49 protein-coding genes and 1 pseudogene are annotated in these 53,477 nt (G+C 69.8%); 26 read left to right on the top strand and 24 right to left on the bottom strand.

Going from position 1 to position 53,477, the window contains the following annotated elements; all coding sequences use genetic code 11:
• The coding region (locus G4D87_RS39900) for a carbon starvation CstA family protein (RefSeq protein ID WP_275902251.1) at positions 1–1,140 on the bottom strand (1,140 nt) is incomplete at its 3' end.
• Between the two features lie 243 nt (positions 1,141–1,383).
• Here G4D87_RS39900 and G4D87_RS01005 point away from each other — a divergent pair.
• Positions 1,384–2,040, top strand: coding sequence for a TetR/AcrR family transcriptional regulator (locus G4D87_RS01005; RefSeq protein WP_163777357.1), 657 nt, complete (start codon positions 1,384–1,386; stop codon positions 2,038–2,040).
• Positions 2,041–2,074: 34 nt separating this feature from the next.
• Positions 2,075–2,551 (top strand): VOC family protein, encoded by a 477-nt coding sequence (locus tag G4D87_RS01000; protein WP_163777355.1) that lies wholly within the window; start codon positions 2,075–2,077, stop codon positions 2,549–2,551.
• Positions 2,552–2,586: 35 nt separating this feature from the next.
• Here the strand turns inward: G4D87_RS01000 and G4D87_RS00995 are convergent, their stop codons facing one another.
• Positions 2,587–3,405: a spermidine synthase gene (locus G4D87_RS00995; RefSeq protein ID WP_240357914.1), complete on the bottom strand. Its 819-nt coding sequence runs from the start codon at positions 3,403–3,405 to the stop codon at positions 2,587–2,589.
• A 119-nt stretch (positions 3,406–3,524) separates the two neighbouring features.
• Complete coding sequence (locus G4D87_RS00990) at positions 3,525–5,192, bottom strand: right-handed parallel beta-helix repeat-containing protein (RefSeq protein WP_163777352.1); 1,668 nt, start codon at positions 5,190–5,192, stop codon at positions 3,525–3,527.
• Positions 5,193–5,455: 263 nt separating this feature from the next.
• On the opposite strand from G4D87_RS00990, the gene G4D87_RS00985 reads away from it, so the two are divergent.
• Both G4D87_RS00985 and G4D87_RS38790 read left to right on the top strand, forming a co-directional pair.
• Positions 5,456–8,062: an MXAN_6230/SCO0854 family RING domain-containing protein gene (locus G4D87_RS00985; RefSeq protein ID WP_163777349.1), complete on the top strand. Its 2,607-nt coding sequence runs from the start codon at positions 5,456–5,458 to the stop codon at positions 8,060–8,062.
• A gap of 20 nt (positions 8,063–8,082) precedes the next feature.
• Entirely contained in the window at positions 8,083–8,247 is a 165-nt protein-coding gene (locus G4D87_RS38790) for a hypothetical protein (protein ID WP_205507364.1), read from the top strand.
• Here the strand turns inward: G4D87_RS38790 and G4D87_RS00980 are convergent.
• Both G4D87_RS00980 and G4D87_RS00975 read right to left on the bottom strand, forming a co-directional pair.
• Positions 8,241–8,894, bottom strand: coding sequence for a M23 family metallopeptidase (locus G4D87_RS00980; RefSeq protein WP_163777348.1), 654 nt, complete (start codon positions 8,892–8,894; stop codon positions 8,241–8,243). The genes G4D87_RS38790 and G4D87_RS00980 overlap by 7 nt on opposite strands.
• A complete protein-coding gene (locus G4D87_RS00975) occupies positions 8,891–9,757 on the bottom strand; it encodes a TolB family protein (RefSeq protein WP_240357913.1) in 867 nt (288 codons plus the stop codon). Before G4D87_RS00975 ends, G4D87_RS00980 begins: the two co-directional genes overlap by 4 nt.
• Before the next feature lie 225 nt (positions 9,758–9,982).
• On the opposite strand from G4D87_RS00975, the gene G4D87_RS00970 reads away from it, so the two are divergent.
• The gene (locus G4D87_RS00970) at positions 9,983–10,228 is read left to right on the top strand and encodes a hypothetical protein (protein ID WP_163777346.1); all 246 of its coding nucleotides are present in this window, start codon (positions 9,983–9,985) and stop codon (positions 10,226–10,228) included.
• A 1-nt stretch (position 10,229) separates the two neighbouring features.
• Here the strand turns inward: G4D87_RS00970 and G4D87_RS00965 are convergent, their stop codons facing one another.
• From G4D87_RS00965 to G4D87_RS00945, 5 genes are all read right to left on the bottom strand, one after another.
• Entirely contained in the window at positions 10,230–10,697 is a 468-nt protein-coding gene (locus tag G4D87_RS00965; protein ID WP_163777344.1) for a hypothetical protein, read from the bottom strand.
• A 5-nt stretch (positions 10,698–10,702) separates the two neighbouring features.
• Positions 10,703–11,749 carry a hypothetical protein gene (locus G4D87_RS00960; RefSeq protein WP_240357912.1) on the bottom strand — a complete coding sequence of 349 codons (1,047 nt, stop codon included), beginning with the start codon at positions 11,747–11,749 and terminating at the stop codon, positions 10,703–10,705.
• Between the two features lie 76 nt (positions 11,750–11,825).
• Positions 11,826–12,377 (bottom strand): response regulator transcription factor, encoded by a 552-nt coding sequence (locus tag G4D87_RS00955; RefSeq protein WP_163777340.1) that lies wholly within the window; start codon positions 12,375–12,377, stop codon positions 11,826–11,828.
• On the bottom strand, positions 12,364–13,737 hold the full coding sequence (locus G4D87_RS00950) for an ATP-binding protein (protein WP_163777364.1): 1,374 nt from the start codon (positions 13,735–13,737) through the stop codon (positions 12,364–12,366). Before G4D87_RS00950 ends, G4D87_RS00955 begins: the two co-directional genes overlap by 14 nt.
• A gap of 38 nt (positions 13,738–13,775) precedes the next feature.
• Positions 13,776–14,723: an AraC family transcriptional regulator gene (locus G4D87_RS00945; RefSeq protein WP_163777337.1), complete on the bottom strand. Its 948-nt coding sequence runs from the start codon at positions 14,721–14,723 to the stop codon at positions 13,776–13,778.
• A 156-nt stretch (positions 14,724–14,879) separates the two neighbouring features.
• Here G4D87_RS00945 and G4D87_RS00940 point away from each other — a divergent pair, with 156 nt between their 5' ends.
• The 5 genes from G4D87_RS00940 to G4D87_RS00920 all read left to right on the top strand — a co-directional run bounded on the left by G4D87_RS00940 (position 14,880) and on the right by G4D87_RS00920 (position 19,153).
• Positions 14,880–15,617 (top strand): SDR family oxidoreductase, encoded by a 738-nt coding sequence (locus G4D87_RS00940; RefSeq protein WP_163777336.1) that lies wholly within the window; start codon positions 14,880–14,882, stop codon positions 15,615–15,617.
• Positions 15,618–15,795: 178 nt separating this feature from the next.
• On the top strand, positions 15,796–16,107 hold the full coding sequence (locus G4D87_RS00935; protein ID WP_163777334.1) for a hypothetical protein: 312 nt from the start codon (positions 15,796–15,798) through the stop codon (positions 16,105–16,107).
• Complete coding sequence (locus G4D87_RS00930; RefSeq protein ID WP_163777332.1) at positions 16,107–16,370, top strand: hypothetical protein; 264 nt, start codon at positions 16,107–16,109, stop codon at positions 16,368–16,370. The genes G4D87_RS00935 and G4D87_RS00930 overlap by 1 nt, the downstream gene beginning before the upstream one ends.
• Positions 16,367–17,893: a PepSY-associated TM helix domain-containing protein gene (locus G4D87_RS00925; RefSeq protein WP_163777330.1), complete on the top strand. Its 1,527-nt coding sequence runs from the start codon at positions 16,367–16,369 to the stop codon at positions 17,891–17,893. The genes G4D87_RS00930 and G4D87_RS00925 overlap by 4 nt, the downstream gene beginning before the upstream one ends.
• Before the next feature lie 18 nt (positions 17,894–17,911).
• Entirely contained in the window at positions 17,912–19,153 is a 1,242-nt protein-coding gene (locus G4D87_RS00920; protein WP_240357910.1) for a DUF4374 domain-containing protein, read from the top strand.
• A gap of 51 nt (positions 19,154–19,204) precedes the next feature.
• Here G4D87_RS00920 and mxcH read toward each other — a convergent pair whose 3' ends face one another.
• The 3 genes from mxcH to G4D87_RS00905 form a co-directional block, all read right to left on the bottom strand.
• Positions 19,205–21,715 carry a TonB-dependent siderophore myxochelin receptor MxcH gene (gene mxcH / locus G4D87_RS00915; protein WP_163777328.1) on the bottom strand — a complete coding sequence of 837 codons (2,511 nt, stop codon included), beginning with the start codon at positions 21,713–21,715 and terminating at the stop codon, positions 19,205–19,207.
• A 289-nt stretch (positions 21,716–22,004) separates the two neighbouring features.
• Entirely contained in the window at positions 22,005–25,748 is a 3,744-nt protein-coding gene (gene ileS, locus G4D87_RS00910; protein ID WP_163777326.1) for an isoleucine--tRNA ligase, read from the bottom strand.
• Between the two features lie 50 nt (positions 25,749–25,798).
• Positions 25,799–26,077, bottom strand: coding sequence for a hypothetical protein (locus G4D87_RS00905; RefSeq protein WP_163777324.1), 279 nt, complete (start codon positions 26,075–26,077; stop codon positions 25,799–25,801).
• 151 nt (positions 26,078–26,228) lie between these two features.
• Here G4D87_RS00905 and G4D87_RS00900 point away from each other — a divergent pair, with 151 nt between their 5' ends.
• From G4D87_RS00900 to G4D87_RS00885, 4 genes are all read left to right on the top strand, one after another.
• Positions 26,229–26,969, top strand: a complete 741-nt coding sequence (locus tag G4D87_RS00900) for a hypothetical protein (RefSeq protein ID WP_163777322.1) — start codon at positions 26,229–26,231, stop codon at positions 26,967–26,969.
• Positions 26,960–27,562 (top strand): toxin-antitoxin system YwqK family antitoxin, encoded by a 603-nt coding sequence (locus G4D87_RS00895; protein WP_163777320.1) that lies wholly within the window; start codon positions 26,960–26,962, stop codon positions 27,560–27,562. Before G4D87_RS00900 ends, G4D87_RS00895 begins: the two co-directional genes overlap by 10 nt.
• Positions 27,563–27,578: 16 nt before the next feature.
• On the top strand, positions 27,579–28,676 hold the full coding sequence (locus G4D87_RS00890; protein WP_240357909.1) for a S1 family peptidase: 1,098 nt from the start codon (positions 27,579–27,581) through the stop codon (positions 28,674–28,676).
• Positions 28,677–28,765: 89 nt separating this feature from the next.
• A complete protein-coding gene (locus G4D87_RS00885) occupies positions 28,766–29,140 on the top strand; it encodes an ArsR/SmtB family transcription factor (protein ID WP_163777316.1) in 375 nt (124 codons plus the stop codon).
• A gap of 39 nt (positions 29,141–29,179) precedes the next feature.
• Here G4D87_RS00885 and G4D87_RS00880 read toward each other — a convergent pair whose 3' ends face one another.
• Positions 29,180–29,446: a hypothetical protein gene (locus tag G4D87_RS00880; protein WP_163777314.1), complete on the bottom strand. Its 267-nt coding sequence runs from the start codon at positions 29,444–29,446 to the stop codon at positions 29,180–29,182.
• Positions 29,447–29,694: 248 nt separating this feature from the next.
• On the opposite strand from G4D87_RS00880, the gene G4D87_RS00875 reads away from it, so the two are divergent.
• From G4D87_RS00875 to G4D87_RS00865, 3 genes are all read left to right on the top strand, one after another.
• Positions 29,695–30,966 (top strand): winged helix DNA-binding domain-containing protein, encoded by a 1,272-nt coding sequence (locus G4D87_RS00875; RefSeq protein ID WP_240357908.1) that lies wholly within the window; start codon positions 29,695–29,697, stop codon positions 30,964–30,966.
• A 141-nt stretch (positions 30,967–31,107) separates the two neighbouring features.
• Positions 31,108–32,424 (top strand): family 16 glycosylhydrolase, encoded by a 1,317-nt coding sequence (locus tag G4D87_RS00870; protein WP_163777310.1) that lies wholly within the window; start codon positions 31,108–31,110, stop codon positions 32,422–32,424.
• Between the two features lie 26 nt (positions 32,425–32,450).
• Positions 32,451–33,872 carry an RICIN domain-containing protein gene (locus G4D87_RS00865; RefSeq protein WP_163777308.1) on the top strand — a complete coding sequence of 474 codons (1,422 nt, stop codon included), beginning with the start codon at positions 32,451–32,453 and terminating at the stop codon, positions 33,870–33,872.
• Positions 33,873–33,945: 73 nt separating this feature from the next.
• Here the strand turns inward: G4D87_RS00865 and G4D87_RS00860 are convergent, their stop codons facing one another.
• Positions 33,946–34,833 (bottom strand): RNA polymerase factor sigma-32, encoded by an 888-nt coding sequence (locus G4D87_RS00860; protein ID WP_163777306.1) that lies wholly within the window; start codon positions 34,831–34,833, stop codon positions 33,946–33,948.
• Between the two features lie 313 nt (positions 34,834–35,146).
• Here G4D87_RS00860 and G4D87_RS00855 point away from each other — a divergent pair, with 313 nt between their 5' ends.
• Both G4D87_RS00855 and G4D87_RS00850 read left to right on the top strand, forming a co-directional pair.
• Complete coding sequence (locus tag G4D87_RS00855; protein WP_163777305.1) at positions 35,147–35,602, top strand: hypothetical protein; 456 nt, start codon at positions 35,147–35,149, stop codon at positions 35,600–35,602.
• Between the two features lie 121 nt (positions 35,603–35,723).
• Positions 35,724–36,671 (top strand): alpha/beta fold hydrolase, encoded by a 948-nt coding sequence (locus G4D87_RS00850; protein ID WP_163777302.1) that lies wholly within the window; start codon positions 35,724–35,726, stop codon positions 36,669–36,671.
• A 10-nt stretch (positions 36,672–36,681) separates the two neighbouring features.
• On the opposite strand, the gene G4D87_RS00845 is transcribed toward G4D87_RS00850, so the two are convergent.
• Complete coding sequence (locus tag G4D87_RS00845; RefSeq protein ID WP_163777301.1) at positions 36,682–37,248, bottom strand: imm11 family protein; 567 nt, start codon at positions 37,246–37,248, stop codon at positions 36,682–36,684.
• 10 nt (positions 37,249–37,258) lie between these two features.
• Positions 37,259–38,608, bottom strand: coding sequence for an AHH domain-containing protein (locus tag G4D87_RS00840; RefSeq protein ID WP_163777298.1), 1,350 nt, complete (start codon positions 38,606–38,608; stop codon positions 37,259–37,261).
• Positions 38,609–39,085: 477 nt separating this feature from the next.
• Here G4D87_RS00840 and G4D87_RS39895 point away from each other — a divergent pair, with 477 nt between their 5' ends.
• Positions 39,086–39,211: a hypothetical protein gene (locus G4D87_RS39895; protein ID WP_275902250.1), complete on the top strand. Its 126-nt coding sequence runs from the start codon at positions 39,086–39,088 to the stop codon at positions 39,209–39,211.
• Between the two features lie 563 nt (positions 39,212–39,774).
• Here the strand turns inward: G4D87_RS39895 and G4D87_RS00835 are convergent.
• The 3 genes from G4D87_RS00835 to G4D87_RS00825 all read right to left on the bottom strand — a co-directional run bounded on the left by G4D87_RS00835 (position 39,775) and on the right by G4D87_RS00825 (position 41,539).
• Complete coding sequence (locus G4D87_RS00835; protein WP_240357907.1) at positions 39,775–40,350, bottom strand: DUF1579 domain-containing protein; 576 nt, start codon at positions 40,348–40,350, stop codon at positions 39,775–39,777.
• A gap of 269 nt (positions 40,351–40,619) precedes the next feature.
• The gene (locus tag G4D87_RS00830; RefSeq protein ID WP_163777296.1) at positions 40,620–41,363 is read right to left on the bottom strand and encodes an SDR family oxidoreductase; all 744 of its coding nucleotides are present in this window, start codon (positions 41,361–41,363) and stop codon (positions 40,620–40,622) included.
• On the bottom strand, positions 41,360–41,539 hold the full coding sequence (locus G4D87_RS00825; protein ID WP_205507361.1) for a hypothetical protein: 180 nt from the start codon (positions 41,537–41,539) through the stop codon (positions 41,360–41,362). The genes G4D87_RS00830 and G4D87_RS00825 overlap by 4 nt, the downstream gene beginning before the upstream one ends.
• A 169-nt stretch (positions 41,540–41,708) precedes the next feature.
• Between G4D87_RS00825 and G4D87_RS00820 the strand changes: the two genes are divergently transcribed.
• Complete coding sequence (locus G4D87_RS00820) at positions 41,709–42,605, top strand: AraC family transcriptional regulator (protein WP_163777293.1); 897 nt, start codon at positions 41,709–41,711, stop codon at positions 42,603–42,605.
• A 42-nt stretch (positions 42,606–42,647) separates the two neighbouring features.
• Here the strand turns inward: G4D87_RS00820 and G4D87_RS00815 are convergent, their stop codons facing one another.
• Positions 42,648–43,940: an ATP-binding protein gene (locus tag G4D87_RS00815; protein WP_205507359.1), complete on the bottom strand. Its 1,293-nt coding sequence runs from the start codon at positions 43,938–43,940 to the stop codon at positions 42,648–42,650.
• Positions 43,941–44,159: 219 nt separating this feature from the next.
• Here G4D87_RS00815 and G4D87_RS00810 point away from each other — a divergent pair, with 219 nt between their 5' ends.
• Positions 44,160–45,017 carry a DUF2911 domain-containing protein gene (locus G4D87_RS00810; protein ID WP_163777289.1) on the top strand — a complete coding sequence of 286 codons (858 nt, stop codon included), beginning with the start codon at positions 44,160–44,162 and terminating at the stop codon, positions 45,015–45,017.
• Between the two features lie 22 nt (positions 45,018–45,039).
• Here the strand turns inward: G4D87_RS00810 and bshA are convergent, their stop codons facing one another.
• The 3 genes from bshA to bshC are packed head-to-tail and all read right to left on the bottom strand — an operon-like array spanning position 45,040 to position 48,676.
• Positions 45,040–46,203 (bottom strand): N-acetyl-alpha-D-glucosaminyl L-malate synthase BshA, encoded by a 1,164-nt coding sequence (gene bshA, locus G4D87_RS00805; RefSeq protein ID WP_163777287.1) that lies wholly within the window; start codon positions 46,201–46,203, stop codon positions 45,040–45,042.
• Entirely contained in the window at positions 46,200–47,006 is an 807-nt protein-coding gene (bshB1, locus tag G4D87_RS00800; RefSeq protein WP_163777286.1) for a bacillithiol biosynthesis deacetylase BshB1, read from the bottom strand. Before bshB1 ends, bshA begins: the two co-directional genes overlap by 4 nt.
• Complete coding sequence (gene bshC / locus G4D87_RS00795) at positions 47,003–48,676, bottom strand: bacillithiol biosynthesis cysteine-adding enzyme BshC (protein ID WP_176412746.1); 1,674 nt, start codon at positions 48,674–48,676, stop codon at positions 47,003–47,005. Before bshC ends, bshB1 begins: the two co-directional genes overlap by 4 nt.
• 58 nt (positions 48,677–48,734) lie before the next feature.
• On the opposite strand from bshC, the gene G4D87_RS00790 reads away from it, so the two are divergent.
• From G4D87_RS00790 to G4D87_RS00775, 4 genes and pseudogenes are all read left to right on the top strand, one after another.
• Positions 48,735–51,218, top strand: coding sequence for a PIG-L family deacetylase (locus tag G4D87_RS00790; protein ID WP_163777282.1), 2,484 nt, complete (start codon positions 48,735–48,737; stop codon positions 51,216–51,218).
• Positions 51,215–51,394 carry a hypothetical protein gene (locus tag G4D87_RS00785; RefSeq protein ID WP_163777280.1) on the top strand — a complete coding sequence of 60 codons (180 nt, stop codon included), beginning with the start codon at positions 51,215–51,217 and terminating at the stop codon, positions 51,392–51,394. The genes G4D87_RS00790 and G4D87_RS00785 overlap by 4 nt, the downstream gene beginning before the upstream one ends.
• Complete coding sequence (locus G4D87_RS00780; RefSeq protein WP_163777278.1) at positions 51,391–53,103, top strand: sodium:solute symporter family protein; 1,713 nt, start codon at positions 51,391–51,393, stop codon at positions 53,101–53,103. Before G4D87_RS00785 ends, G4D87_RS00780 begins: the two co-directional genes overlap by 4 nt.
• A 93-nt stretch (positions 53,104–53,196) precedes the next feature.
• Positions 53,197–53,477: pseudogene (locus tag G4D87_RS00775) on the top strand (hypothetical protein); the annotation flags it as partial.

The following is a 53,477-nucleotide window of genomic DNA, read 5'->3' as shown; positions in this document are numbered from 1 at the left end:
GTCCTGCACCGCGCCCGCCAGCACCGCGCCCACCAGAATCCACAGCGTGCCGGGCAGGTAGCCCATCTGCGCGGCCATGGGGCCCGTGGCCGACCAGGTGTCCGTCGCGGGGTCGTAGAGGCGCCCCGACGTGGAGCCGTCCGTCATCACGAGTGCCCTTCCATCGGAGAGGCGCGCGGAAATGGTGACGTTGCCTGTAATTCCGGCGGCGGCCGCCGCGCTCCAGGTGTCGGTGTCGGGGTCGTAGCGTTCGGACGAAGTCACGAAGCCCGTGCGGTTGACGCCGCCGACGACCAGCAGCTCCCCGGTGCCAAGCAGGAGGCCGGTGTGCTGCGCGCGGGCGGTCGCCATGGTGGCGGTGGAGGACCAGCCCGGGTCGACGACGAGCGGCGCGGTGAGCCCGGCGAGGGAGACCTCGGTCGTGATGCGCACCTGCGCGCCGTCCACGTCGAACAGCCGGGTGTGTGGATTCATGCGTCCCCCCGCGAGCCGCGTGCTGCCAGCGCGGGACTGGCCGTTGGCGTCGCGCACCACGGCGGGATGGAAGCGGAGCACGGGGCGCGCGCCTTCATCGAGGAACTGGAGGGAGTCGCCCGTGTCCTGGATGCGCCGGACGGAGGGCGGCAACGTGACGGTGTACTCGGCGCGGTGCGTCGGCTTGCCGTCGCGTGCCTCCGGCAGCGCGTCCAGAATCCAGGCCTCCTCGATCCGCGAGGTGAGCCAGCCCTCGGCGGTGGTCTGGGTGCTCCCCACGGGCCACCAGAGGTGCCGCTCGCCGTGGAACGCGGCGAAGCGCTCACGGTGGAGCGCGCCCGCGGCGGCGGCGGCCGGGCGGACATGGAAGCTCAGGCCGCGCGTGGTCAGCGTCAGCGCGCCGTCATTCGCGAGCCGGGCCTCGAGCTGCCGGGCCGAGGGCGCCGCGGGCGCTGGGAGCGTTCCGAGGTCGGGGAAGGAGGCCTGCGCCAGCGCCAGGGCGGTGGTGGCGGACGGGGCCTGCTTCCACTGGGCCAGGGCCTGGCCTCGTGCGGCGGCCAGTGCGTCCTCACCGGGCGGCGTCAACCCCTCCTTCCCGCATGACAGGAGGATGACGCTCCCCACGAGTATCAGGCGCCTGCTCCAGACCGCGCGATGTGACTGCATCCAGGAACTCCGGTTCGAAAGGAGCGGCGGGACGGCGCGTGCCGTGCCCCCGACGCTGTGAGTCATTTTCAACGGATTATCCGCTGCGTGCTCGGATGGGCAACGCCGACCGTGTCTCAGGGGCGTGTCGTGTGATTTTCAGGCCTGCGACGCTGGAAGCTTCCGTTCCGCCTGTCGCGCGCAGGTGTATCACCCAGTGGCTTGACGGGTTGGGGCGGCTTCGCTACATACCAACCAGTCTGTATGAACGAGCGACCACCCCGACGAAGGCGCGACGCCCCCGAGACGCGGCGTCAGCTCATCGCGGCCGCGACCCTTCTGATGATGCGTCAGGGGTTCGCGGCGACGACGGTGGATCAGATTTGCGCCGAGGCTGGGCTGACCAAGGGCAGCTTCTTCCATCACTTCGAGTCGAAGGAGGCGCTTGGCCTCGCCGCGATGGCCGCCTTCGCGGAGCTGGGCATGGGGCTGTACGCCGTGGCCTGGGACGCGCCCGACGTGGGCCCGCTGGAGAAGCTGCACCGGCTGCTGGACGTCATGAGCGACCTGGCCCGCCAGCACGGTGAGCTGCTCACGTGCATGGTGGGCATGCTGTCCCAGGAGCTGGCGCTGTCCAACGCCACCGTGCGCCAGGCGGGTGAAGGCCACATGGAGGCCTGGGTCGGCGCGGTGGCGGGGTTGCTCACGGAGGCGAAGCGGCTGCACCCGCCGCGGGTGGGCTTCGACTCCGACGCCGTGGCCTGGATGCTCTACAGCACCTGGCAGGGCTCGATGCTGGTGGGCAAGACGCGGCAGCGGCCTGAGATGGTCATCGAGAACCTGCGCCAGATGCGCGCGTACCTGGATGGGCTCTTCGAGCCCCTGGGTAAATCAAAGTCCAAGCACCCCAAGCGCGCCTGACGCCAGGCGCTTCCTGAACAGAGGAGAAAGCACCATGCAGAAGATCACGCCCTTCCTGTGGTTCGATGGCAACGCGGAAGAAGCCATGAAGTTCTACGTGTCTGTCTTCAAGAGGGACTCGAAGATTCTCAGCCTCAACCGGGCCGGGAACTCGGACGCCGCGCCCGTCGTCTCCGGCACCTTCCAGTTGCATGGGCAGCAGTTCATGGCCTTGAACGGGGGGCCTCAGTTCAAGTTCACGGAGGCCATCTCCCTGTTCGTGGACTGTCAGACGCAGGAAGAGGTGGATGAGCTGTGGTCGAAGCTCCTGGAGGGCGGAGGGCAGACGCAGCAGTGTGGCTGGCTCAAGGACCGCTTCGGGCTGTCCTGGCAAATCGTCCCGTCCGTGCTGGGGAAGATGCTGAGTGACAAGGACCCGGAGAAGGCGCGCAGGGTCATGGAAGCCATGCTGGGCATGGTGAAGCTTGACATCCAGGGATTGCAGCGCGCGTATGACGGTGCGGGTCAGTAGATTGACTGATGGTGCTATGGGACTGTCTGTAAAGACTATCGCGTATTGACTGTCTTCCGGGAGAGGCCTTGGCTCACACGCCGGGCCACTCGCGCGCGGAGGTTGAAGGGTACGCCCCACTCGCGTGCGAGCCGCCCGGCGCGTGCCAGCAGCTCCGCCCGGAGGGGCCTGCGCGCGTGGGGCAGCCCCACGAGGATGCGGTTGTCCGACGTCTTCACGTCGAAGGCATAGAGCTGGGGGAAGCTGGCTTTCCACAGTGGGTCCATCAGCGAGCCGGGCCTGCCTGTCTTCCGGAGCACGTTGCCCACCACCACCCCGTCCGGCGTCAGCCTTGCCTGTGTGGCTTGCATGAACTCCCGCGTCGCCATCGTCGGAGGGATGGTGCGCGCGCCGTAGGCATCCAGGATGATGACGTCATACGGCGCCCCGGGTGCTTCGATGAAACGCCGTCCGTCCGTGAGATGGGCGTGCAAGGCCTCGTCTTCGTGGAAGTCGAAGTAGCGCCGGGCCATGTCCAGCACCTGGGGCTGGATTTCCACCGCGTCGATGTGCGCGTGCGGGAGCACCGCGCGGAGGAATGTGGGGATGGCGCCACCTCCCAGTCCCACGACGAGAATGCGCGAGGGCTCCGGCACGAAGACCAGCGTCGCCGCGACGGCTCGCGTGTAGTCCAGCTCCAGGCGCAGGGGGAAGCCCGGCCACACCGCGCTCTGGAAGGCGCCAATCCACCCGAACTGGAGGTAGCGGCGGCCCTCGTCATCCTCACTGACGATGATGGGGCCACTCGGGGACTTCGCGACGTGCAGAATCGTGCGGGGAAACTCGAAGGCGCGGGAGACGCGACCCAGGGCCACGACGGTCCGGTGGAGCTGCCTCGCCCGCGAAGGCCCCTTCGGTTTCCGCCGGACGGGGCTGGCGGTTTCCTGCCTCCAGGGACCCAGGCCCCACGCTTGTCCTGCCTGACGCATCCACCTCACGCCTTGAGCATACGGGCTCCTCGGCGCAGGGGAAGGATGCGTCGAGCGTCCCGCTTCCGCCTGCGTCCCAGGACGCCGAGGAGCGCGAAGGCCAGTGGGCCCGCGAGGCTGGCTCCAGAGGCCGCGCAGCCGCCCGAGCTTCCCGAGCCCTCGTCACCCGGCTGCTGGGGCGTCGTACCCGCGTCGGCCGGCGTGCCCGTGCCCGCGTCGGCCGGCGTGCCCGTACCCGCGTCGGTCGGCGTGCCCGTGCCCGCGTCAGTCGGTGTGCCCGCGTCCGGCGTCTCCGTTCCCGGCGCGGAGGCATCCCCATACGCGCCGATGTGTGCCGGGCTCACCTGGGCGCGCGGCTCACTCGCGGTGTGCTTCACGTACTGCCGGGTGACGGGTTCGCTGCTGGCCTCCGCGGGGAGCGCCACCGCCTGACTCCGCGGGGCGGAGCCGGTGGCCAGGCGGAAGTCCTGTCCGGCCAGGTCGATGAACCCCGGGTCGGCTCCGGTGAGATTGCCTCCCGCATCCACCACGGCGCCGGTGAGCGTGCCGAAGGTGCTCACGTAGCCGGGCTTGTACCAGTTGCCGCCATGCCGGAGCGTGCCCGCCGCGTCCGTGAGGGACAGGGTGTTGCCTTGGGCCGCGGCCACCAGCACCACGTTGTTCGTCACGTGCGCCGTCTGGTCCTGGTGCGACAGCCGCAACAACGTGGTCCGGTCCGTCCGGCTGGACACCACGGTGTTGTGGAAGAAGTAGAGCGTGCCCCGGTAGTTGGCCGTGGTGCCGGAGTCGCCACCGAAGTGGACGATTTGGCGGTTGCCCGCGCCCTCGGGCTCCAGCAGGACGTTGCCGTAGACGAACGTCCGCGCATACGACGGCGCCGCGCGCAGCGTGCCGCTGGACGAGTCCACCAGGTCGAGCTGCCGGTTGCCGCCCTCAATCCAGTTGTACCGGATGACGCTGCCCGCCGAGCGGTCCTTCAGGTTGTTGCCCAGGCAGCCAGTGCAGAGCGGACCGAAGCGGTTGAACTGGTAGGTGATGCCCAGGGCTTCGGTGTACGCGTTGTGCTCGAGGATGCTGCCGGAGTTGCCGTTGCCCAGGAGGTGGCTGTGCTCGACGGTGACGTTCGACGCCTGGTTGGCGATGAACAGGCCGTTGCCGCTGTCCTCGAGCACGCAGCCCCGGATGGTGATGTGCTCGCCCTTCTCGATGAAGATGGCGGCGGCGTTGTCCAGGTAGGTGGAGGCGCCGTTGCGGCCGGTGAAGGCGCCGCGCGCCCGGCGCAGGTGGAGGTGCTCCACCACCAGGTGCGCGGGCATCGTGTCCGCGGGCTGGTTGGAGCCGCCAATCTTCAGGATGCCGCGCTCCTCGCCCCAGTAGTTGAGCTGCGCGCGCGTGGTGGCGTTCTCCCCGACGATGACGGGCAGGTTGCCCTGTGCGTCCTTCACGCCGCGCACGGTGATGGGCGCGGCGGCCGTGCCCCGGCGGCCCAGGACCCACTTCTCCGCGTAGGGCGTGGGCCGCGCGTGGACGAAGACGGTGTCCCCGGGCTCCAGTGACTCCCAGGGCACGTCACCCAGGCGGGTGTACTGCTGGCCGGGGCCCACGCGGTATTCCGCGGCCTGGACGGCCAGCGGCTGGAGCAGGACGAGAAGGGCGGCTCGCGAGAGGTTCATGTCTCGCAGTCTGACGGCTCCGCCCGGTCCAGGTCCACGCGGGCCTGGCGCTCCTCATGGACGTGGGTGAAGTGCACCAGGAAGTTTGTAGGTGGGGCGTCCGCGTCCATCTCCGGCGCGAGCCCCGCATGTTTCAGCGATAGCGGCGCCCCTCCGGGCCCTGATAGGGTTTCCCACGGGGCGGCCCTGGGTTTGCTTCCTTCTCACTCCAGAGGTAGCGGATCCGCTCTCCGCCCCGTTTTCTCCTCCCGCTTGGAGTCACCATGGGCGCACCTTCGCTCGATGTGACGGGCGATACCGCCGCGCTGCTGCTCCGGACCACGGGGCGGGTCTTCCTCCCCTCCGGACTCTCGCCCAGCGGTGACCCGCGGGCGCGGGAGCAGGGCATGGAGGCCCTGGAGGCGGACCTCGCGGGGGTGGGCTACACGCTGGACGGCCCGCTCCGGGAGGCGCTGCTCGCGCTGCCCACCGAGGTCATGGCGGCCTCCGGCCGCTTCGTCTACGACACCTGCGCGGCGGCCCTGGGGGCCAACCGGCCCTTCGTTCCATTGTTCCGGAACTTCCCCGAGAGCGTGCCGCACGACACCCATCGGCTGTACGTGCAACGGATGCTGGGCTGGTTGTTCCAGTCGCCCGAACAGCCGTGCATCCACTGCGGCGCGCAGGACACGGTGCATGCGCTGTCGCCGTGCGCCCACCTGGTCTGCGAGCGGTGTTACGACGGAAGCGACTACAGCGCGTGTCCCAGTTGTCACAGCCGCTTGTCACCGTCGGAGCCGTTCCTCAAGCCCACGGCGCTCAAGGCCGCCGGCAGCGTGTATGGCCAGACTGCCGGTCGGTTGACGCGGCTGTCGCTGGGCACCGACCCGGAGGCCACGGCGAGTGAGGTGCTGCGGCGCCTGGTGTCCCGGTCCACGGTGCTGCGTCCAGGCGAAGTGATGTTGCTGAAGCTGCTCGTCTCTTCCTTCGGGGTGCGCATCCTGGGGTGGCTCCCACCGCGCATCCCGGTGAAGGAGACGCTGGCGCACGTCATGGGGCTCCTGCTTCAAGATGCCCCCACGGCGGGAGACGTGCTGGCCAGCGCCGCGGCGCACGTGAAGACCGCCACGGATGTGCTCCGGGTGCTCGTCGCGTGGGCGGGCGGCAACCCCGACCTCACCGTCAAGATTCCGCTGAAGAGCCCTCCGCGTCCGGTGCGGCGCGCCGTCCTGCGGATGCTGGAAGGCTGCTCCGTGCTGAACCTCACCGAGGACCTCCGGCGCCACGCTGGCCTGTGGAAGGCCCAGGCGAAGCTCCTGCATGTCTTCGAAGAGTGGCAGCGCCATCCGAAGGTCGCGCTCGCGTTCGCTGTCTTGCGTGAGACGGTGTTGGCGCCGGAGACGCCGTTTGGCGCAGCCGTGCTGGGGCTGGCCAGCGAGCATCCGGCGGAATTTCAAAGGCTGGAGGTCGACGGAGGCGTCCGCCTCTCCTTCCGCTCCTGGGGCTCGCACGTCGAAGCGGCGCTGGACGCGTGCGATGTCCGCGGCGCGCTGCGGCTGCTGCGGCAGCGGCCCGGCGAGCTGCTGCGCCGGTTGGATTATGTGAGCCGCCTGTCGGTGGCCCAGTCGGGCTCCGCCGCGCTCGACCCGGAGCTGCTCGCGGCGCTCGAGGCCGTGCTGCCTCGGGCCGCGCCCGCGCTGCTGCTCACCGCCGCGGCGCACCTGCGCCAGCGGCACAAGCCGTTCGCCAGGCGCGTGTTCTTTCCCAAGGGCGAGGCCACCCACGCCTGGGGCATGGAGGACCGGCGCCCCTTGCTCCCCGGTGACGCCATTGGCCAGTTGGTGGCGCCGCTGGAGCGGGAACTGCTGCGCCGGGCGGAAGCGCTGCCGACCTTCCCTCAAGCGGTGCTCGACGAGGCCCTGGCCGACCTGCTGGTGCCGCTGGCGGAGAAGACGGCGTCCCGGGCGTTGGTGGCGGTTCCTCGTGGAAGCCTGCTGCCGCTGCCGGAAGGGAAGACGCTGCGCTTCTTCGTCCATTGGACGGAGCCCAAGGGGACGCGGGTGGACCTGGACTTGTCGGTGGCCTTCTACGACAAGGATTGGTGGTTGGTGGACCTGTGTGACTTCACGAACCTGCGGCTGGCGGACGACGCCGCGGTGCATTCGGGGGATGTCACGTCCGGGCCGCTGCCGCTAGGAGGCGCCGAGTTCCTGGATGTCCATGCCCCGCGGCTGCTGGCGCAGGGCGTTCGCTACGCCATCCCGGTGGTGTTCTCCTACAACAGCGTCTCGTTCGACCGCATGGAGGACGCGTTCGCGGGCTTCATGGTCCGGGAGGGCGCTGGCGGACCTCACTTCGATGCGCGCGCGGTGGAGCAGCGCTTCGACCTGCAAGGGAGCGGACAGATTTCAGTGCCGCTGGTCATCGACCTCGTCGAGAAGCAGCTCCGGTGGGTGGATGTGAAGGTTCCTCCCGAGGATGACTTCCAGAGCGTGCGCCGCTCGCGGGGCGAGCTCGCGCACCTTGGCAAGGACACCCTGGCCTATTTCGGCACCGGCGCCCGCCCCACGCTCTGGGAGCTGGCCTGCCTTCACGCCGCCGCGCGCAGCCGCACGGTGCAGGTCCGACGCCGGGATGGCTCCGTGTCCGTCCTGAAGCGGGCCCCGGGCGAGGACACCGCCGCCTTCCTGCGCAGGCTGCGTGGCCTTGAAGCGGAGGCCACCACCCACGCCTTCATACCCGGCACGGCGCCCACCTTCTTCGCGGGGATGACGGACGTCCCGTCGCTCCCAGCCGGCAGCGAGGGCTATGCGCTGCGCTTCCTCCACACGTCCGCGGAGTCCGTGACACGGCTGGCCGCGGGGGACCTGGTGTCCGCGCTGAAGGCCTGACGCGGTCCTGGTGCACCTGGGTGGAAGGGCAGGGCGAGGCCATCGAGTACCAGGCGGACGGCGCCGGCTCCTTCACGATGAGCGAGCGCCCGGTGCCGACCCGGCTGAAGCGCGTCGCCCGGCAGTCGCCGGTGGAGGGCGCCCTGGCCGGGTGTGGCCAGGGCCCCCTGTCCGCGCGTTACTGACAGGCGATGCCAGGCAGCCCGCGGTAGGCGCCTTGCGACGTCCAGCGCGTGAAGGGCGTCCCGCAGGCGCCGCCGTAGGGGTCATCCGTGCCGTAGCCGGGCACCCAGTATTCGAAGTGCAGGTGCGGTCCGGTGGATGCGCCGGACGAGCCCACCTGGGCCACCCAGTAGGCACACGAGAGCGAGGTGTTCCGGGCGAACTGCTGGGTGAACTTCTTCAGGTGCCAGTACAGCGTCTTGGAGCCGTCACCGTGTCGCATGATCATGTAGTTGGCGGTGTAGAGGCCACAGGCGGCGTAGGGGTTGCTCTGGTTCCAGTAGTTGCAGCGGTCGTAGTAGCCATCCACCGTGGACTCGATGACGCCGCTGGCGGCGTTCATGACCCAGACGCCGTAGTCCATCTTCCCGAACCCACCCGACAGGGCGTAGTCCGTGCCGGTGTGGCCGCTGTAGCGCACGCCGCCGCACGCGTAGTCCCTGCCGCCGTAGTCCTTGTAGGCGCTGACGACGCAGCCTCCGTTGCCGCACTGGTCCCCGAGCATCGAGATGGGGAAGCGGAACATCGTCTGGGCCTGAGACGCGGCGGGAAGCGCCAGCAGGGTGAGCGCCAGCGCCAGGGTGAGCTTCCGTGTGTTCGCGCGAATCATCGGGCATCTCCCAGGTCCGGAGCCGCCTGACCCGTGCGTACATTGATTTTCCAGAACGCGCCGCCGCCGGCGTTGTAGCGAAGGACGTCAGGGCCGAGCCATTCCATGTGGTGGCTCGAGACGGGTGGGGGCACGAAGTGGGCGGGGACCCCTTCGAAGAGCATCCAGTTCTCCATGCCGACATTGGTGAGCTGCCGCGGGGCCTCACCCTCCACCGACGTGACGTAGAACGACGCCACGCTGGTCCTGCCGGACACGAAGACCACCGTCTTTCCGTCCGGAGAGATGGAGGGCGTCGCGTCCACGCCAGGCCCGTCCGCCAACACCTTCACGCGGCCGTTCAGGTCGATGATGCCCACGGACGTCTCGTGCGCCTCGTTCCCGCGGGCCTTCAGCGTGGCCACCAGCGCGTCACCCTTCGCTGTCGGGAACAGGTCTCCTCCCACCCCCTGTGCCAGCAGCTTCTCGCGGACGCCGGAGCCGCGCAGGCGCAGGTTGCCCTCGCCGTCCAGCAGCGCGATGTTGGGCCCCACCGTGCGCGCCTCGCGGTACTTGAACTCGCGGTCCACGACCTTCACGGCGCCGGTGGCCTCGTCGTACTGGACGATGGCCAGCAGCGGCAGGTCATCCGTGCCCAGGGGCTGCGTTGGGATTTCGGCGACGATGCCCGCGAGCATTCCCGGGCCCTGTCCGAAGAGGTTGATGAACCGGGCCTTGGGGCCGAACTCTCTCTGGACCGCGGGGGCGATGCTCTCGCGGGCCTTGGTGACGCGGCGAAGGTCCGCGGGGTTCATGCGCTCTGTTGCCGTGGCGCTGGTCGCGGCCAGGGTCAGTGTCGCGAGCGCGAGGATTGATTTTTTCATCTCTCACCGAGGAAGGAGGAAACGACGCGGGGGGACACCCCATGGCGTTATCGGGCGCTCCTCGTCTCGGTTTCTTGGAATATTTGTTTTATTGTATTGTCGTAATATTCCTGTTTTTGAAAGGGTCGGTGTCTGGCGGAACATGACCCTGAGCGCACTTTCACAGGAGAGACGGAAAGTGAGATAGTCGTGAAGGCAACCAATGCCTTCAGGGGAGCGACTGACATGCCTTTGTACTACGTGCAGAACTTCACTTACGACGGTCCTGGCAGCTCGAAGATGTATGGCGCCATGGGCGCGCACAATCACGACCAGGCCAATCAGTTCACCAAGGACTGTGTCGCCTACCTGAAGAGCATTGGCTGCACGAACGTGCAGGAGACGGGCAGCTTCGCGAGCAACCAGGCCGAGCCGTTCAAGGGCAAGGAGATGAGCTGGGACGTGCTCCAGAGCAAATGGGTGAAAGCCTAGGCTAGAGGCCCCGGAGCAGGGGCCGGCCGTGGGACAGGCCGGGCCAGGGGATGGCCAGGGCGACGAACAGCATGGCCAGCAGGAGTCCCACCGCCCAGGTGCGGTGTCTGGACCGCGAGGGCGCCTCCCTTCGCGACATCGCGGAGGTGGCGTGCGCGGCCGTGAGGGCCAGGAGCATCAGCAGCGGGTGCTCCAGGCCGAAGAAGCGCAGGTGGCCAATGGACATGCTCATCCGCAGCGCGTCCATGCTCCGCGGGGTGATGGGGCTGAGCGCGAAGTAGAGCGTCATCCCCAGCAGCATCTGGGTGTCGAAGGCGGAGACGAAGACGCGCTGGAGCCGCCGGTCGCTGGACGTCCAGTCACGGCCTCGCGCCCAGCCCACCAGCGCCCTCGCGAGCGCGAGCACGCCCAGCACCACCACCCCCCAGCGCAGCCAGGAGTGGAGGAGCAACACTCCCGAGTAGAGCATGGTGCCTACCCTTCCTTCTTCGCGGGCATCGCCTCAATCCAGCGCTGGATGAGCGCCCGGCCCTGCTCGTCCACCACGCGGGTGCCCACGGGCGGCATCTGCATGAAGTCCCCGCGCTGGCTCATGCGGTGGAGCAGCGAGCTGTGCTGGACGTCGCCCGGCGCCACGCGCTGCGAGCTCCTCCCGAACATGCCCGACGTCTGCATGAGCGCCTTCACGTTCACGGACGTGCGCCAGGTGTCCGTCTCCTGCACGGAGCCGAGCTCGCCCGCCTCCAGGCGCAGGTGCAGGCCGGAGCCGCTGCCCAGCGCCATGCGGTTGGCGCTGTGGCACGACACGCCGCAGTTCATGTGCAGGTAGCCCAGGGCGGCCTGCTCCACCGGCGTGCCGGGAATGCGAGGCACCTGCGTGGGTGGGTGGCTCAAGAGCCCTTCCTCCACCAGCTTCGTCAGCGTGAGCCCACGCGCGCCTTCATGGGCCAGGGCGACGGCCTCGAAGCCGAGCACCTCGTCGCCGCGCCCGCGGTGACAGGACTGGCAGGCCAACTGGCTGGGGATTTCGTAGCCCTCCGTGCCGGGCACGTCCTTCTCGCCGTCGGTCAACTCGAGCGCCGTCTTCCCGTCGTCGCTCCAGCGGTAGGTGGTCCGCAGCCAGCCGCCGTCCGGGCGCTTCCAGAGGAAGCGCGTCTCGATGGGGCGCCCCTTCCAGCGGAACTCCTTCCAGAGCTTCGTGCCCACGGGGAAGCGCCACTCGTCGCTCTTGGACGTGTCCACCTTCGTGCCGGGTGGCAGGGAGATGAAGCGCGCCTTGTCCAGGCCGTCGCTCCAGAGCTGGAGGCCGGGCTCGTAGGGGCGCACCTCGGGAGGAATCGCCCGGGCCGCCCACCCCGTGCCGCCCTCGCCGTAGAGGCCGGTGCAGGCCAGGTGCTGGAGCGCCTGGCACTGGATGCCGCCGTTGGCTTCCTTCCAGCTCGCCTCGGTGGGCGTCTTGGTACAGCCTCCGGCGGACACCATGATGCTGAGCAGCAGCGCACTCGTGCGTGGCGCGGACATCGGACCTCCTGACACCTTCCAGCCTATCGGCTCGGGCGCCGCGCTTCGTGCGTCTTGCTGACGCACCCCGCGGCGCTCACTTGGGGACGGGGTACTTGGACAGCTTGCGTTGCAGGCTCCGCCGCTGGATGCGCAGCAGCCGGGCGGCCTGGGAGATGTTGCCCCCGCAGTCGGCGAGCACGCGCTGGATGTGCTCCCACTCCGCGCGCGCCAGGGAGGGCACCTCGTGGGTGAGCGCGGCCTCCTGGCCGGAGGGGAGGGTGGCGCCGGCGAAGGCGAGCAGGATGTCGTCCACGTCCGCGGGCTTGGCCAGGTAGTGCGTGGCGCCTCGCCGCACGGCCTCCACCGCCGTCGCGATGCTGCCGTAGCCCGTCAGCACCACGACGGTGATGCTCGCGTCCAGGGCCTTCAGCTCGCGCACCAGCTCCAGGCCGGAGCCGTCGGGCAGGCGCAGGTCGACGACGGCGTAGCCCGGGCGCAGCGCCCGCGCGGCCTCGAGCGCCGCCTGCGCGCTGGCCGCGCCGTGGGTCTGGAAGCCGTGCCGCACGAAGGCGCGCACCAGCCGCTCGCGGAAGCGCTCGTCGTCGTCCGTGACGAGCACCGTGGCGGGGGCCTCACCCGGCGGCATCGGACGTCTCCTTTCTCAAGGGCAGCTCCAGCGTCACGCGCGTCCCCTGGCCCTCCTCGGAGCTCAGCTCCAGGCGGCCGCCACACAGCTCCGCGTACGTCTGGGTGAGGAACAGGCCCAGCCCCATGCCCTGGCCCGCGGGCTTGGTGGTGAAGAAGGGCTCGCCCAGCCGGGGCAGCAGCGCGCGGGGGATGCCGGTGCCCCGGTCCTCCACGATGAAGCGCAGGCGGTCCACCTCGCGGTGCGCGGACACCACGACGCCTGCCTGGGTGGCCTCGCTGGCATGCAGCCCGTTGCGCACCAGGTTCGTCAGGACCTGCACCAGTCCTCGCACGGGGCACCAGAAGGGCACGTCCGGGCCGGGCTCGAGCTGGAGGCGCGCCTGGTCCGCGGTGCTCAGTTGTTCCCGGAGGCGCGCGAGCACGTCGCTCGGCGTCGTCCGCTCTGGCACTTCGCCCAGCGTCTGTCCGGTGCGGGCGCTCATGCGCTCCAGGATGTCGCGGCAGCGCTCCACCTCGTCCCGGATGAGGCGGGCGTCCTCCAGCGCTTCCTGGGGGGCCTCCAGGATGAGGGTGTCCAGCTCGTTGGCCGCGATGGCGATGGTGCCCAGCGGCGTGCCCAGCTCGTGCGCCGCGCCGGCCGCGAGCGTGGACAGCGACGCCAGCTTCTCCGCGCGCGCCGCCAGCCGCTGCGTGCGCGCCAGCGCGGCCTGCCGGTCTCTCAGCGCGGCGGCCACGCGGGCGACGACGAAGGCGATGATGAGCGCCGTCAGCGTGAAGGCGACCCACATGCCCACGACGTGGAGTGAGTCCAGGCCGTGGCTGCCCGGCGCGCTCACCGTGCTGGGCAGCGGGACGTGGAAGGCGAAGAGGCTGGTGGAGCCCAGCACCGACAGCAGCGCGATGAGCACCGTCCAGCGGGGGCCCAGCACGATGGCCGCCAGCGTCACGTGGACGAGATACAGCATGGCGAACGGGTTGGCCGGGCCACCGGAGAGCGCGAGCAGCCCCGTCAGCAGCGCGGTGTCGAACGCGAGCACGGCGCCCAGCAGGCCGGGGCGGACCTCGGGCTCGCGGCGGAGCCAGAGCGCGAGGAGCAGGTTGGACACCGCCGTCGTGGCCACCAGGGCCAGCAGCGGCGCCACGGGCAGCGCCAGCCCCAGCACCCGGACGGCGACGCCCACCGTCAGCGCTTGTCCGGCGACGGCGTGCCAGCGCAGGCGGACCAGCCACCCGAGCGCGATGTCGCTGGAGGACAGCCGCGCCGCCATGTCCCCGGTGGAGCGCCGGAAGGCGGAGCGCGGGGGCGAGGCCAGCACGTCAGGCGGCGGCGCCTCGGCGTGAGTCGGCGCGGTGGACACCCGCACGTCATATCCCGGCGACGGAGGTGGGGTGTGCGTCAAGTTGACGCATTGCCCTGCCGGGCCGGTGTCCCAGCCTGGCCCTGGAGCGTGCTCCGGAGCTGGGAGATGTCCCGGGCGGGCGGCGCGCCAAACAGTCGGCCGTACTCCCGGCTGAACTGCGAGGGGCTCTCATAGCCCACCGAGTGCCCCGCCGAGGCCGCGTCCAGCGCCTGCCCCAGCATGAGGCGCCGGGCCTCCTGGAGCCGCAGGTGCTTCTGGTACTGGAGCGGGCTCATGGCGGTGATGCGCTTGAAGTGGTGATGGAGCGCCGACGTACTCATGTGCGCCACGCGCGCGAGCTGCTCGATGCGCAGCGGCTCCGCGTAGTGGTGCTTGAGCCAGGTGATGGCCCGGTTGACGGAGTCGAGCCGCTCCCCGGCCACGGCGATGTGGCGCAGGTTCGCGCCGTGCTCGCTCGACAGCAGCCGGTAGAGCAGCTCCCGGATGAAGAGGGGCGCCAGGAAGGGGATGTCCCGAGGCGTCTCCAGGAGCCGCACGAGCCGGGTGGCCGCGTCGAGCAGGTCCGGCTCGGCCGGGCTGAGCGACATGCCCGGTCCGGCCGGTGGGGTCCCGGTGGGCTCCAGCGCGGCCTCCAGCATCAAGGCACCCAACTGCCCCGGGTCCAGGTCCACGCGGAGGCACAGGTACGGCGCCTCGGGCGTGGCCTCCAGGACCTGGCCCGTGACGGGGAGGTCCACCGACACCACCAGGCACTGCTCCGGGCCGTAGTGAAAGACTTCATTCGCGAGCATGACCTGCTTGCGGCCCTGCGCGACGATGCAGAGCGCAGGTTCGTGCAAGGCATGCAGGGGCTCGCTCGGCTGCGCGGCGCGAATCAGGACGACCCGCGCGATGGCAGTCTGATGGATGCCATCCGCGGGCGTGTGCCTCTGAATCAACCGCGCCAGCGCGGCCGAGTGCTTGGAAGTGGAGGAGGGCGTCATCGAATGGAGAAGCGTATGCGGCCCGGCCCTCCGGTTCAGCGTCATCCGCCGGTTCGTGCAGGATTGGGCAAGAACCCGGCAGCATCGGAGTACTGCGTCAGCGGCGGGAGCGCGCAGATTGCGGTCATCCACTCCGCAATCACGAGGCGCATCCACATGTCTGGAATCAAGGGGAAGGTCATCGCCATCACCGGGGCGAGCAGCGGAATCGGGGAGGCGACGGCTCGCCTGCTCGCGAGCAAGGGCGCGCATGTCGTCCTGGGCGCGCGCCGGACGGACCGGCTCGAAGCCCTGACGTCCGCCCTCCGCGCGGACGGCGGCTCCGCGCGCTACCGGGCGCTGGACGTCACGAAGCGCGCGGACGTCGAGTCCTTCATGGGCTTCGCCCGCGCCGAGCACGGCCGACTCGACGTCATCATCAACAACGCGGGCGTCATGCCCCTGTCGAAGCTGGAGGCGCTCAAGGTCGAGGAGTGGGACCGGATGATTGACGTCAACATCCGCGGCGTCCTGCACGGCATCGCCGCGGGGCTGCCCATCATGCAGGCGCAGCGCTCCGGCCAGTTCATCAACCTCTCCTCCATCGGCGGCCACTCCGTGGTGCCCACCGCCGCGGTGTACTGCGCGACCAAGTACGCCGTCATCGCCATCTCCGAAGGACTGCGCCAGGAGGTCGGCGGTGACATCCGCGTCACCGTCATTTCACCGGGCGTGACGACGTCCGAGCTCGCGGACTCCATCTCCGACGCAGGCGCGCGCGAGGGCATGCGCGAGTACCGGCGAATCGCCATCCCACCCGAGGCCATCGCCCGGAGCATCGCCTTCGCCATCGAGCAGCCCGCCGACGTGGACGTGAACGAAATCATCGTCCGTCCCACCGCCAGCCCCAACTGAGCGTGACACCGCGCGGCCGGAGCCTGGCGCGGCTCCGTCCCGCTGTGCGTGAAATGCCGAGCCAGCACGCGTTTCTCGTCTGACCGCCTGCCTTGACATCGTCGCGCGGCCGGGTTTCATTGGGCTCGGTCTCGATATTGAGAGTGATTCTCAATAGCGCCCTTGCTCCGAGGAGAACATGGCGGTTTCGACCCTGCTCATCCTGCTGGGCCTCGCTGTGCTCCTGTCGGTAGCGGCCCGCGCCCCCCAGAGTGGCCTCACGCGTCACCGGGGGTGGGTGCGCGCCGTGGGCGCCGTGGCATGTCTGGCGGGCGTGGCCGTGGGCGTGAAGGCGCAGGGGGTGAGCGTCGGGCTGACGACGGCCACGGTGGTGGTGATGCTGGCCACGCCGGTGCTCGCGCTGTGTGGGCCGCTGTGGCCGCGCGCCACGCGGTGGGCGGTGCCGCTCAGCGCGGTGGGGCTGGTGCTGGCCTGGGCGGGGACGCGCTGATGGCCCAGAAGCATCAACATGGCGCTGCTCGCATCAGCGCCGCGGTGACGGTGGCGCCCGCGGCCGGGGTGCTGGCGACGCTGGCGCTGGTGGCGGTGCTGCCCGCGTCCGTCGATGTCCGATACCTGCTCGCGTTCCTCGTCGCGCTGCCGGCGATGGCCATCGCGGCGTGCCTGGCGCTGCTGGCCCGAAGTGGCGCGCGGGCCTGGATGGGCGCTGCGGCGGTGGCGGTGGTGTCGTCGGTCGTCCTGGTGCTCACGTGAAGCTGTCTCCCCGTTCGTACACCATCCTCTGGGACGCGCACGCCTGGGCCGGCGTGCTGTCGTCGCTCATCCTCTTCGTGCTGTTCTTCCTGGGCTCCTTCGCGCTCTTCGCGGAGGAGTTGGCGCCGTGGCAGGAGCCCACGTTCCGGGCGCCCATCGCGGTGTCGGAGGCGCGGGCCGTCCAGCTGGCCCAGCAGTTGGCGGAGGCGGAGACGGCGGCGAAGCCCGCCTGGTTCGGCATCTCCCTGCCCACCGCCGAGGAGCCGTGGATGCGGCTGTGGCGCATGACGCCCGAAGGCCCCATCCGCTCCACCTGGTGGGACCCGGTGTCCGGCCAGCAGCTGGGCGAGCGCAGCGACCTGGGCGAGTTCCTCAACGCGATGCACTTCCTGGAGCCGCTGCCCTTCGGCAAGCACCTGGCGGGAATCGCCTCCGGCGTGCTGCTGCTGCTCGTCATCACCGGCGTGCTCATCCAGTTGGGGCGGCTGGTGCGGGAGCTGGTGCAGTTCCGTCCGGAGTCGTCGCGGCGGGCGCTGTGGTCGGACGCGCACAAGGTGATTGGCGTCATCAGCGCGCCCTTCCTGTTCGTCTTCGCCCTCACCGGCGGAGTCCTCTGCCTGTCGGACTGGTACCTGCCCGCGGTGGTGTCGTCCGCGCTCGACGGTGACGCGAAGGCGATGGAGGTGGCCGTGGACTGGCCCGCGCCGCTCGCTCCTTCCGGACAGCCCGGCGGCCCTCCCGACCTGAGCCGGGCGCTGGCGCTGGCCAAGGCGCGCTTCCCGCAGTCGGAGCACAACTGGTTCTTCTTCGACCACCTGGGGGACGCGAACGGCACCGTCCACCTGCCGGGCGAGGCGGAGGGAACGCTGCACGCCTTCACGCACCTGCGCGTGTCGCGCGAGGGGGACGTCCTCTGGTCGCGCGAGACGGGCGGCGGCACGCGCTACACGCAGGTGATGGACCCGCTGTACGGCCTGCACTTCGCGACCTGGGCCAGCTTCCCCGCCAAGGTCCTCTACGCGCTGCTCTCCTGGCTGATGGCGTTCGGCATCCTGGCGGGCAACCTGCTCTGGCTGGAGCGGCGGCGCCTGCAGGGGAAGAGCCGCTTCGACGCCGTGCTCGCGAAGCTGACGGCGGGGGTGTGCGCCGGGCTCACGGTGGCGGTGGCGGTGCTCTTCATTGCGAACCAGCTGGTGCCCGCGGAGCTCGCGGACCGTCCCCGCTGGGAGCACACCGCCTTCTTCGTGGCCTGGGCGCTGGGCGTGGGAGGTGCGTGGGTGGGCGGCTCGCCCGGCGTGTATGCGCGCCGCCTGCTCATCCTCGCCAGCGCGGGGCTCTTCGCCGTGCCCTTCATCGACGCGGTCCGGATGCAGCGGCTCCCCTTCGCCCCGGGCTCCGCGTTCGTGCTCGCCACCGAGGTGGGCCTGTGCCTGCTCGCGGTGCTGCTGGCCGGCGCGGCCCACGCCATCTCCCGCCTTCAGAAGCAGGCCCCGACGCCGATGCCCGCCGCGGTGCCTGCCTGAAACCACGCCGTACCCCTCATGGAGAATCCAATGCGCAAGCGCAGCCGTCTGGCGACTGCATCCACCACGTCCCTCCTGTTCCTCGCCGCCTCGTTGACGGCGTGCGGCTCGTCGGACTCGGACCCGAACGTGAACCCCGACGAGACGGAGACCGGGCCGGTGTACAGCCTGGCCACGTCTGTCTTCGGAGACTCCGGGTCGGCCACGTATGTGAGCGTGTTCAACTCGCTCGACGTGACGAGCATCGACCTGGAGCAGGCGAGCGAGCACGCTGGCTTCGCGACCATCGGCGCGGTCGACGGGAAGCTCTTCGTCGGCGCGGGCGAGGCGCCCGAGCTCACCCGCTACTCGGTGTTCGACAGCGGGCGCTTCCAGGAGTCGGGGAAGCTCAGCTTCGCCAACTACGGGCTGACGGCGGCGCCGCTGTACCTCAACCACTTCGTGGACGGGACGTCGGCGTACATGCAGCTGGAGGAGTCCCGGCGCATCGTGTGGAATCCGGAGGCGATGACCCTCTCCGGCCCCGTGGAGTCGCCGGGGCTGGTGACGGAGCGCGACGGGCTGGTGGTGAAGGCCAGCTTCGACCGCGGCGTGGTGGCGCACGGCGGCTATTCGTTCCAGCCCTTCTACTGGACGGACGCCAACTACTACCGCTTCTCCCCCAGCTCCCAGATTGCCGTCTACTCCCACGCGGATGACAGCCTGGTGGAGCTGCTGGAGGCGCCGTGCCCGGGCCTGGACGTGGCGACGAAGGACGAGAACGGCAACATCTACTTCAGCAACTGGGTGTTCAGCGCGGGCGCGCCGGTGGTGGACGACACCGCCCCGGAGACCTGCATGGTGCGCTTCAACGCGAACGCGCGCGCCATTGACGGGGACTGGACGCGCTCGCTGGCGTCCATGGTGGGCGGGCGCCAGACGGCCGCGTTCCGCTACCTGGGCAACAACGTGGGCGTGGTGGCGGCCTTCCACGACGACAGCCCGACGCTGGGCGCGACGCCGACGGCGTCCGACGTCACCAACGGCACGCACTGGAAGCTGTGGCAGGTGAACGTGGAGACGGGCGAGGGCGCGCCCATTGAGGGCCTGGATTGGATTGCGGGCGGCTACTACGCCTTCACCATCGAAGGGCGGACCTTCCTGCTGCTGCCCACCGCGGACTACGCGTCCACGTCCGTGTGGGAGCTGAACAGCAACGGCTCCGCGGTGAAGCGCTTCGAGACGCTGGGCTGGGCCTACCAGTTCGTGAAGGTGCGCTGAGCCGGGTGCGCCAGGTGCCGCCCGCGTGAGTGACGCGGGCGGCGCCGTGCTTCAGTACTCCACGGTGGCCTTGAGCCAGCCCGAGCGGCCGGGCCGCTGGACGCCGAAGAAGTCGAACAGCCTCGCGTCGGTGAGGTTGTCCAGCTCGGTGGTGAGCCCCAGGGAGAAGCCGTTGAGGCGGACCTTGTAGCCAACGCCCGCCGCCTGCGCGAACTGGCTGTCGATGGTCTGCTTCGTCTCCGCGGAGCCCAGGCCCCCCCAGTAGCGATAGAAGCCGTGGACGTAGCGCGCGGTCCAGAAGGGGGACAGCTCGTCCTCCGCGGTGGCCACGCCTCGCAGGGACAGGCGCGCGGTGGCGTTGAGGAAGAACCAGGGCCGGTTGGGCAGCCGCTGTCCCTCGAAGGCGCCGAAGGTGCCCTGGCTGGACACGTTACGGAGGTCCTGGACGGTGGCGTTGGCGTCCACGTGCAGCCAGCCGCCAGGGGCGCTCCAGCCCGTCGCCCCCTCGAGGCCCAGCGCCCGCGCGCCGTAGACGTTCTGGAACGTCCAGTCGCGGTCCCTGCCCGCCAGCAGGATGAGGTCCCGCGCCAGCCGGGCGAACCCGTTCAGCTCCCCCCGGAACACGCCGAGCCGGGTGCGCAAGGGCGCGGTGGCCAGGCCGGCGTTCACGTTGTGGCTGCGCTCTGGCGCCAGGTCGAGGTTCTCCCGGATGAGGACCCCGTTGCCGAACAGCTCGTCCATCCGTGGCAGCCGCGTGGCGCGCTCGTAGCTGACCTTGAGGTAGACGGGCTCGGCCACGCGCAGCCGCAGCGCCGCGCCGCCGCCCAGTTGGTGCAGGTCGCGGTCCTTGCTGAGCCACGCGCCGGTGGGCTGCAGCTGCTGGGCCCTGGCCGCGTAGAGGTAGTCCTTGGCGAAGACAATCAGCTCCAGCGCGTCGTTGAAGGCGTTGAGCTGGTACTCCAGGCCGGTGACGGCGGTGAGGAGGTCGCGGTCCGCGGAGAGCGGGTCCTGGTCGCTAGGGCTGGCCAGCCGCCGCTGCTCGCCGGTGCGGCGGGTGAGGGTGGGGGCGAAGGCGAGCCGCAGCGTCTGGGACGGGCTCAAGGCCCAGCTCGCGTTGGCGCGGCCATAGAAGGACTGCTGCCAGAGCGTCTGGTCGGTGGCGTCGCCGCCCAGCTCGCCCGGCTGGGTGCGCTCGCGCAGCCGGTTGCCGAACCAGTCGTAGACCCACTGGGACGTGTCCTGGAAGTCGGAGGCCTGCCACGCGTAGCCGGCCAGCGCGTCGACGCGGACCGCGCCGGTGAGGGCCTTCTCGTAGAGGAGCTGCGTGCCGAGCGCGGTGGCGCCGTAGCGTGCCTCGCCGAAGGGGCCTCCGCTCATCACCAGGTTGTGCTGGAGGTCCTTGTCGTAGCCGGAGCCGAAGACGCGCAGGGCGACGCGGTCCGCCCAGCCGACCTGTTCGAAGCCGGCCTCGAGCCCGCCGCCCAGCGCCTGGTAGCCGTCGTGGAAGCGGCTGACGGTGACAGGGCGAAGCTGCCCGCTGTCGTCGGAGGCCTCCACCTTCACGCGGTAGTCGTTCCGCGTGGTGTCCGCGAAGAGGTGGGCCCGGGTGTAGAGACCGCCAGCGGCGGGCCGGTAGCTGCCGCCCAGCGTCAGCCGGTACGTCCCGAAGGCGCCACCCTGGAGCGACACGGCGCCATGCGGGCCGTCTTGAAGCGGCGCGGAGGTGAGGTTGACGGCGCCGCCCAGCGCGTCGGCGCCGAAGCGGGAGGGCACCACGCCCCGGTAGATTTGAATCGAGTCGACCAGGTTCACCGGCACGTTGGCGAAGCCAAAGGGATAGCCGGACAGCTCGAGCGGCACGCCGTCCAGGAAGAAGCGAACCTGGTCGTCGGTGAGGCCGTTCAGCGAGAAGCGGATGGTGCTGCCCAGGCCGCCGCTGCGGCGCACCTCCACGCCCTCCTGCGCCGCCAGCACCTGGCCCATGTCCACCGAGCGGGCCTGCGCGCGGGTGGTGCTGACCACGCGCACCGCCTCCGCGGACTGGCGCATCCGCTCCGCCTCCGAGCGGCCGGACACCGTGGTCTCCAGCGTCTTCTCTTCCGGAGGCGGCGGCGCGGCGGGCGCCTCCGCCTGCGCGGGCGGTGGCTCGGCGGCGGGCGCGGCCTCCGGCGCTGACGGGACGGGCGCGGTGGCCGGCTCCAACCGGAAGGAGTGGAGCAGCTCAATCTGGCAGGCGACCGCTGCTCCGCCGACGCGCGCGGGCTCGAAGCGGAAGGCGAGGCTGGCGGTGCGAATCGCCTCGTCGAAGGCCGCGCCCGCGGACCGCACCACCTCCGACTCCGTCACCACACCGTGCTCGTCGATGGTGAGCCGCAGCACCACGTCCGCCTGGCGCCCCGCCGCCAGCTCCACCTCCGGATAGGGGACGGTGACGCTGTCGATGCGGCTGGGCGGCTGGACCTGGGAGGGCGCGGTTTCGGAGGGCGCGGGCGCCGCCGCGGGTGCTGGCTCCGCGGGGGCCGCCGAGAGCAGCAGGGCGAGCGAGGTGAATGCCGAGAACATCCGCAATCCCGTTTTTGGTTTTGCGTCTCAGTCTCAACTGTGACGCGAGCCGCTTATCGAGGATTGCGACAGGCCGGTCAAGGCAGGGCGCCCGGGTCTTGATTGACGGCCTGTCTCACGATTCGATAATCGCGCAAAAAACGTATATGTTGAAAGTCTCGAAGCTGAGCCTTCACCGCGAACTGAGTGAAGGCCGGCACGGCCCCTTTTCACGTGGGGGGCCGCGCCGGGGTGCCGTGCCTTGCGGGCTGCCTCATCGCGGGGATGAGGCAGCCCGTTTTTTCGCGGCTCAGGCCCGCTCCACGCGGAGGCGCGCGGGCAGGCCATTGATGCTGACCTCTTCTTCCTGGCCAGTGAGGCCCTCGGGGCCCACGAGGATGCTGGAGGCCAGCGTCTCCCGCGCAATCAACTCCCGCGCTTCGTCCGTCACGCGCTTCACGCGCGCGTCGCCGTCCACCCAGAGCTGGATGCGGTCCGCGTAGCCCAGCTCCAGGTCCTTGCGCGCGCCCTGCACGCGGGCGAGCAGCTCGCGCACCAGGCCCTCATCCACCAGGCCTTCCGTCAGCTCGGTGTGCAGCACCACCACGCCCACGCCCATGCCCGCGGCGGCGTAGCCAGGGTTGGCCTCCACCAGCGTCTCCAGTTCCTCGGCGGTGAAGACCAGGTCCTCGCCGACCACCGTCAGGGCCACGCGGCCCGTCTGGAGCAGCTCGCGGTGCAGCGCGGCGCCGTCGCCCGTGTCGAAGGCCTTGCGCACCGGGGCCAGCTTGGGGCCCAGCCGTCCGCCCACCGCGCGCAGGTTGGGCCGGACGCGGAAGCGCACCACGTCCGCCTCCGGGCTGCCCGGCTCCACGAAGCGCACGTCGTGGACGTTCAGCTCGTCCGCGATGAGGTCGCGGTACACCGCCACGCGGTTCGTCAGCTCCTTGCGCGCCAGGATGACGTCCGCGCGCGACAGCGGCTGGCGCACCTTGAGGCGGTTGTCCGTGCGCACCTTGAGGCCCAGGGACACCAGGTCCCGCACCGCGCCCATCTCCGCCGCGAGCCCCTCGTCGATGAGGGCCGTCTCCACGGTGGGGAAGCGCGCCAGGTGGACGCTCTCCGGCTGCGTGGTGGGCCAGGGCTTGCGCACCAGGTTGCCCCACATCTCGTCGGCGAAGAAGGGGATGAAGGGCGCCGACAGCGCGGCGATGGTGGTGAGCGCCTCGTGGAGCGTGAAGTACGCGTCCTGCTTGTCCTGTTCGAAGCCCGGCGCCCAGAAGCGCGAGCGGCTGCGGCGCAGGTACCAGTTGGACAGCGCGTCCACCAGCGCCACCATCCGCTGGGCCGCGTCGTAGACCTGGTAGGTGTCCAGCGCGCGGGTGACGTCGCGCAGGGTGAGGTGGACCTCGGACAGAATCCAGCGGTCCAGCACCGGCCGCGCCTTCACCTCGCGCCAGCCCTGGCTGCGGCGGATGGCCTCCCACGGCGCGTCGGACGCGTCCGGGTTGCCGGCCGCGGGGTTGAAGCCGTCGATGTTCGCGTAGATGGTGAAGAACGCGTAGACGTTGCGCAGCTTGACCTGGAAGTCCTTCTGCAGCAGCCGCACGTTGCTCAGCGAGTGCCGCGTGTTGGACCAGGTGGGGCTCGCCGCGTAGAAGAACCAGCGGAACGCGTCCGCGCCCGGCGCCTTGGCGGAGGGGTCCTTCAGCACCACGCGCTCGGAGGGCGCCAGCCGGGGCACCTCCACCGGCATGACGCTGGCGCCGCGCGCGGAGGGCGCCACGTCCAGCGTCTTCAGGTCAGCGGGCGCCAGCAGCAGCACGCGGCGCTTGAGCTTCTTGTGCGCCTTCACCGTCGCCGTGAGCGCCACGTCCGGGCGGTCCGGGCGGAAGAGCCGCACCTGGGCGCCCTCTTGGAGGTCCAGGCCCTCCAGGTCCTCGCGGGCGATGAGCGCCACGCCCGGCTCACCCGGCACGCCGGCCTCCGCGGCCGTGAGGACGGCGAAGTCCATGCGCACTTCGTCCAGGATGATTTCCGGCGGCGTGTAGTTGCCCTTGGACTTGGACTCCTTGCGGCCCTCCTTGTCGGAGACGTGGCCCAGCACGATGCAGCTCTTGTACGGCTGCGGCCAGCCGCGCTGGGGCGACAGGCCCATGCGCGCCTGCGTCTCCTCGTCGAAGAGGAGCGTGCTCACCATCAGCAGGGAGTAGAACCAGCCGCGCGTCTGGTCGATGGCCTCGGAGATGAAGTCCGCGGGGAAGGCGCGGTTGAAAATCTCCCGCGAGCCCGGCGCGTGCGGGAAGCCCCACTGCGCGAAGGGCATGCAGCCGGAGTCGAACCACACGTCCACGACTTCGGGCACGCGCTGGAAGCGCCCCGGGGTGCCGGGCTTCTCGAACGTCACCTTGTCAATCCACGGCTTGTGGACCAGGAGGTGCCTGGCGTTGGCCTCGTGCGGCTTGCCCGCGAGGAAGGCGTTCAGCTCCGCCTCCACCGCGGCCACGTTGTTGCCCGGCTTCTCGCGCAGCGCCTGGAGCGAGGGGACGGCCTCCACCTCACCCGTCTCCGAGTGCACCCACAGCGGCAGCGGCGTGCCCCAGTAGCGCTCGCGCGACAGGGCCCAGTCCACGTTGTTGGCCAGGAAGTCGCCGAAGCGGCCTTCCTTGATGTGCTCGGGCACCCAGTTGACGGCGCGGTTGTTGGCAATCGCCTCGTCCTTCACGGACGTGGTGCGGATGTACCAGGCGGGCCGGGCGAACTGGATGAGCGGGTCGTCGTCCGCGCGCCAGCAGAAGGGGTACTCGTGCTTGTACTGCTCCGTGAGGAGGATGAGCCCGCGCTCCTTCAGGTGGCGCTGGATGTCCTTGTCCGCCTCCTTCACGAAGCGGCCCGCGACGAGCGGCACGTCGTCGGAGAAGGTGCCGTCCGGCTTCACCGCGCAGAACAGCTCCAGCGCCTCCGGCTGGGCGAAGCGGGCCCTGTCCTTGCGGAAGGCCTCATAGTCGTCCTCGCCGAAGGCCGGGGCGATGTGGACGATGCCCGTGCCGCTGTCGAGCGTCACGAAGTCCGCGCCCAGCACGCGCCAGGCCTGCGCGTCCTCCCCGCCGTCCTTCAGCGGCAGCCGCGTGTCGCCTGCGCGCTGGTGGTACTGCTCGAAGGGCGGCTGGTAGCGCTGGCCCACCAGGGCGCTGCCCTTCTGCGTGGCGACCACCGGCAGCTCCTGCTTGAGCTTCTTCGCCAGCGCCTCGCGCAGGGCCGCGGCGACGATGAGCTTGCGCTCGCCCGCGTCCACGGTGACGTAGTCCACGCCCGGGTTGACGGCCGCGTACATGTTGGACGGGAGCGTCCAGGGCGTGGTCGTCCACACCACCAGCGCGGTGTCCGGCGCGTCGCGCAGCGGGAAGGCGACGTAGACGCTCGGGTCGTCCACCGTCTTGTAGCCCAGGCCCACCTCCGCGGCGCTCAGCGCGGTGCCGCCCTGCGGCCACCACCACACCACCTTGTGGCCCTGGTACAGCAGGCCCTTGCGGTGCAGCTCCGCCAGCGCCCACCACACGCTCTCCACGAACTGCCGGTGGTAGGTGACGTAGGCCTGGTTCAGGTCCACCCAGAAGCCGATGCGCTCGGTGAGCCGCTCCCACTCGGAGGTGTAGCGGAAGACGGACTCGATGCAGCGCTCGGTGAAGGGCTCCACGCCGTAGCGCTCAATCTCCGCCTTGCCGTGGATGCGCAGCTCCTTCTCGACCTCCACCTCCACGGGCAGGCCGTGGGTGTCCCAGCCGGCCTTGCGGGGGACGTAGTGGCCCGTCATCGTCTTGTAGCGGGGGAACAGGTCCTTGATGACGCGCGTGAGCACGTGGCCGTTGTGCGGCAGGCCGTTGGCGGTCGGCGGGCCCTCGTAGAAGACGAAGCTGGGGGCACCCTCACGCGTTTCGAGCGAGCGCTCGAAGATGCGGCGGTCCTTCCAGAAGGCCTGGATGCGGCGCTCGTCGGAAGGGAAGTCCATCTCCGCGGGCACCACATCGAACAGGGAAGGGGGCGTTTCAGGCATGGTGCGGTGCTTGATAGCACCGCCCGCGCCAGGGATGCCCGTCCTGTGAATCAGGGCTGCGGACAGAGCGGCCAGTTGCCCCCACAGATGTCGCGTTCAATGTAGTAGCCCCAGTCCGGGCTGTAGAAGGCGAAGTGCTCCGGGCCGCTGCCGCAGGACACGTACTTGGACCGGACCAGGCAGTGGAGGTCCGGGTTGTACTCCGGGTAGAGCGCCTGGGACGTGGACTCCGTCGCGGGAGGCTCCGCCGTGGCGTCGTCCATGGCTCCACCGCAGCCCCCCATCAGCAGGGCGGCAAGGCACATCAGGGTCGCGCGATTCTGGGACATGGGCCTCTCCTGAGACCGGCGTCCGTCGCCGGGGTGCTGAGTCTAAACTGGGATGTTCTGAATTTCAGGGTGGGCCTGTTGACGCCCATGTGCGCATCTTCCTAGGTTCTCGGCGGCTGAGAATTTCCACACCCCTGGAACCGAGAGAGACATGAAAAGGCTGCTGCTCTGTGCGCTGTCGCTGGCTGTCGTGGTGGGCTGTTCCGATGCGCCGTCCGGACAGCCTCTTGAACAGGAGGGCTTCCAGGTCCTCCAGCACGATGCGACGACGCTGGAGGCCACGTACGGCTCCGGGGGCGCGGTGGTGCGGATGCTCGCGGTGGAGACGCAGGCCAACGTCGTCGAGGTGACGTACGACTTTGGCGACCCCGTCATCGGGTTCCACATCGACTTCAACCAGGGCGTGGGCCAATTCACGCCGTCGGGCAGCCCGCTGGACGCGTCCCACGCGCACCTGCTCGCGTCGCTGTTGGAGGGGCTCGCCCACGAGCTCCCCGCGGAGGGCCGCACCCGCGTGGAGGAATCCGCTGAGCGCCAGACGAGCTTCATGCTGATTGTCCCCGTGGGCGAGGTCCTCACGGCGTACGAGTACGTGTCCGAGCGCGGCTGGGTGCACCTCTCCTGCACCTGCAGTCGTCAGTACATCGGCTCCGGCTACTACCGCACGGTGGGCCGGGGCTGCGGCTGCACCGGTGGCTCGGGCAATGGCTGCAAGGGCCGCTGCGGCCAGGGCTGCGGCGTCACCAGCCTGCCGCGCTGCGTGGGCTCCACGGCCTATACGCAGGACTGCGCCAAGCACGACTACGGCCTGGGCAGCTTCGCGGCGGCGTCGGATGACTACTCGTTCGCGCGCAACAACTGCAGCTGCAGCGGCGTGGGCTCTTGCAGTTGAAGAAGCGCGTCCTGACAGGTGTGGCGCTGGCGCTCGTCGCCGGCATGGCCCTGGGCTGCAACCGGGCTTCCGGGCCCTGTCCCGATGGCGCGCGGCTCCAGGGCCGCGCGCCGCCCGACGGCGTCCTCCAGTGGTGCGCCCGGCCCGATGGCCAGAAGCACGGCCGTTGGGCGGAGTGGCACGCCACCGGGAAGCTGAAGACGGAGGGCGCCTACGTCGACGGGAAGATGGAGGGCCGCTGGGTCAGCTACTTCGAGGACGGCGTGAAGCAGTTCGAGGGGGACTACCGCGGCGGGCTCAAGCAGGGCCTGTGGACCCTCTACTATGAGGAGGGCCCGAAGAACCGCGAGGAGCTCCATTCGCCCGGCGCCGGTCCGGTGAAGTGGACCGCCTGGCGCTCGGACGGCTCGAAGTGGGCGGAAGGGACGCTGGCGGGACATCGCTCGCAGGGCGCTTATACGGAGTGGCACCCCAATGGCGCGCTGGCCGTGCAGGGCCAGTACGAGAAGGGGGAGAAGACGGGTGAGTGGAAGTACTGGGACGCCGCGGGCGCCGCCACGGATGTCCCGCAGGGCGACTTCGACAGCGAGTGACGTCACGTCCGCCGCCGTGGGACTCCTGCTGGCGGCGGGCGCGTGTGGTCCCGCTGTCGTGCCCGTCTCCCCGGAGACGCTCACCCCGGCGCGGCGGGCCGTGGTGGGCGGAGCGCCCGAGCCGGGCTTCCCCGCGGTGGCCGCCATCGTTCCCGTCTCGCCCTTCTGTGGTGAGCCTGACGAGGCGGCTCGCGTGCTCTGCACGGGCACGCTGGTGGCGCCCCGCGTGGTGCTGACGGCGGCGCACTGCGTGGAGAACTTGGAGGCGCCGCGGGTGTTCTCGGTGGTGTTCGCCGCCGAGACAGCCCGCGCCTCCGCCGCGCAGCGCATCCGCGTGGTGGAGGGCCGGCTCCATCCCGCGTGGCGTCCGGGCGTGAGTGATTTGGGCGTGCTGATGCTCGCCAGCGATGCGCCCGTCGCGCCGCTGGCCTGGGAGGCGCGGGCGTTTCCCGCTGACGGCGTGGGCCGGCTGGCGCGGGTGGTGGGCTTCGGCATGGACGGGGAGGGCGGCTCGGGCCTGCGCCGAGGTGGCCTGTCCCGAGTCACGTCGGTCGAGGCGGACGCGTTCTCCATCGAAGCGGCGCCAGCGATGTCGTGCGGCGGGGACAGCGGCGGCCCGGTGTTCCTCGAACAGGACGGGCTCGAACGCCTGGTGGGTGTCACCTCGTTTGGTGACCTCACCTGCACGACGGGGACGAACACCCGCGTCGACGTGCACGCGGACTTCATCCAGGCGGCCATGGACGACGCCTCTCGGGACGCGCCCGTCCGGACGCCGGTGGACCTGGACCTGGACGCGTGCGCGCAGCAGTGCCATGCGCATGGGGACTGCCCCGTGGGCATGGCGTGTGTCGCGCGGGAGGACGGCGCCCGGAGCTGCGCGGTGGCGGGGCTCGAGGCGGGCCACTTCGGGCCTTCCTGCACCAGCGCGCAGGGCGAACATCCGTGTGTGAAGGCGGGCTCGGGGTGCCGGCTGTGGCTGCCCTGCTCCACGCCGCGGGATGCAACAGCGCGGGGCGGGTGCGCGGAGGCTGGGGGCGGAAACCCCGGCCTGCTCCCGCTGGTGCTCCTGGCCTGGGCCTGGGGATTCGGCCGTCGCGCCAAGGGCGGGTAGGTCCGCGAGCGCCCGCCAGCCGCTGCTCGCCTGTCAGCCCCGCTGGCATGTTGTTTAACTGAGTGGTTTAATTTGGGGTGGAGGTCGTTATGGTCACCCCCATGGTTCAGCAACGTTCCGAGCAGCTCGACGCGGTCTTCCACGCGCTCTCCGACCCGACGCGGCGGGAGATGCTGCGCAGCCTGTCCTCGGGGCCGCGGAGCATTGGCGAGCTGGCGGCGCCGTTCAGCATGTCCTTCGCGGGCGCTTCCAAGCACGTCAAGACGCTGGAGCGAGCGGGGCTGGTGAACAGGTCGGTGGAGGGGCGCACGCATCGGTGCAGCCTCGCGCCGGCGCCGCTGGCCGGAGCGGCCGACTGGCTGCGTTTCTACGAGCGCTTCTGGAATGACCGGCTGGATGCCCTGGAGCGGGAGCTCCGCAAGCCCGAGCGCGGCGGCGCCAAAAAGGGTGAGCGGAAGGAGTGAGGTCCGCAGGCGTCCCGTCGCCCCGCGGGCTGGGGGCACTCAGTGTCTGTCGTCTTCTCGCGGGGCATCACCCGTCCCGGGACGCGGGCCCCGTTGCTGTTTGAGCCGTTCGCGCGGCCAGACGAACAGCGCCATCCCGGCCAGGAACAGGAAGAAGAGGACGACAGACAGCACGAGCACGCCGCCGACGAGGCCCGCCGCCATGCCAGCCAGGCCCCACAGCAGGCCATGGGGAAAGCCCAGGACGGCCCCGATGACGGTGCCCACCGCCGCGCCCGCGTAGGCGAAGGGCTCGATGAGGTTCACGATGCGCTCCCATGTTGATGCTCGTCACGCGCCTGGGGGCGCAGGGCCTCGCCGCCCATGGTACCAGCCGCCGTCCCCGCGCGGAGGGGGCCCACCGCAACATCCGCTCCATGGGCGCCGCCAGCCCAGCGGGTGGCACATTCCTGACATAGGACTGTCAGGGGCGGGTCGCAGGATGGCGTCCACGAAGCCCCTTGGGTTCTCCCAACCCAGGGGTGTTCGCATCCCACCCCCAGGTGCCAACCGACATGATTCCCTTCTTGATGATGTTGCCGCTGCTCGTCCCCGCGGGTGTCAAACGTGGGCGCCCCAGCAAGGCACGGAAGGAGCGGGTGCTGCGTCCGGTGCCCCCACCCACGAAGGAATCAGGAAGCGCGCTGCCTGCCCGTGCCACCTCGCGGCGACGGAGCCCGCCGGCCCAGGTCCTGGGGCAGCGGGCCCTCAACCGGGCCCTGCTCCAGCGGCAGTGGCTGTTGCAGCGCTCCCGCACGGGCGTGATGGAGGCACTGGAGCACCTGGTGGGGCTCCAGGCCCAGGCCACCCATCCTCCCTACGGTGGATTGTGGACGCGGCTGGAGGGCTTCCAGCAAGAGGCGCTGACCCGGTTCATCACCGAGCGCCAGGTGGTTCGCGCCGGGATGATGCGCGGGACGTTGCACCTGGTGACCGCGCGCGACTGCCTCGCGCTGCGTCCCGTGCTGCAACCCGCGATTGACAGGGCGCTGAAGCACTCCTCCCATGGCAAGCAGCTGGCCGGCGTGGACGTCCAGGCGCTGGTGGCGGAGGGACGGGCGCTGCTGGAGGCACGTCCCAGTCCCCGCGGCGAGCTGGGCCAGCGGCTCCAGGCGCAGTGGCCCGGCCATGATGCGAGCGCCCTGAGCACGGGCTTCTCGAGCCTGGAGCCGCTCGTCGTGGTGCCACCCTGCGGAACGTGGGGCCATGGCGAGCGGATGGTGTACGCCACCGCCGAGTCGTGGCTGGGTCAGCGCTTCGAGCCCGCCGCGTCGCCAGCCGCGCTGGTGCTGCGCTACCTCGCCGCGTTCGGTCCCGCGAGCGTCAGGGATTTGCAGGCCTGGTCGGGCCTGTCACGCATGGGCGCTGTCCTGGAGCGGTTGAGGCCCGGGCTGCGCACCTTCCGTGACGAGCACGGCGTGGAGCTGTTCGACACCCCCGATGCCCGGAGGCCCGACCCGGACACGCCCGCGCCCGTCCGCTTCCTGTCCGAGTTCGACAGCGCGCTGCTGGCCCACGCGGACCGCACGCGCATCCTCTCCGATGCCGCTCGCAAGCGGGTCTTCACCCGCAACGGCATCGTGCGCGCCACCCTCCTCGTCGATGGCTTCGTTCGAGGAACCTGGCGCATCGAGCGTGCGCGTGGCACCGCGACCTTGTGCATCACGCCCTTCGCGCGACTGTCGCGTGAGGACCGCACCGCGCTGAGCGACGAGGGCGCGCGGCTGCTCGCCTTCGCCGCCGCGGAGGCCCGGCGCGCCGACCTCCGCTTCGAGCGGGTGGGGTGAGGGCACTGGGGGCGGACTTTCCCAGTCCCGCGCCATGCAAAAGAGCCGTGTCTCCATAAAACGCCATTTACCTTTAATTCGTGATTTCCAGGTGATATCCGGCGCCCTCTTTCCCGCTTTGGGAGTGAGGAGGCACGTCGAATGGCACAGGCACACTCGGTGGTGGTGGGACGTGGCTGGGTGCTGGCGTTGGGACTGGGAGGTCTGCTGGCGGCGTGTTCGCCGGCGGAGGAGGTGGCCTCCGCGGAGGTGAGGTCTCCGGAGGTGGCGTCGCGGGCGCAGGGGCTGGCGGCGCCCATTGGGCGGAGCGTCACGCTGAGGGCCTGCTCGACGCAGCAGTTCGTGTCCGCGGACCAGAACCTCGCGAACACGCCGCTGATGGCGAACCGGGCCACGGCGCAGGACTGGGAGCAGTTCCAGGTGGTGGACGCGGGCGGTGGCCTGGTCGCGCTGCGCTCCGTGTCGTCGGGGCTGTACGTGTCGGCGGACACCAACCTGGGCGGACAGCTCGTCGCCAACCGGAACAGCGTCCAGGACTGGGAGCGCTTCGAGTGGGTGGAGTTTGGCGGCGACTCCGTGGGCCTGAAGGCGCGCAGCAACAACCTCTTCGTGTCCGCGGACACGAACCTGGGCGGGCAGCTCATCGCCAACCGCGCGTCGGCGGGGTGCTGGGAGTCCTTCTCCGTCAGCGTCATTGGCGGGGGTGGCGGCGGCTGGGTGGAGCGCTGGCGTGACGACTTCGACGGTAGCAGCATCAACGCCGCCAACTGGTTCGCCAACACCGGCATCCATGTGAACAGCGAGCAGCAGCAGTACACGACGTCGCCGCGGAACATCGAGGTGAGCAACGGGACGCTGAAGCTCATCGCGCGGCACGAGTGGAACAACGGCTATCCCTTCACGTCGGGCCGCCTGGAGAGCGCGGGCAAGCGGGAGTTCGGGCACGGCAAGGTGGAGGCGCGCATCAAGATGCCGGTGGGCCCGGGGCTGTGGCCGGCGTTCTGGATGCTCGGCAACAACATCAACCAGGTCGGCTGGCCGGAGTGCGGTGAGCTCGACATCATGGAGAACGTCGGCTACGCGAACTGGACGTCGGGCGCGCTGCACGGCCCGGGGTACTCCGGCAACACGCCCATCAACCAGCAGTTCTTCCCGAGCTCGCCGGTGAGTGACTGGCACGTCTACGCCACGGAGTTCTCGTCCCAGGACATCAAGTGGTTCATCGACGGCGTGCTGCTGAAGACGGTGACGCGCGCCGAGGTCGAGCGCTACGGCCGCTGGGTCTATGACCGCCCCTACTTCATCATCTTGAACCTGGCGGTGGGCGGCACCTATCCGCACGGCGTCAACGGGGCGACGACGCCGTACTTCGGCGTGCCGCAGTCCACGCTGAACCACATCCGCGACACGGCGCCCGCGCTGGAAGTCGACTGGGTCCGCTATTCCCAGTGGCAGTGAGCCGGAAAGGAAAGGCGCCAGACGTCATGCGAAACGAGCGTGTTTCCCTCAAGTCCCTGGCCTTCGCGGCCCTGTGTGCCACCACCCTGCTGGCCTGCTCCGGCGCACCGGATGAGGCGGCGCAAGAAGGAGCGCCCACCGGGAGCGCCGAGCAGGCGGCCCTCGCGACGCGCGTGGTGGGGTACCTGCCCACGTGGGCGGGTGACATCAATGCCATCCAGTACGACAAGCTGACGCACATCAACTACGCCTTCGCGCTGCCCACCGCGCAGGGCGGCCTCACGGGGGTGAGCAGCAACGACGCGCGGCTGCGCTCGCTGGTGCAGACGGCGCATGCGCGCGGCGTGAAGGTGCTCATCGCCGTGGGCGGCTGGAACAACGGCAATGACAGCGGCTTCGAGCAGCTGGCCGCCAGCGCCTCCACGCGCACCGCGTTCGTGAACAACCTCATCAGCTTCGTCAACGCGGCGGGGTTGGACGGCGTGGACCTGGACTGGGAGTACCCGGACCCGGGCCCGTCGGCGCAGAACTTCGCGGCGCTGGTGCGGGAGCTGGGCGCGGCGCTCCGGGCGCGGGGCAAGCTGCTCACCGCGGCCGTCATCGCCAACGGCTACTACGGCGAGGGCATCCCCACGTCGACGTTCAGCGACTTCGACTTCCTGAACATCATGGCCTACGACGGCGGCCATCCGCATTCGACGTATGAGTTCGCGGTGCAGTCGCTCAACTACTGGGTGAACCGCGGGCTGCCGCGCGCGAAGGCGGTGCTGGGCGTGCCCTTCTATGGCCGCTCGCCGTCGTCCTACGTCAGCTACGCGGAGCTGGTGGGCCGTGATTCCCAGGCGCCCTACAAGGACTGGGTGGGGGACGTGCAGTACAACGGCATCGCCACCATCCAGGCGAAGTCGCGGCTGGCGCTCCAGCACGGCGGCGGGGTGATGATCTGGGAGCTGTCCCAGGACACGCAGGGCGCCACGTCCCTGCTGAGCGCGATTGCGCAGGTGGTGCAGACGCCCGGCGGTAGCAACGTGTACCGGCTGGTGAACAAGCTGACGGGCAAGTGCGTGGACATTGACGGACCGAGCACCGCCGACGGCGCGCTCCTCCACCAGTGGGCCTGCCACGGCGGCGCCAGCCAGCAGTGGGCGATGGAGTCCACCGACAACGGCTACGTGCGCTTCGTGTCCCGCCACAGCGGGAAGGCCCTGGACGTGCGGGAGGTGAGCACGGCGGACGGTGCCCGGCTCCAGCAGTGGAGCTACTCGGGCGGCGGCAACCAGCAGTTCCGCGCCGTCTCCCTGGGCAACGGCTTCCACCGGCTGGAGGTGCGGCACAGCGGGAAGGTGCTGGACGTGGCGGACTGCTGGACCCGCGGTGACGGCGCGGCCGTGCAGCAGTGGGCGTGGTCCAACAACGATTGCCAGCAGTTCCGGCTCGAGCAGCTCTGAGCCGGTGCGGGGAGGCGGCGCTCCAGCCGGGCCGGGCTGGAGCGCCGTCGTCTTCCCCAGGAAGGTGTGAGGCTCAGGCGTTGAGCGTGCTCTCGTCGACGCCGGCCTCGGCCATCAGCGTGGCCAGCGCGAGCTTGAGCTTGTCCTTCGCGCGAATCTCCAGCTGACGGGCGCGCTCGCGGGAGAAGCCGAAGTGCTCGCCCAGCTCGCTGAGCGTCATCTCCGCGTCACCCATGACGCGCTGCTCGATGATGAAGCGCTCGCGCGGGTCCAGGCGGCGCAGGGCGCGCTGCACGAGCTCGCGGGTGAGGTTGGCCTGCTGCCGGTCGGCGACCTCGTCCACCGCGGAGGCGGACTCGGACTCCACGAAGTCCAGGTGCGTGGCGTCGCCGTCCTCGCCCATGGGCGCGTCCAGGGACAAGTCCCGGCCGCCCATGCGCTGCTCCATCTCGCGCACCTCGGAGGCCTTCACGTTCAGCTTGCGCGCAATCTCCTCGGCGTTGACGACGTTCGCGTCGCCGGCGCCCAGCTTCTCCAACTCGCGGCGCGTGCGGGCCAGGCTGAAGAAGAGGCGGCGCTGCGCCTGCGTGGTGCCCAGCTTCACCAGGCTCCAGTTCTTCAGGATGCAGTTCTGGATGTACGCGCGAATCCACCAGACGGCGTAGGAGATGAGGCGGATGCCCTTGTCCGGGTCGAACTTCTGCACGGCCTTCATCAGGCCGATGTTCGCCTCCTGGATGAGGTCCGACATCTTCAGGCCGTAGGAGCGGTACTCGTAGGCCACCTTCACCACGAAGCGGAGGTTCGCCGTCACCAGTTGGTGGCCCGCGGCCAGGTCGCCGTCGCGGAAGCGCCTCGACAGCTCCTGCTCCTTCGGCTGGGTGAGCAGCGGGTACTGGTTGATCTCCGACAGGTAGGTGGAGAGCGAATCAGGGGAGGAGAAGGAGTTGGAAGCCTGCATGGTGTCTCTCGGGGAAAAAGAGATCTGGTTGGGGGACCGCGATGACGCTACGGGGGGTTGCCCTTTGCGACCCGCGTGCCAAGGGGTGACACCATCGTTTCCAAGTGAATCCAGGGGTTTGCATCCATGCTGCCCCATGCTTAAGGGCGGTAATCGGTCGTTTTTACAGCCGGCCTCACGGAAGTCTCTTCCGAACGTTGACTGGCCAACGGGGCACCTGGCCCAGGGGGGCAGGCAGGTGGGAGCGGGCGTGCGGGGCCCTTCACGGAGGCCCGCTGTGTCGTGCCCGGTGCGTCGTCGCCACCTTGATGGGATGGGGGACCTCTTCCAGCTCTTCGCCGTCTCCGCCGTGGTGATGGGCGTGTCGCAGACGCTGTCCCGGGAGCGCATCTTCGCGCCGATGCGCGCGCGGCTGGGGGGCAAGGACTCCTGGCTGGGCTACCTGGTGTCGTGCCCCTATTGCGTGTCGCACTACGTGGCGTTCGTCCTGGTGCCGCTCACGGGGACGGCCGTCATCCGGGTGACGGTGGGGGGCTGGCCGGGCTACGTGCTCAGTTGGGTGCTGTCCGCGCTGCTCATCACCGTCATCGCGGCGTTCTTCCGGGTGGTGTTCTGGTTCGTGGATGAGACGCAGGGCCTGGTGAAGCGGCGCCAGCGGACGGAAGAAGAGGAGACGGCCACGCGGCGCCTCCATCGCGAGCAGGCGGAGCAGACGCTGAACCACCACGACCCTGATTCACAGGAGCCCTCACCGCCCGTGCCGCATTGATGCGATGCGTCGCGTGCCCGCTGTGTGGATCGACCTGGGGGAGGTGGGGAGGACGCAACTTCCCTCTGCAACCTTGAGAAGATGAGGAGAACACCCGTCCCCCACCGGGCAGGAGGTCCTCGTGAGCACCATCGACCGCAGCCGCAGCGCCGTCACCCCTCCGACTGTGAAGGCGCCCACGGCGGCTCCGAAGAACGCCCTGTTGGGCGGGGTGGTGGAGGCCATCAAGGGCGGCATCGCGGACGTGCCCCGCTTCATCGAGATGGGCAAGGACGTCTTCCAGGCCGCGCATGTGAGCGAGCTGAAGCGCCTCTTCGGCGGGGACGCGAAGCCGGACCGGATGAATGACGGGAAGTTCGTGGGCGCCAAGGGGCAGACGTTTCCGCCCGGCACGCCGCTGAAGGATGTCCCGGGCGTGACGCCGCTGGACAACCCGAACCCGTCGAAGACGATTCTCTACGTCAACGGCATCATGACGCCGACGTCGGGCCAGCTGAGTGAGATGCAGGCCATCGCGGAGACGGCGGACGCGAAGGTGGTGGGGATTCACAACGCGACGCAGGGGCTGGTGGCGGACCTGGCGCAGTGTGTGGGGGACAAGCTGGACAAGGGCCGCAACCCCGCGGTGGATACGCTGGCGGACACGCTCTACGGCGAGCTGAAGGCGGGCCGTGAGGTGCACCTGATGGGGTACAGCCAGGGCGGCCTCATCACCGCGCGGGCGCTGGATGACGTGGCGAAGCGGCTGCGCATCGAAGACGGCATGTCCCCGGCGCAGGTGGAGAAGACGCTGGGCAAGCTGAGCGTGGAGACCTTTGGCGCGGCGTCCACGCGGTATGTGGATGGGCCCAAGTACGTGCACTACGTCAACAACGCGGACCCGGTGCCCACGCTCACGGGCCTGGGCGGGAGCGTGGACCCGACGGCCTTCCTGAAGGACGCGGGCAAGGGCGCGGTGGTGCACCGGTTCACGGATGGGAATGCGAACCCCATCAGCAATCACATGCTGGACACGCTGTACATGAAGCACCGCGTGGACTTCGACCAGGCTCGGGCGGGGCAGTTCTAGTTCGTGAGGATTACACCGGCGTGAACTTCACGCCGGTGGCCTGGAGGCGCTCCAGGGCGTGTTTGATTTCCTCGGCGACGATGAGGGCTCCCGTCCAGCCCTCGGGCCTGAGCACCCTGGCGTTTCCTGCTTTTGTCTCGTCGATGCGCAAATCACGCACAGAGGCGTAGTGCCCCACCTTCTCGGGCACTCCGTCTTCATCCGTCCACAGCCGGATGCGCGAGGCCTTCTCGTCGATACAGCGGATGAGGCGGGTTGCTACCAGAATCAGGTACTGGTCTGGGTGGCCCTGGATGTCCACGGGGATGAGCTGCACGTCTCCTGGAGCCAGCTCCGTGAAGAGGGCCGCCACCTTGACGTGGACGACTGGGATTCGGACCCCCGCCTCCGTGAAGTCCAACGGTCGGCCCGGCTCTTCGATGGGGATTTTCAGCCGCCCCTTCACCTGGACAGGGGCTCCCTGCCTGAAGCGGTCGGGGTCACGCAGCTCGCGGCCCTTGGTGTCGGCGGGCGTATCCAGGTGCCAGCGTCCGGGGACCTGGACATCGTCGTGCAATTCGAAGAAGCGCCGAGACATAGGAGGGAATCTAGGGTGTTGCTCCTCGGGTGAGGAGCAGGTTCAGCTCCGTGCCGCGCGTGGCGACTTCCCTGGCCAGGCGTCTGAGCGCTGATTGTAGGGCCGCACGACACGCTGTGACTGACCGGCAGTGGGCCGTCGCGGCATCCAGTTCCGCGAAGACCACGTCGTGATACCGCTGAGGGTGAGGCCCCCGATGTCCCTCGACGGGCACGATGTTCTCGGGGTCCTTCAGCTCCATCCCCGCCTTCTTGAAGATCTTCCTGAACCTCGGCGTCCAGGGGCCGCCACGCGCGGTGGAGACACTGTTCTTGTCGGTGGCGAGGTGGTGCTGTTCGGGGCGCCTGTTGCTCCTCCCCTGGTTCGCCATGGCGACCGCGTGGGGGGCCAGCGCGACGGTGAAGCCCTCGGCCGCCATCGCCACCGACTCCACGCTTCCGATGGCCACATACTGGTAGCCCGCCTGCGTCTCCACCGCGAGGGACGCCTGCGCCGAGCCCGGGAGTCGCGGCGCTTTCGCAGCGAGCCCCGCCGTGTTGCCGAGTGCGGCCGTGGCCAGCATGACGAAGATGCGCGCTGCGTTCTCTCCGAGGACTTCGCCATACGCCTCGCCCGCCGCGCTGAGCTGCTCAAAGGTGGTGGCTTGGTCCACCTCACGCACCAGCGCCACCCATCCGTCCAGAATGCGCCACACGGTGTCCACGCCCAGGTAGGCGATGGCCGTGGCCGTCAGCAGCGCTGCCAGCCCCTTGCTCACCGGTTCCGGGAGCGACCAGAGGAGGAGGTACATGCTGACGGAGGCACTCACCGTCGCCAGCAGCGCCTGCGGGTCGGCCATGTCCTCCAGCGCCTCGGCCGTCTCTTCCCACACCGAGTCCATGGCGATGGCCATGGCCAGCGAGTACTTGCCGTCGCTGGCCAGCAGCGGGCCTTCGGCCAGCAGGCGCAGGCAGTCGCCGGGCTGCGACTTGCGCTTGCACCAGCGGCCATAGGCGCGCGTCAGTTCGTCATCCGCGTAGGCCTCCAGGAGACGCAGGCTGTCTGGGTCCTTCTCTTCGTTCTGGGGGATGAGCCGGGGGCCGCGCCTCTCGTACAGGTACACGCCGCTTCGCTCGGGGATGCCGAAGCGTCGACGGGCCTCGCGCAGGGGATTGGAAAAAGGCCGCACATCCCGGGCGAGTTCCAGCACGGCCTCCTCGAACTCGTCCTCGTCCAGCTCCACGGGCCCGGCCTCATCGTCCGTGAACGGCGTGTGGACCAACGGAGGTTCCTCCCTGGTCTCCAGGCGCACGAGGCGCGTGGTCGAACAGCTCGTGACGGCAAGCGCCAGCACCAGCCAGATGACCGCATGTGCTCTCATTCAAGTCCTCGCTGGGCAGCGGGGCCTCACTGGAGGTGGCGCGGCCCAGGTCCACCGACATTTCCGAAAGAGCGTGGCGCGCGCCGCGGCAGGACAGGCGTGCCATTTTCGCCACCTGCTCCGGGGGCCGTGTGCGAGGCGGGCACTCGGGCCGCTCCAGACGAGAGTTCATGCCGGCGCTGCGCAGGGTGAGCCTCCGCGGTTGCTCAAGAGCCCGCCCCGCGAGTCCGAGGCGACAGGTCCTCCGTCCCCTTCGGCACGAAGCGCGTGGAGCTTCATGCCGGAAGGGCGGGCCAGAGGCGCTCACCACGGTGACTCTGGCCGCGTAACGCTCAGAATGGCCCCGCGCACACCAACTGGCCATCCAGGCATTCCGAGTGGCAGTCCGCGTTCTCGTCGCACGCCATCCCGAGGCAGGCGCCACCGCCGCAGAGGCCGAGCGGCCTGCAGGTGTTGGTCTGCCAAAAGGAGTAGCGGTTGGACCAACTTGTGGTGCTGCGCGCGGGGTCGCACTCCAGGCAGATGTTGCTGGAGTTGACGGTGCCGGCGCTGTACGTCACGCCGTCGATGGTGCAACTGGTGGGCGAAGGCGGCGAACAGTAGCTCGACACCCCGTCACACGTGACGCTGGGAGGGTTCCCGGTCTGCGAGGCAGAACAGGTGCTCATGCCCGAGCAACTGCGGCTGGTGCTGTCGGAGCAGAACACTGTGACGTAGCAGCCGCTCGTGACGGCCTGCTCCTGGGTGTGTATGAGCGGGTCCTGCCCGTGCTCGGAGCCTGGACCGCAACTGGCAAGGGTCATCAGGACAGCGAAGACATACAGCTTCCGCATGGGATGCCTCGGGGTAGGGGGAGGCCGTTAGTCTTGAACTGGAATTGAGAATAAGGCAAATGGAAATGATTCGCCCTGGTTCGTTACTGGGCCTGACTTCATGGGCGGTTTCGTTGAGTTGCCGCGCTTGGGATATCCGCGTCCGTTTTGCATAATGAAGAAAGCAGAGCGGAATTGGGCCTGCCCCGGTTCCATTGGACGCCTGAGGTTCGCGGTGACGCGCTGCTTCATCGCGCCTGCTGTCGGCGTACGTCAGTCCGACTGCAATATGAAAATTGGCGGTGCTGGCCGACCGGGTGTCCGGCAGCGGTATGCGTTCAAGGTGCTCGACTCTCACTTCTTGCAGGACAAATCGTACCCGGTGTTCCAGTTCTGGCCATCCAGCGAGTACTGGCCACGCATGTTCATCATGCCTGGCGAAACGACATGCTCTGTGTCCCGGATCTTCATCTCGCCCATGGGACCGCTCGACTCCCCGCGCCAGGTGATGCCATCCGTGGACGAAGCCTTGGCGTGACCGCCCAGGTTGTCGACGATGACATTTACCCAATTGCTCGATGCTGCGTCGAACGTGCGGTACGCGGTGAACTGGTATTTGTACTTGCCGGACAACACCGCGAAGTCGGTTCGCAGCCATGCCTTGTCGAGGTCGGGCCTGACATCCAGGGTGACCTCGCTGGGGCTCGCCCCACCTGGCCCATGGACCGAACCGGTGCAGGTCCACGTCCCCGCCAGGGCCTTGGCGGAGTCAACCAGCGCGGACTCGACCGTTGAGGTCGAGGCTTCCGCCGCGACAGCGCTGGGGGCAGAGGCAGGCGCCTGCCTGCCCATTGGGACAGCCGCGGGGTCTTCCGGCCACTTCGAAGCGCTGCCTCGACATCCGAGCAGACCGGCAATAGCGACGAACATGAAGGCAGACGGACGTATGAACATGCATTCCTCGGGCAGAACAGTTGTGCAGCCGAGTTGCATCTAAGGCGGTCAATCGCCACGCGGATAGAGCGCCGTTTACGCCCGATTCGGCGGATCCTACGGTGCTCTTGGTTGGAGCGGGTCAACTCTCAAGCGGTGGGTCGGTGAGTTGCAAGCCCCTGTCTCCGTGCGCCTCGCTCGCGTGAGCAACTCAACGCCGAACAGCAGAATCCCGCGGAGCGATGTCCATGCATCGTTGAGCCTGCTCACGCCGACCGAGCCAGCGCGACCGCGTCAGGACCCGCGGGGAAACGGAGCTGCTCCGACGAGTCGTTCGCGGCGAGCCAGACCGCTTCGGCCACGTCAGACTCGCGCGTCACCGCGGCCGGCTGTCCGAAGGAAGCGAAGATGCGCTGTGCGAAAGGCGCATACGGCTCAGGAAACAGCCCTTCCATGCGGGGGCCGCCGTTGCTCGTGAAACGGGTGCTCGGGCAATAGCCCGGCTCGACGAGCTTCACGCGCAGGTTGAAGGCTTCGAGCTCGAACGCGAGCGACGCCGTGAACCCTTCGATGGCCACCTTGCTCGCGGTGTACACCGCCACCAGCGGCATCGGCGACAGCGTCGCGCTGGACGTCACGTTCACGACCACTCCCGACCTGCGTGCGCGAAACAGGGGCAGCACCGCCTGCGTCATCGCCATCACACCGAAGACGTTGGTTTCGAACACGTCGCGCACCGTGGCCATCGGCGTCGCCTCGAAGGCCCCCATCAGCCCGATGCCCGCGTTGTTGACGAGCACGTCGATGGGGCCGCTCGCCTCCAGCGCCGCCGCGATGCTCTCCGGCTTCGTCACGTCGAGCGGCACCACGCGCAGCCGCTCCGACCGGGGGAGGATGTCCTCGCGGAGCGTTCGCATGGTCGCGACCACGTTCCAGCCCCGCGCATGGAAATGGCGCGCGGTCTCAAGTCCGTAGCCGGAGGAGCACCCCGTGATGAGCACCGTCTTCATGACAACCCTCCCACGTTGAGCTTGCCGCCGACGGGCACTTCGTCCTGATACCGAGGCTCGCCAGTGACGAGCGGGGCGAGCTCCGCGAGGAGCGTCTGGGGCCGTGGGTCCGCGCCGCGCGTCGCGGTGAGCAACAGGGCCGCCAGCTCATCGCCTCGTTCCGCGAGCGCAGTCATTGTCGCCCGGAATCCGTACGTTGCTTTCATGTCGACTCCTTGCATTGCCGCGATTCGCGCGGCGTCGATAATCCCAAGGTACTTGCGGCCGACAGGACGCTCCACCACGTAGGGTCCGTATTTCTTTCGCGAGCGTCCGGGCATACAGTGCCGCGCCACCCCTCTACCCATGACCGACCCTCTCTCGGAAGTCATTGCCCTGCTTCAACCACGAGCCGTCTTCTCGAAGGGCATCAGCGGCGCGGGCCGCTGGGGTGTTCGCTACTCGGACTTTGGCCAGCCGAGCTTCTGCGCCGTGCTCGAAGGGCGCTGCCGACTCGCTGTCGACGGCCAGCCCGCCATCACGCTCGAAGCAGGCGATTTCGTGCTCCTGCCGGCGACGCCGGGCTTCGCCATGTCCGGCTTCGAACCGGTGGCACTCCAGCGAATCAATCCCAAGACGACGCCCACGCCGAAGGGTGAGGTGCGTCACGGCACGCGTGGCGGCCGTCCTGATGTGCGCCTGCTCGGCGGTTACTTCATCTTCGACTCACCTGACGCGGCCCTGATGGTGTCGTTGCTTCCGGCCATGGTGCACGTGCGAGGCGTGGAGCGGCTCTCGGTGCTGGTACGACTCGTCGGCGACGAGACGGGCGAGCAGCGCTCGGGCCGCGACCTCGTGCTCTCGCGCCTCGTGGAGCTGCTGCTCATCGAGGCGCTGCGGTCGACTTCGAGCGACGACGCGCCTCCGGGGCTCCTGCGCGGCCTGGCGGATGCGCGGCTCGCACCCGCGATACGGCAGATGCACGGCCACCTCACGCGGCAGTGGACGGTGGCACAGCTCGCGAAGAGCGCGGCGCTCTCGCGCTCGGCGTTTTTTGAGCGCTTCACGCGCACCGTGGGGCTGCCCCCGATGGAGTACCTGCTGGACTGGCGGATGGCCGTTGCGAGGGGGCTGCTTCGCCGCCGGGAGCTCGCCATCGCCGAGGTCGCCGAGCGCGTCGGGTACAGCTCGGCGAGCACCTTCAGCACGGCGTTCAGTCGACGTGTGGGCCAGTCTCCGGGGCGCTATGCACGGGCAAGCTAGGCGGTGCGCCCCACATCGGAGCCTGTGCTCGGGCGTGACGGCTCACCAGAGCGCCTGCTGGCGCAGCAGCTCCGCCAGCGGGTGTGCGCCCAGCCCGTGCGCGTCGAAGAGCCGGCCCGCGGCCTCGTGCGTGGGGTTCCTCCACGCGATGCGCTCCGGTCCGTCCTCTTGCGTGTTGCCACACAACAGCAGCGAGGCCCGCAGGACCTCGGCCGACGGGAACAGCGTGTGCTCGAAGAGGAGCGGATTCTGGCTGGTGAGGAACACCTGCCGCGCCCCCAGCTCCCGCATGCACGCCTCCACCCAGCGCGGGTGCAGGCCATTCGCCAGCTCGTCCGCGATGGCGAAGTCCTCGTTCACATCCAGGTAGTACAGCAGCGACAGCAGCCGCTTCTGCCCGAAGCCCAGCGCCTCATGCGTCATCACCCGGCCGTCGCGCCGCGTGAACTCGAAGCCGAAGCCCCCAAAGCCCACGCGCCCGCCGTTCTCGAACGAGCGCTTCTCCAGCACCTCCACGCGAAAGCGGCCCGCCTCGAAGCCCGCAAGCGCCACGAACTTCGCCAGGAAGCTGCCTTCTCGCGCGTCGTGCGTCAGCTCCAGCACGTCCGTGACAGACGGCTGCTCCATCCGCTCACGCAGCCACCCCGGCATCCACGTGGGCAGCGCCATCAGCCCCAGCGGGAACACCTCGCCGTCCCGCACCTCCATGGCGTAGCGGATGGCGCCGATGCGCTCGAACATCCCCATCGCCTCATCGAAGCGCTGCGGCGCCAGCAAGAAGGTACGGCGCAGCAGCTCCTTGAGCCGGTCCTTCATCCCCGCGTCGATGTACTGCGCCGTCATGAACAGCAGCGTCCACACCGAGCGGTCCAGCAGCGACCAGTGCATGCTCCGCGACCACACCGCCTCGCCGTCCACCTTGCAGTCCATGCCCGCGGCGTCCGCGCGCATCACCAGCCGGGCCGACGGTGAATGGAACCGCACGTCCACCTCGATGCGCGGGTGCAGCGAGGACTCCAGCGCGGGCGTGCGCAGCGGCATCAGCGCGGAGCCCTTTCGCGGCGGCGCCTCCGCGTCCGGCGCCGGCGCGTTCTCCTCGTTCCGGACGAAGACGTGCAGCTTCATGCCCGGAAACGCCAGGTCGTACTCCAGCGCGAACGGCTCGTGGAGGAGGCCGGAGAAGTCCGACCCCAGCACCGTGGAGATGAGCTCCAGGAGCGTCGTCCTGCCGGTGCCGTTCTCCCCCAGCACCAGGTTGTACGACGGGCTGAACACCAGCGAGGTGCCAGGGGCGACGTTCCGGTAGTGGTGGACCTCGAGCCGCGTGAGCTTCATGGGTCTCCTCGGCGCGCAGCATGGCCAGGGTGGGCGGGTGGAGGAACCACGCAATGTCACGGAATGTCCACCTCCCTTCGTATGTAGAGGGCGCCCGAGCCCCTCCCTGGCCGAAAGCCGCATGACGCGGTGCGGGCCAAGGTGGAACGTGAGGTGGAGCCAGACCTCGTCTATACACTCCACCGGCTCTGCGACCCTTCCCGGGTCGGAAAGGATGAAGTGAGGACGATGAAGAACCAGCTTCTCGGCTGTATGGCCTCCGCGCTCATGACCCTGTCGGCGACGCCCGCGCTGGCGCAGCTCAAGCTGCCGGCCCCCAGCCCCGCGGCGAAGGTGATGCAGGAGGTGGGCGTCTCGGAGATTTCCGTCGAATATTCCAGCCCCGCCGTGAAGGGCCGGAAGGTCTGGGGCGAGCTGGTCCCCAACGACAAGGCGTGGCGCAGCGGCGCCAACGCGGCGACGAAGATTACCTTCAGCCACCCCGTCACCTTCGGCGGCAAGGCCGTCCCGGCGGGCTCCTACGCCATCGTCAGCCTGCCCTCGCAGAAGGGCTGGAAGGTGATGCTGAACTCGGACCTGGGCCTGTGGCGGGGCGGCGCGCCCTATGACGCCTCCAAGGACGTGGCCTCGGTGAGCGCCACCACCACGGCGATTCCGGCGCGCGAGCGCCTGACGTACCTCTTCACCGACACCACGGACACCGGCACGCGGCTGGACCTGGAGTGGGAGAAGCTGCGCGTCTCCGTGCCCATCCAGGTGGACACGGCGGCCCTCGCGAAGGCCAACATCGAGCAGGCGGAGAAGAGCACGGCCAGCATGCACGCGAGCGCCGCCGCCTATCTGGCGGGCACCGCCAAGAGCCACGCCGCCGCGCTGAAGCACGCCGACGCGGCCGTGGTTGCCAACCCCACCTGGTACACCCACTGGATTCGCGCGGACGTCCTGTCGCAGATGGGCAAGTACGCCGAGGCCCGCAAGGCCGCGCAGGCCGCGTGGGACCTGGGGCAGAAGGACAAGAACTTCTTCTACCGTGACCAGGTCTCCAAGGCGCTGGCGGAGTGGAAGAACAAGAAGTAGCCCGCCGCGCTCCCGGGGCTCCTCAGCGATGGAGGGGCCCCGTCAGGAGCCGGCGGTAGAGCGCCTCGTAGCGGTCGACAGCGGGCTCCTTCTGGAAGCGCTCCAGGACCCGCGCCCGCGCGCGATGTGAGAAGCCCTGCCAGCGCTCCGCGTCCTCGACCAGCGTGAGCACGTGCCGGGCCATGGCCGGGACGTCACCCAGCGGCGCCAGGAAGCCTGTCTCGCCGTGCGTGACGAGCTCCGGGATTCCGCCCAGGTCGCTGGCCACCACGGGGATGCCACAGCTCAGCGCCTCCAGCGCGGCGAGCCCGAAGCTCTCCTGTTCGCTGGGGAGGAGGAAGACGTCGGAGGCGGCGAGCAGCTCCTCGAAGCGGTCCTGCTTGCCGAGGAACGCGACGCGGCCCTCCAGGCCCTTCTCCCGCAGCATCCGCTCCACGGGCGAGCGCTCCGGGCCGTCTCCCACCATCACCAGCCGGCAGGGACGGTGGCGGTGGACCTCGGTGAAGATGGCGGCCACGTCGGTGATGCGCTTCACCGGCCGGAAGTTGGAGACGTGGACGAGCACCGGCTCATGGTCGTGCAGGGCCGGGAAGAGCGCGCGCAGGCAGGCGCGGTCTCTCACCGGTGCATAGCGCGCGGTGTCCACGAAGTTGGTGATGACGTCGATGGGGACGCGCTCGGGGATGTCGAAGCCCCGCCACGTCGCGCGGCGCAGGTAGGCGGACGGCACCGTCACCGCGTCGCTGCGCATGATGGAGAAGCGCGTAATCGGCAGGTAGCTGGGGTCGATTCCCACCAGCGTGGTGTCCGTCCCGTGCAGCGTGGTGACGACGCGCGGCGCCCTGTGGCCCAGCACCTCGCGCGCCATCCACGCCGCGGTGGCGTGCGGCACCGCGTAGTGGACGTGCAGGATGTCCAGGCGCTCGTAGCTGGCGACCTCAATCATCTTGGACGCCAGCGCGATGGGATAGGTGCTGGACTGCTGGAGCGCCGGGTAGTCGCTCTCCGTCACCTCGTGGAAGACGACCTTCCGGTTCGCGCCATGGAGGCGCACCGGCAAGTCCCGGGCGATGAAGTGGACGCGGTGGCCCCGGTCCGCCATCGCGAGGCCAATCTCCGTGGCGACCATGCCGCTGCCACCGAAGGTCGGAAAGCAGGTGATGGCCACGTTGAGCGGGGCATTCATGTGCGTGCCGGGAAGAACAGGGGCCGGGCGAAGCTATTCCGGCGGAAGTGGTCGAGCGGGTCGGCCAGTCCCAGCGTCTCGCGGAGGACGTAGGGCTCGCCGTGGGTGACGCCCATCCGCGCGCCATAGAAGCGGTCCCTGGCCTCCAGCGACGACAGCGACAGCGGTGAGCCCACCAGCGTGGGCGGCGCGTCCGGGCGGGGCTGCACCTGACTGGCGTAGCAGTGCACCGCCGCCAGCTTGCGCTCGTAGACGGCGGAGACGTCCACGACGACGCTGGGCTCGGCCAGGTGCCGCAGCGGGTAGTAGAGGACCTGCCGCGGCGTGAAGGGCTCCGCGGCGGGCCCCGCGTCGAACTTGCGCACGCCCGCGAAGAAGAGGGCGCGCGTCACCAGCGCGCTGGCCGCCTCGTGGTCCGGGTGCCGCTCCTGCTCCCACGGCACCACGACGAGCTCCGGACGCAGGCGGCGCAGCGCCTCCACCACGCGGGCCACGGCGGCGGTGCGGGTGCGCTCGGGCTCGGGCGTGTCGAAGCCCGCCCACGGATTGAGCCAGCCGTCGGGCAGCTCCAGGTTCTCCCGGTGGGCCAGCCCCAGCGCGCGGGTGGCGGCCTCCGTCTCCTCCGCGCGGGACTGGAGCGTGCCGCGCGAGCTCTTCTCTCCGCGCGTCAGGTCGACGATGCCGGTGCGGTAGCCACGGGTGGCCATGCTCGCCAGCAGCCCGCCGCAGAACAGCTCCACGTCATCCGGGTGTGGGCCAAAGGCGAGCACGTCGATGCCGTAGGCGGTGTCGTTCGCGCTCATGGCGTCAGGTCCTTCGAGTCACCGGAGAAGGGGACACACGCGTCCAGCACCAACCGGGTGAAGGCGCGCGTCCCGATGCGGCAGGCGAAGTAGGGCAGCCCGAGGACACGCTCCTGGGGCGCGTCCTCCGGGAAGAGGAAGGTGCGCAGGCGGTCCACCTGTTCGGCCGCCGTGGCATCGCGCCGGGCGAGCGCGCGGCGGTAGCGGCCCGTCAGCCGGGACACCGCGACCCGCACCGTGCCCTGGGTGCGGCGCAGCGCGTCCTGGAGGTTCGCGTCCACCGCCGACACCTGTCCGGCGACGCGCTCCAGCTCGGAGGAGAACGCGCCGAAGAGGCGGGCCTCCAGGGCCTCGGGCGTCTCCAGCGACTCCGGTGCATCACGCGTGGCCAGCCGCGTGAGCAGCGTGTCGCGCGGCACGTTCACCTCATCGGGCTGGAGCCCCACCTTGTCCAGCCACCGGCGCGCGCGGTCATCGAGCACGCGGAAGCGCGCCCGGGGAATGGCGAGCGGCATCGGCCGGCCCGCGTGGGCGTAGAGCGGCGCCAGTTGCGCGAAGTAGGCCAGCTCGCCCGGGCCGCCGACATACGCGGCCGTGGGGAGCCAGGTGTCCTGGAGGAGGGGACGCAGCAGCGCGGACGTGGTGAAGCGCAGCGGCTCGCGCTCCAGGGCCGCGTGCAGCGCGTCCTGGGTGATGGCGCTGTTGTCCGGGTGGCCCACCAGACTCCAGGCGCCCGCTTCCGCCGGATCCATCCGGTAGCGTGGGCCATCGAGCGCATCCGGAGAGAAGAAGCTGAGCGGCGAGCCCGGACGGACGTGGACCTGCACCGTGTAGCCCGCGTGGGTGAGCGCCTCCGCTCGGGCCGCGAGCACGGAGGAGAGTGCCTCCGCTTCCTGGAGGGCGAAGCGATGCACGGGCGCGGCCAGCGGCGCCAGCCGTGCGTCTCGCGGGTCGAGGAAGACAAGGCCCTCGTCGGCGAAGAGGGACGACAGCACGTCGGTGAAGGCGCCCGCGAGCGTGGCTTCGGGACGGTAGGCCCGCTCCAGCAGGGAGAGGAACTCCTCCGCGTGGGGCTCTGCTTCCAGCTCGGCGCGGAGGGTGGCCAGGGCAGGGAGGACGCTCGGTCCCAGGTGGCGATGGGCGATGGGCGCCCGAGACGCTGCTGCATCCGGAAGCTCGAGCGCCAGGCGACAGGGTCCTCCGCCCGGACGTGGGAGGACGCAGTGGTCAATCTCCGGGAGGTCGTGGTCCTCCGTCTGGAGCCAGAAGACGGGAACACAGGGCCGGCCGGTTTCTTCCCGAAGCGCGCGCGCCGTGACGATGGCGGACGCCGCCTTGTAGAGCGTGTACAGCGGGCCCAGGAAGAGGCCCATCTGCTGCCCCGTCACCACCGCCACGGTGCCGGGCCGCGCGAGCAGCGCGAGGTTGCGCTCCCGGGCGGGACTGGGCGCGAGGCGCGCGTTCTGCGCGGCGAGGACGTCCATCAGCGTGGGCGACACCGTGCGCGACGCGGCGGCGGCTACGGCCCGGGCGCGCGCCTCACGGTGTCGATAGTCGTCGGGGAGGAAGGAGAGCGCGGACGCATCTCCGCGAAGCCACGCGGTCGAGAACGAGGACGTCACGGCATGTCGTGATAACAGGTCGTGGCGGGCGCGCCACCGGAAGTGCACGCTCGCACGTCGTGTGCGTCCGTGCGCGGGGGAGAGGCTTGTTATAGGGTCCGCCCGAATGCGGAACCTGCTCCTCGGAATGACGCTGGCCATGAGCCTTGGAATCGGGTCGACGGCGGTGGCGCGGCCTCCCCGGCAGCTCCATGCGGGTGAAATCGCGGCGGGCCTGAAGCGGCTCGGCGTGACGGGCAGCGTGCTCTATGTCGCGGCCCACCCGGACGACGAGAACACGCGCTTGCTCGCGTGGCTGGTGGGAGAGCGCGGCCTGCGCGCGGGGTACCTGTCCGTGACGCGCGGCGATGGTGGGCAGAACCTCATCGGCACCGAGCAGGACGCCCTGTTGGGGCTCATCCGCACGCACGAGCTGCTCGCCGCGCGGAGCGTGGACGGCGCGGAGCAGTTCTTCACGCGGGCGCGGGACTTCGGCTACTCGAAGAGCGCGGAAGAGGCGCTGCGCATCTGGGGACATGAAGCGGTGCTGGCCGACGTGGTGCTCGCCATCCGCCGCTTCCAGCCGGACGTCATCATCACCCGCTTCACCACGAAGCCGCCGAACCACGGCCACCACACGGCCTCCGCGCTGCTGGCGGCGGAGGCCTTCATCGCCGCCGCCGACCCGAAGCGCTTCCCGGAGCAGCTCTCCGAGGTGAAGCCGTGGAAGGCGGACCGCCTGCTGCAGAACGCCTCCTCGTGGTGGTTCAAGCCCGACGAGGACCTGTCCCGCTACGTGAAGCTGGAGGTGGGCGGCTACGACGCGTTGCTCGGGCGTTCGTGGGGCGAGGTGGCCGCGGAGAGCCGCAGCCAGCACAAGAGCCAGGGCTTCGGCCAGGCCGCGGACCGGGGCCCCAGCGCGGAGTACTTCACGCCGCTGGCGGGGACGCTCCCGAAGCGCGACGTGTTCGAGGGGCTCGACTTCTCCTGGAGGCGCTGGAAGGACTCCGCCGCGGTGTCCCGCGCGGTGGCCGCCGCGACGAAGGCGTTCGACGCGCGCGCCCCTCACCGCTCCCTGCCCGCGCTCGTTCGCGTCCACGAGGCGCTGACCGCGCTGCCGGACACCCACCCGTGGAAGGCGCCCAAGCTGCGTGAGACGGAGGCGCTCATCGCCGCCTGCGCGGGCCTGTTCCTGGAGGTGCGCGCCGCCGCGCCCACGGGCATCCCGGGGCTGCCGGTGACGTTGGACGTGGTGGCGCTGAACCGCTCGCCCGCCGCCGTCGAGTGGGTGGGGCTGACGCTGCCGGGCGAGAAGCCCGAGGCCGTGGGGAAGGCGCTGGGGGCGAACGTGCCCATGAAGCTGTCGCGCACGGTGACGCTGCCGGTGACGGCGCCCATCTCCACGCCCTACTGGCTCCGCGAGCCCGTCACCGGGGGGCTCTACACGCTCGAGGGCGAGGACCGCGCGCTCACCGGCCAGCCGGAGGGCGTCCCCGCGCTGTCGGTGGCGTTCGAATACCAGGTCGCGGGCCGGCGCTTCCGCGCGGTGCGTCCGGTGGTCTACGTCTGGACGGACCCGGTGCGTGGCGAGCTCTACCGTGACTTCGAGGTCGTCCCGCCCGTCACCGCCACGCTGGCGCAGGACGTGCTCATGTTCCCCAACGGCGAGCCCCGCGCCGTGCCGGTGGTGCTGGCCGCGGGCATGGACCAGGTGCCGGGCACGGTGCGGATGGTGGCGCCGCCCGGCTGGCGCGTGGAGCCCGCGTCGGTCGAGTTCAAGCTCGCGGCGCGCGGAGACGAGCGCACCCTCACCTTCCAGGTGACACCGCCCCAGGGCTCGACGCGGAAGGGAGACCTCTCCGTGGACGTCGACGTGGGGGACCGCGTCTGGTCCTGGCGTGCCCGCTCCGTGTCCTATCCCCACATCCCGCCGCTGACGGTGCGCCAGCCGTCCACGGCCACGGCGGTGCCGCTCTCCCTGGCCATGAAGGGCAAGCGCATCGGCTACATCCCCGGGCCGGGCGACCGCGTCGCGGAGAGCCTGAGCGCGGTGGGCTACGAGGTGACGCTGCTCCCCGAGGAGCGGCTGGCCCGGGAGAAGCTGGAGCGCTTCGACGCCATCCTCGTGGGCGTGCGCGCCTTCAACGCCAACCCGCACCTCATCGTCCACCGGGAGCGGCTGCTCCAGTACGTGGAGGGCGGCGGACGGCTGGTGGTCCAGTACAACACCAACAGCCGCGTGGGGCCGCTCACGTCCTTCGTCGGGCCCTATCCGCTGGAGATTGGCCGCGAGCGCGTGACGAATGAGGCGGCGGTGATGACGCCGCTGCGCGCCGATGAGCCGCTGCTGCGCGCGCCCAATGCGCTGACGGCCGCGGACTTCGAGGGCTGGGTGCAGGAGCGCGGCCTCTACTTCGCGTCGTCGTGGGACGCTCGCTACCAGCCTGTCTTCGCCATGCATGATGCCGGCGAGGCGCCGCTCCAGGGCTCGCTGCTGGTCGCCCGCCACGGCAAGGGCACGTTCGTCTACACGGGCCTCGCTTTCTTCCGTCAGCTCCCCGCCGGGGTCCCCGGCGCCTACCGCCTGCTAGCCAACATCCTCTCTCAATGAGCACCGCCCCCAACCTGACCCCTCGTGAGCCCGTCGGCGACGCCCCCGCGCACCGGCCCGAGCTCGATGACGCGCCGCCGCTGCTGGGCTCGTGGCGCAACATCTACCTCCTGGTGCTGGGCACCTTCGTCCTGTTCGTCGCCCTGTTCTGGGTGGTCACCGAGGTGTACGCGTGACGGGGCTCGACTGGCTCGTCCTGGGCGGGACGATTGCGTCCATCGTGGCGTGGGGCCTCTGGAAGTCCCGAGGGACGGCCACCAGCGACGAGTACCTGCGCGGCGGCCGTGAGCTGAAGTGGCCCACCATTGGCCTGGGCGTCATGGCCACGCAGGCCAGCGCCGTCACCTTCCTCTCCGTCCCCGGGCAGGCCTACGAAGACGGGATGCGCTTCGTGCAGTTCTACTTCGGACTGCCGATCGCGATGGTCATCATCAGCGCTGTCTTCGTGCCCATCTACTACCGGCTGAACGTCATCACCGCGTACGAATACCTGGAGTCGCGGTTCGACCTGAAGACGCGGCTGCTGGGCGCCTTCCTCTTCCTCATCCAGCGCGGGCTGGCCGCGGGCATCACCATCTACGCGCCGGCCATCATCCTCTCCACCATCCTCGGCTGGCCCCTGGAGCCGACGGTCATCGCCATGGGCGCGCTGGTCATCCTCTACACGGTGACGGGCGGCTCCAAGGCGGTGAGCCAGACGCAGAAGCAGCAGATGGTGGTGATGATGGGCGGCATGGTGGTGGCCGCCGCGGTCATCCTCTGGCGCCTTCCGGAGCACGTGTCGTTCGGCAAGGCGGTGGACGTCGCGGGCGCGTTCGGCCGGATGAACCTGGTGAGCTTCGACTTCGACATGCAGGACCGCTACAACTTCTGGTCCGGCATCACGGGCGGGCTGTTCCTGTCGCTGTCGTACTTCGGCACGGACCAGTCCCAGGTGGGCCGCTACCTGACGGGCCGCTCCATCGCGGAGAGCCGGCTGGGGCTGCTCTTCAACGGCGTGCTGAAAATCCCGATGCAGTTCCTCATCCTCTTCGTCGGGATTCTCGTCTTCGTCTTCTACCAGTTCAGCACGCCGCCGCTGCTCTTCAACGAGACGCTGCGCACCCGCGTGCAGGGCACGGCGCAGGCGGCCGAGTACGCCGCGCTGGAGGCGACGTGGGAGCAGGTCCAGTCCGGCAAGCGCGCGGAGGTGGAGCGCTACCTGTCCGCCGTCGAGTCAGGCGACGTGGCGGCCGGAGAGGCGTCGCGGGCGCTGCTCCAGGGCGCGGCGCGGCAGGCGAGCGCGGTCCGGCAGGAGGCCAAGGACATGGTGGCGCGCGCGCTCCCGGGCGCGGAGACGAAGGACTCGGACTACATCTTCATCGCCTTCGTGAAGCGCTGGTTGCCCAGCGGGCTGTTCGGGTTGCTCATCGCCGTCATTCTGTCCGCGGCCATGAGCTCCATCGCCAGCGAGCTGACGGCGTTGGGGACCACCACGACGGTGGACTTCTACCGGCGGGTGTTCCAGCCCGGCGCCTCGGACCGGCACGTGCTGGTGGTGTCCAAGCTGTTCACCGTGTTCTGGGGACTGGTCGCGGTGGCCTTCGCGACCTTCGCGTCGCTCCTGGACAACCTCATCCAGGCCATCAACATCCTGGGCTCCATCTTCTACGGGACGGTGCTGGGCATCTTCCTGGTGGCCTTCTTCGTGAAGCAGGTGCGCGGCCACGCCGTGTTCGCGGCGGCCGTCATCTCCCAGGCGACGGTGATTGCCCTCTTCTTCCTCTCCGACGTGGGCTACCTCTGGTTCAACGTCATCGGCTGCGCGCTGGTGGTGGTGCTGAGCCTGGTGATGCAGGCCGTCCTGCCGCGCGGCGAGACGCCGGCCCCGGCCCCGGGGGCCTGAGTCCGCGGCGCCCAGGGCGGTGAAGGCCGGGAGGCGTCCGGGAAGGGGCGCCGGCCCGGCCTTGCAGTATGCTCGCCCGGGAGAGGGACGGACATGTCTGACGGGAAGAGGCGGCCCGGTCGCCCGGGGCGTTCCGAGGAGCCACGCATCGCGCCGGAGGAGGACGAGGACGCGACGCGGGACATTCCGCTCCTCACGCGCCCCGAGGAGACGCGCCTGGGGCCCGTGGAGCCCCGCTTCGAGGAGACGCGCCTGGGCCCGGTGGAGCCGCTCACCGAGGAGACGCGCATGGGCCCCGTGGCGTCCTTCTCCCCGGAGGAGGACCTGCCCCCCTTGGAGCCTCCCGCGCTGGAGACGCGGATGGAGCCCGTCCC

This window comes from Myxococcus vastator (assembly GCF_010894475.1).
GTDB classification, from domain to species: Bacteria; Myxococcota; Myxococcia; order Myxococcales; family Myxococcaceae; genus Myxococcus; species Myxococcus vastator.
The sequence above is the reverse complement of the archived record's forward strand: the minus strand, read 5'-3'. Positions and strand labels throughout refer to the sequence as shown.

Excerpts from the sequence above, each read along its gene's own strand:
- G4D87_RS01005 (WP_163777357.1), top strand. The coding sequence starts at position 1,384 with ATGAACGAGCGACCACCCCGACGAAGGCGCGACGCCCCCGAGACGCGG.
- G4D87_RS01000 (WP_163777355.1), top strand. The coding sequence starts at position 2,075 with ATGCAGAAGATCACGCCCTTCCTGTGGTTCGATGGCAACGCGGAAGAA.
- G4D87_RS00990 (WP_163777352.1), bottom strand. The coding sequence starts at position 5,192 with ATGAACCTCTCGCGAGCCGCCCTTCTCGTCCTGCTCCAGCCGCTGGCC.
- G4D87_RS00985 (WP_163777349.1), top strand. The coding sequence starts at position 5,456 with ATGGGCGCACCTTCGCTCGATGTGACGGGCGATACCGCCGCGCTGCTG.
- G4D87_RS00980 (WP_163777348.1), bottom strand. The coding sequence starts at position 8,894 with ATGATTCGCGCGAACACACGGAAGCTCACCCTGGCGCTGGCGCTCACC.
- G4D87_RS00975 (WP_240357913.1), bottom strand. The coding sequence starts at position 9,757 with ATGAAAAAATCAATCCTCGCGCTCGCGACACTGACCCTGGCCGCGACC.
- G4D87_RS00970 (WP_163777346.1), top strand. The coding sequence starts at position 9,983 with ATGCCTTTGTACTACGTGCAGAACTTCACTTACGACGGTCCTGGCAGC.
- G4D87_RS00965 (WP_163777344.1), bottom strand. The coding sequence starts at position 10,697 with ATGCTCTACTCGGGAGTGTTGCTCCTCCACTCCTGGCTGCGCTGGGGG.
- G4D87_RS00960 (WP_240357912.1), bottom strand. The coding sequence starts at position 11,749 with ATGTCCGCGCCACGCACGAGTGCGCTGCTGCTCAGCATCATGGTGTCC.
- G4D87_RS00955 (WP_163777340.1), bottom strand. The coding sequence starts at position 12,377 with ATGCCGCCGGGTGAGGCCCCCGCCACGGTGCTCGTCACGGACGACGAC.
- G4D87_RS00945 (WP_163777337.1), bottom strand. The coding sequence starts at position 14,723 with ATGACGCCCTCCTCCACTTCCAAGCACTCGGCCGCGCTGGCGCGGTTG.
- G4D87_RS00940 (WP_163777336.1), top strand. The coding sequence starts at position 14,880 with ATGTCTGGAATCAAGGGGAAGGTCATCGCCATCACCGGGGCGAGCAGC.
- G4D87_RS00935 (WP_163777334.1), top strand. The coding sequence starts at position 15,796 with ATGGCGGTTTCGACCCTGCTCATCCTGCTGGGCCTCGCTGTGCTCCTG.
- G4D87_RS00930 (WP_163777332.1), top strand. The coding sequence starts at position 16,107 with ATGGCCCAGAAGCATCAACATGGCGCTGCTCGCATCAGCGCCGCGGTG.
- G4D87_RS00920 (WP_240357910.1), top strand. The coding sequence starts at position 17,912 with ATGGAGAATCCAATGCGCAAGCGCAGCCGTCTGGCGACTGCATCCACC.
- mxcH (WP_163777328.1), bottom strand. The coding sequence starts at position 21,715 with ATGTTCTCGGCATTCACCTCGCTCGCCCTGCTGCTCTCGGCGGCCCCC.
- ileS (WP_163777326.1), bottom strand. The coding sequence starts at position 25,748 with ATGCCTGAAACGCCCCCTTCCCTGTTCGATGTGGTGCCCGCGGAGATG.
- G4D87_RS00905 (WP_163777324.1), bottom strand. The coding sequence starts at position 26,077 with ATGTCCCAGAATCGCGCGACCCTGATGTGCCTTGCCGCCCTGCTGATG.
- G4D87_RS00900 (WP_163777322.1), top strand. The coding sequence starts at position 26,229 with ATGAAAAGGCTGCTGCTCTGTGCGCTGTCGCTGGCTGTCGTGGTGGGC.
- G4D87_RS00885 (WP_163777316.1), top strand. The coding sequence starts at position 28,766 with ATGGTCACCCCCATGGTTCAGCAACGTTCCGAGCAGCTCGACGCGGTC.
- G4D87_RS00875 (WP_240357908.1), top strand. The coding sequence starts at position 29,695 with ATGATTCCCTTCTTGATGATGTTGCCGCTGCTCGTCCCCGCGGGTGTC.
- G4D87_RS00870 (WP_163777310.1), top strand. The coding sequence starts at position 31,108 with ATGGCACAGGCACACTCGGTGGTGGTGGGACGTGGCTGGGTGCTGGCG.
- G4D87_RS00865 (WP_163777308.1), top strand. The coding sequence starts at position 32,451 with ATGCGAAACGAGCGTGTTTCCCTCAAGTCCCTGGCCTTCGCGGCCCTG.
- G4D87_RS00860 (WP_163777306.1), bottom strand. The coding sequence starts at position 34,833 with ATGCAGGCTTCCAACTCCTTCTCCTCCCCTGATTCGCTCTCCACCTAC.
- G4D87_RS00855 (WP_163777305.1), top strand. The coding sequence starts at position 35,147 with ATGGGGGACCTCTTCCAGCTCTTCGCCGTCTCCGCCGTGGTGATGGGC.
- G4D87_RS00845 (WP_163777301.1), bottom strand. The coding sequence starts at position 37,248 with ATGTCTCGGCGCTTCTTCGAATTGCACGACGATGTCCAGGTCCCCGGA.
- G4D87_RS00840 (WP_163777298.1), bottom strand. The coding sequence starts at position 38,608 with ATGAGAGCACATGCGGTCATCTGGCTGGTGCTGGCGCTTGCCGTCACG.
- G4D87_RS00835 (WP_240357907.1), bottom strand. The coding sequence starts at position 40,350 with ATGTTCGTCGCTATTGCCGGTCTGCTCGGATGTCGAGGCAGCGCTTCG.
- G4D87_RS00830 (WP_163777296.1), bottom strand. The coding sequence starts at position 41,363 with ATGAAGACGGTGCTCATCACGGGGTGCTCCTCCGGCTACGGACTTGAG.
- G4D87_RS00825 (WP_205507361.1), bottom strand. The coding sequence starts at position 41,539 with ATGACTGCGCTCGCGGAACGAGGCGATGAGCTGGCGGCCCTGTTGCTC.
- G4D87_RS00820 (WP_163777293.1), top strand. The coding sequence starts at position 41,709 with ATGACCGACCCTCTCTCGGAAGTCATTGCCCTGCTTCAACCACGAGCC.
- G4D87_RS00815 (WP_205507359.1), bottom strand. The coding sequence starts at position 43,940 with ATGAAGCTCACGCGGCTCGAGGTCCACCACTACCGGAACGTCGCCCCT.
- bshA (WP_163777287.1), bottom strand. The coding sequence starts at position 46,203 with ATGAATGCCCCGCTCAACGTGGCCATCACCTGCTTTCCGACCTTCGGT.
- bshB1 (WP_163777286.1), bottom strand. The coding sequence starts at position 47,006 with ATGAGCGCGAACGACACCGCCTACGGCATCGACGTGCTCGCCTTTGGC.
- G4D87_RS00790 (WP_163777282.1), top strand. The coding sequence starts at position 48,735 with ATGCGGAACCTGCTCCTCGGAATGACGCTGGCCATGAGCCTTGGAATC.
- G4D87_RS00785 (WP_163777280.1), top strand. The coding sequence starts at position 51,215 with ATGAGCACCGCCCCCAACCTGACCCCTCGTGAGCCCGTCGGCGACGCC.